We start from the raw sequence: 56761 nt of genomic DNA, 5'->3' as shown, positions 1-56761 counted from the left end.
GGCACCACCTCGCCGCGCGAGCGGGTGAAGCCTTTGGCAAAATCGTAGCGCAGCAGCTGGTTGACGCGTTCGAGCCCGACATAGACCAGCGAACCGTCGAGCGCGATCGATTCCGAATCGTACCAGCCGCGGGTCGCGGTGATCGGCCTGCCGTCGGCGGCGAGCAGCGGAGCGGCCTCGACATCGGCAAGCCCGACCATGATCCGGCCGTCATAGACGATACGGCCGGTGAACCAGGTGCCCTGGTCGCTGACCGCGATGAAGCGCTCGCCCTTGACATCGAGCCGCAGCCCCGACAGGCCCCCGAAGCCGGGGAACGGCGACGTCAGGATCAGGCCGCTGCGATATTCCAGTGAACCGAACCGCGTTCGTGCGCGATCGCGGATGTCGAACGACGGCAACGGCCGCGCCTTGACTTCGACCGCGACCGGCTCGTTGACGCGATAGGGGTTGGACTTGGCGGCCGATCGCGGCGGCGGATCGACCGCGCTCTGCGCCTGCGCCAGATCGCCATCAACAAGAGACGGCAGTGCGGCGGCCGACAGCCCCGCCGCCATACCCTGAAGGAAACGGCGGCGGCTAGGATGTCGGACCATGTCTCACGAGTGGAGGCGGCGCCGGGTGCCCGCTGCAGGCGCCGCGCCGTGGGTCTCGCTGAACAGTTCCGCGAGCTTTTCGGTGATGGCGCCGCCGAGTTCTTCGGCGTCCACGATGGTGACGGCGCGGCGATAATAGCGCGTCACGTCATGGCCGATGCCGATCGCGATCAGCTCGACCGGCGAGCGGGTCTCGATCTCATCGATGATGTGGCGCAGGTGCCGCTCGAGATAATTGCCGGGATTGACCGACAGCGTGGAGTCGTCGACGGGCGCGCCGTCCGAGATCATCATCAGGATGCGGCGCTGCTCGGGACGCGCCAGCAAGCGCTTGTGCGCCCAGTCCAGCGCCTCGCCGTCGATGTTCTCCTTCAGGAGACCCTCGCGCATCATCAGGCCGAGATTCTTCCGTGCACGCCGCCACGGCGCGTCGGCCGACTTGTAGATGATGTGGCGCAGGTCGTTGAGACGGCCCGGATTGGCCGGCTTGCCGGCGGCGAGCCACGCCTCGCGCGACTGCCCGCCCTTCCAGGCGCGGGTGGTGAAGCCGAGGATCTCGACCTTGACGCCGCAACGCTCCAGCGTGCGCGCCAGGATGTCGGCGCAGGTGGCGGCGACCGTGATCGGGCGGCCGCGCATCGAGCCGGAGTTGTCGAGCAGCAGCGTCACCACGGTGTCGCGGAAGGTCGCCTCCTTCTCATGCATGAAGGACAGCGGGTGATAGGGATCGGTGACCACGCGCGACAGCCGCGCCGGATCGAGGATGCCCTCTTCCAGATCGAACTCCCAGGCGCGATTCTGCTGCGCCATCAGCCGGCGCTGCAGGCGGTTGGCGAGCCGCGCCACGATGCCCTGCAGATGCGCGAGCTGCTTGTCGAGATAGGAACGCAGCCGCTCCAGCTCGTCATGGTCGCAGAGATCCTCGGCCGCGATCACCTCGTCGAACTTCGGCGCGAAGGCGTGATATTCCGGACCGCGCGGCTCGTTCTGTCCGCGCGAATTCGGCCGCGTCGCCTCGCCCGGCGTCTCGTCGTCGCCGAGCTCGCCGTCGTCGAAAGTGTCTGACGTGGAGGCCTGCGCGCTCTCCATCGCGCTTTCGCTCATTTCGTCCGCGGTCTGCTGCGCCTGATCGGCACTCATCTCCTGCGCGGCGTCGGAATCGGGCGAGCCCTCGGCACCGGACTGATCGCTCTCGCCGTCCTGGTTCTCGTCCTGATCCTCGTCATCGTCGGAATCCATGTCGCGCTCGTCGCCGAGGTCGAGCGCCGACAGCAGATCATGGACGAGGTCGCCGAACTTGGCCTGGTCCTCGGTGAAGCGGCTCAACTTGTCGAGCCGCGTGCCGATCTTGTCCTCCAGCAGCGGGCGCCAGAGATCGACCATCTTCTTGGCGGCCGCCGGCGGCGCCATGCCGGTGAGGCGCTCGCGCACCAGCATCGCCAGCGCGTCAGAGAGCGGTGCGTCGGCGCGGTCGGTGATCTCGTCATACTTGCCGCGGTGGAAATGATCGTCGAGCATCGCGGTGAGGTTCTTCGCCACCCCCGCCATGCGCCGCGAGCCGATCGCCTCGACCCGCGCCTGCTCGACCGCCTCGAACACGCCGCGCGCCTGCGGATTGCCCGGCATCAGCTTGCGATGCACCTTGGGATCGTGACAGGCGATCTTCAGCGCGATCGAATCGGCGTGGCCGCGCACGATCGCTGCATCGCGCTTGGTCATCTTGCGCGCCGGCTCCGGCAGCCGCGCCTTGCCGGGCGCAAGCCCCGGTCGCTCGGCGGCGAAGCTGACCTCGAGCTCGGGCTTCTTGGCGATTGCCTTCAGGCACGCACTGACCGAGCGCTTGAACGGCTCGGTCGGCGCTTCCTTCGAACCCGGACGAAACTTGATGTTGGAGGTTGTCATAGCGATTTCGTAAACCAATGGCGCGTAACGCCGCCGGGATACCCCTCAATCGAACCGAACTCTTTATACCCGTTGGCGCGGTAGAAGCCCGGCGCCTGGAAGCTCATCGTATCCAGATAGGAACGCGTCGCTCCGAAGCGCCGCGCCTCGTCCTCGATCGCCTTGATCAGCTTCGCACCGAAACCCTTCTTGCGAAACTTCTGCTCCAGCCAGAACAACTGAATGAACAACACCGCGGTCCAGACTTCGCCGACGATGCCGCCGACAATCTCGTCGCCTTGTCGCAAGGAGATGGCGAAGCGCTTGTACTTCTGCTTCCCCATCTTCTCGTTGTTGTAGCGGAGCAATCCGCCGAGCACCGCTTTTTTCGTCTGTGTGACTGTGCGCTCGACGGAGATTTTCGGCATGGACTAGCTGAGCGCCACGTTGACCGAGGATTCCGGCAGCTCGACGTTGAAGCAGCGCTGGTAGAACTCGGCGACCAGCGGCCGCTCCAGCTCGTCGCACTTGTTGAGGAAGGTGACGCGGAAGGCGAACCCGATGTCGTTGAAGATGTCGGCATTCTCGGCCCAGGTGATCACCGTGCGCGGGCTCATCACCGTCGACAGGTCGCCATTGGCGAAGGCGTTGCGGGTCAGATCGGCAAGCCGCACCATCTTGTTGACGATGTCCTTGCCTTCCGACGTCCGGTAGTGCTTCGCCTTGGCCAGCACGATCTCCACTTCCTCGTCATGGGCGAGGTAGTTCAGCGTGGTGACGATCGACCAGCGGTCCATCTGGCCCTGGTTGATCTGCTGGGTGCCGTGATAGAGGCCCGAGGTATCGCCGAGGCCGACCGTGTTGGCGGTCGAGAACAGTCGGAACGCCGGATGCGGCTTGATCACCTTGTTCTGGTCCAGCAGCGTCAGGCGGCCGGAGACTTCCAGCACGCGCTGGATCACGAACATCACATCCGGGCGGCCGGCGTCGTATTCGTCGAACACCAGCGCGATGTTGTGCTGCAGCGCCCAGGGCAGGATGCCGTCGCGGAATTCGGTGACCTGCTTGCCTTCCTTGACCACGATCGCATCCTTGCCGACGAGGTCGATACGGCTGATGTGGCTGTCGAGGTTGACGCGCACACAGGGCCAGTTGAGGCGGGCCGCGACCTGCTCGATATGGGTCGACTTGCCGGTGCCGTGATAGCCGGTGACCATCACGCGGCGGTTCTTGGCGAAGCCGGCGAGGATCGCAAGCGTGGTGGCGCGGTCGAAGCGATAGTCGCTGTCGACCTCCGGCACGTGCGGATCGACTTCGGAATAGGCCGGAACTTCCAGGTCGCTATCGATCCCGAAGACCTGCCGAACCGACACCTTCATGTCGGGCAAACCGACGGGTTGTTGCTCTTTGGTCTGGACGGCGGTCGTCATTCATCCTCCGAGGTCCCGGGCATTCCCGAAACCAGATTAATCGTTTGGCTGCGGATTGGGTGCTTCGCACAAGCCTAGCAGAGAGCATCAGCCGGCAGAAGCCCGCGGGGAAATCAAAGTTCCGTTGTTGTATCATAAAGATAGTGGCGGAAAGCCGTTTTTGGAAGGCTGCCCTGCAAATCACGCCGTACTTTTACCGCAGGGCAAGGGACCGCCCGGCCGGGCACTTTTCGGCTGCACCGGGGTTTGTTAGCTCTCAGCACCACGGCCCAGTGCCGCAGCAAGGGATTTTTGTGACTTCTTTCCTTGACCCATTCATCGCATTCGTTTCGGCCCATGCCTGGCTCGCCTATCTGACGCTGTTTCTCGCCGCCCTGCTGGAAGCCGTCCCGGTGGTCGGCTCGCTGGTGCCGGGCTCGACCATCATCCTGGCGCTCAGCGCGCTGGTGCCGGGCGGCGAGCTGAAGCTGTGGCCGGTGCTCGCTTCCGCTGCGGCCGGCGCGCTGATCGGCGACGGCACCGCCTATCTGATCGGCTACCGCAGCCAGCGCGAGATCCTGTCGGCCTGGCCGCTCTCCAACTATCCGCGCGTGGTCGAGCAGAGCGAGGCCTTCTTCAACCGCTGGGGCATCTTCGCGGTGTTCTTCGCCCGCTTCGTGCCGCCGATCCGCGCCTTCGTGCCGATCACGGCGGGCGCGCTCGACATGCCGCCGCTACGCTTCTACGCCGTCAACATCCCCGCGATCCTGCTCTGGGCGCCGGCGCATGTGCTGCCCGGCGTGCTCGCGGTCACCGCGCTGCACGACTATGCCGGGCTGCCGCACCACGAGCATGTCGGCAAGCATCTGTGGATGTTCGCAGTAGCGGGCGGCGCCGTCGTCCTGGCGCTCGCGATCTGGACCATCCGCCGCCGCCACGGCGGCCGCATGATCGAGCCGGCCAAGTCAGCGAAGTAGCCGCTAAAGACTGTTCGTCGTGCCGCCTCGCCCGGGCGCCGGGCCGACATAGCGCGCGCGGGGCCGGATCAGCTTGCCGAGCTGGAGCTGTTCGCTGGCATGGGCGATCCAGCCGACGCTGCGGGCCATCGCGAACAGCGCAAGCTCGCTTCCCGCCGGCATCCGCAGCGCGTGCACCAGCACCGCCAGCGCATAATCGATGTTGACCAGTTCGCCGGTCGCCTCCGCGATCCGCTCCGGCACCTCTCTCGTAAACTTTCGAGGCGCGCCGGCGCGCGTCAGCGCCTCGAGCAACGACATCGCGCGCGGATCGCCCTTCTTGTAGACGCCGTGGCCAAACCCCGCAAAACGCTCGCCGAGCGCGACGCGCTCGCGGATCACGGGGGCGACGTCGTTGTCGACCATGGTCTTGACCAGGCGCGAGGCGAGCACGCCGGCGCCGCCATGCATCGGCCCCTTCAACGCGACGAGGCCGGCGATCACGGCGTCATAGAGATTGAGGCCGGTCGACGCGGCGCAGCGCGCCGTGAAGGTCGAGGCGTTGAGCTCGTGATCGGCGAGCAGCACCAGCGCGCGGCGGATCAGATCCGGCGCGTGCTTGTTGTCGGGCGTCCAGACCCTCGCGACCTGCTCATGCAGCGGCGCGGCCGATGGTGCCGCGTTCAGCATGGTCGCGACCAGCAGGCGCAGGATCCGGCCGCCGACCATCGCGCGGCCATCGTGCGCGCGGGTGAAGGCGCCGGGATCGGCGCTGGAGGCGAGCGCCAGCACCGCGACCGTCCGCTCGATCGGCTGCGCGCGCCGTGCGGCGTCCGCGATCGCGCGCATCTCGTCCGAGACATGCGGGCAATTGTCCGGCGCGAACGGATCGACGTCGGTGACGTCCCACAGCAGCGTCGCGGTGTGCTCCAGCGTGTCGCGCTCGGCGAGGTCGACGCAGTTCACGCCGCGATAGATCGGGCCCTGCTCGGTGATGGTCGCGATCGCCGAATCCATTACCGGCAGGTCGGCGTCGAAATTGCGGAAGCCGCGCGGCTCCGGCGACGGCACGCGGCGCTCCTTCAATCCCCTGATGTCCTCGGCCCGGTAGCGGTGGCTGCGCGAATCCGGCGACGGCTCGGAGCGGATCAGCCCGCGGCTGACATAGGCGTAGAGCGTCGCCGGCGAGATCGCGAGCTCGGCGGCGGCTTCCCGGGCGGAGAGGTAAAGCTCGGCGGATTTTTTCATATTGATTTATATAATCAAGATTGATCAATGCGTCGAGAGGCCCGACCTTATTGCTGCGTGAAGCAAAGGAGATCGGGCCATGAATATGCATCTCACAAAGAGCCAGATCGGTCTGGACGGCGTCCCCGCCGCCGAGACCGTGTTGAGCCATGTCGACGGCGAGCGCGGCGAGTTGATCATCGCCGGCGAGCACGTCGCCAACCTCGCCGGCAAATCCAGCTTCGAGGGCGTCACCGCGCGCTTGTGGAACGGCGCCACCGGCAAGACGCTGAATGAGGCCAATGTCCGCGCCAGTCTGGGCGCCGCCCGCGAGCGCGCCTTCGCCCGCCTGCCGGACCTGCTGCCGGCGACCCGCGGCATGTCGATCGTCGACGGCTTTCGCGCCGCGATCGCAGGCCTGCGCGGCGAGAGCGGGCTGGAGCACGAGGCAACCATCGTCGGCGCCTTCCCGGTGATCGCCGGCGCCTTGGTGCAGCGCGCCCGGGGCGGCGATCCGATCGCACCCGACCCGAATGTCGGCCACGCCACCGACACGCTGCGCATGCTGCTCGGCCGCAAGGTCGCGCCGCGCGAGGCCACCGCGCTCGATGCCTATCTCGTCACCGTCTGCGACCACGGCATGAACGCCTCGACCTTCACCACACGGGTGATCGCCTCGACCCAGGCCGACCTGTTCGCGGCGATCACCGGCGGCTATTGCGCGCTGACCGGCCCGCTGCATGGCGGCGCACCGGAGCCGGTGCTGGAGATGCTGGACGCGATCGGTGCGCGCGAGCGGATCAAGCCGTGGGTCGACGACGCGCTGGCGCGCGGCGAGCGGCTGATGGGGTTCGGTCATCGCGTCTACCGCGTGCGCGACCCGCGCGCCGACGTGCTGAAGGTTGCGATCGAGCGGCTGGCCGCTGACGGCGCCGATTTGCCGTTCGCCGGCGAGGTCGAGGCCTATATCCGCCAGGCCCTGCGCAAGAAGAACCCGGAGCGGCCGCTCGAGACCAATGTCGAGTTCTTCACCGCGATCCTGCTCGATGCGCTGCAAATCCCGCGGCAGGCCTTCACGCCGATCTTCGCCGTCGCCCGCGCTGCCGGCTGGACCGCGCACGCCCTCGAGCATCGGCGCACCGGGCGATTGATCCGCCCGAGTTCGTCCTACGCTGGCGCGATGCCGAAGGGCTGAGCGGTTGACGGCCTTGTAGCCCGGATGAAGCGAAGCGAAATCCGGGACAGTCTATCGCGGATGGAGCGGCCCCGGATTGCGCTGCGCTCCATCCGGGCTACAGGCTGAATGAAAATTCGACAGCGAGGGCTCAGGCCTCGCGCACCACGGTCTTCAGATAATTATACGCCTTGATGATCTCGATCAGGCGGTCCTCGGTCGAGCGGTCGCCGCCATTGGCGTCGGGATGGTGCTGCTTGACCAGCGCCTTGTACTTCGACTTGACGTCTTCCAACGTTGCGCCGGCGCCAAGGCCCATCACCTGCAGCGCCTTACGCTCGGCGTTCATCACCTTGCGCGTCTCGGGCTTGGCCTGCTCCGCGCCGCCCGGGCCGGGCCGCCAGCGGCCGCGGCCGTTGAGCTCGGAGAACATGTGGAACGGATCGTGCGCGGCGTCGAACCCGCCTTCGTCCTTCTTGCCGCTGTTGGCGCCCATCTTCCAGGTCGGGCGATGGCCGGTCAGCGCGTCCTTCTGATAGCGCGCGACGTCTTCCGGATTCATGCCCTGGAAGAAGTTATACGACTGATTGTATTCGCGGACGTGATCGAGGCAGAAGTGCCAATAATCACGCGAATTCTCACGGCCTTTCGGGGCGCGGTGCGCGCCCTTGTTCTGGCATCCCGCCCACTCGCAGGCGATCGCCTGCTCGCCGGCCTGCGCCTGGCGCTTCGCACTCACCTTGGTCGGCTTGATGCGAATGGAGTCGAAGAATTTGGATGAATCGATCGGCATGATGTCTTTGACTACGCAATGCACAAATCTTCAAGTCTTGACATTGCGCAGACCTCGTTCCCCGCTTGCACCATTGACGAAAAGCTGCCGCGAACCTAACTCCGCCGCCATGAGCACCAAAGACGCTATCATAAACAAGTTGCGTGAAGCTTTCTTGCCGGAAAGCCTCGACGTGATCGATGAGTCACATCTGCATGAGGGCCACGCCGGCCACAGGCCAGGCGGGGAGACGCATTTCCGAGTATATATTGTGTCGCCGGCCTTCGAAGGGAAGAGCCGGATCGAACGCCATCGCATGATAAATGCGACGCTGGCGGCGGAACTTGCCGGCTCGGTGCACGCGCTGGCGCTCCATCCGCACGCCCCGGGGGAAAAGCCGCGCTAGTCCGGCACGCCCCGGGACGCCGCCGCGGTTTTGATCTATCAATGATCGATACTCGCGGCGATGGTCTGCTCGACGGCCGGGCAGGCACGTGACGGATCGCATCGCCATCGATCTCGAAGGGGCCATTGATGATCCCTTGCTGGATGCGCTTGCGGTCGATTGCAGCCGTTGCGGGCATCGTCCTGATCTGCGCGATGCGCCCGGCTTCCGCGCTCGACATGCCGAGCCCGTTCGTCCAGGAGGTCTTGATCAAGAGCATCCTGGTCTCGCTCAACGACGCGGTGGCCGCCAACAATTTCACCGTGTTCCACGCCAAGATCTCAAAGCCGTTCCGCGACCAGTTTCCGCCGGACAAGCTGCAGGCGATTTTCAAGGACCTGGTCGACAAGCACGCGGTGTTCGACGCCGTCGTCGCCAGGCCGATCATCGCCGACGAAGACGCCAGGATCGACGACAAGGGCGTGTTGCGCCTGAAGGGCCATTTCGACACCTCGCCCAAGCAGGTGAAGTATCAGCTCGGCTTCGTGCCCTCCGAAGGCGCGTGGAAGCTTTCGGGCATCTCGATCGATATCGAGTAGCGCTCGCGCAACAGCCAAACCCGTCATCCTGAGGCGCGAGCCCTTGCGAGCCTCGAAGGATGCACGGCCACAGCCGGGCCGTCGACGCTTCGAGGCTCGCTCCGCTCGCACCTCAGGGTGACGGGACAAGCTTGCGCTTGTCGGCTCGAGCTAGAACGCCGTTCCCGCCCGCTTCGGCTTCTTCTCATCGGACTCGCCCGCCTCGCGCGGCACCGCGACGATGCGCAGCGCGGTGATGCGGTTGCGTTCGCGGCGGAGGACGCGGAAGCGGAAGCCGTGGAAGGTGAAGCTCTGGCCGCGCTCGGGGATCGAGCGCGCCTCGTGGATCACGAGGCCGGCGACCGTGGTCGCCTCCTCGTCCGGCAGACGCCAGTCCATTGCGCGGTTGAGATCGCGGATCGGCACCGAGCCGTCGACCACGACCGAGCCGTCCGGCTGGGCGCGCACGCCGGCGACGACGACGTCATGCTCGTCGGAGATGTCACCGACGATCTCCTCCAGGATGTCCTCCAGCGTCACCATGCCCTCGACCTCGCCATACTCGTCGACCACGAGAGCGAAGTGGGTCTTGCGGCGGCGGAACGCCTTGAGCTGCTCGGAGACCGGGCGCATTTCCGGCACGAACCACGGCGGCAGCGCGATCGACGATGCATCGATCGAGGACATGTCGCCCTCGTTTGTGCGCATCGCGCGCAGCAGATCCTTGGCGTGCAGCACGCCGATGATGTTCTCCGGCTTCTCGCGCCACAGCGGGATGCGGGTGTATTCGCTCGCCAGCACCTCGCGCACCAGCTCCTCCGGCGGCAGGTCGGCATTGACCATGGTCATCTCGGTGCGGTGGACCATCACGTCGGAGACCTGCAGCTCGCGCAAATCCAGCAGGCCGCCGAGCATGTCGCGGTCCTGCTTCTCGACCTTGCCTTCGTGATGCAGCAGGTCGACCGCGCCGCGCAGGCGCTCGGTCGGCGACAGTACCGCTTGATGAGCGCCGACCTTGATGCCGAGCAGCTTCATCAGCGCCAGCACGATCGCCTCGATGATAGCAAGCAGCGGCCCGAGCAGCAGGATCGTCAGCCGCATCGGCCGCGCGACCAGCAGCGAGATGCGGTCCGGCGCGTTGATCGCTATGGTTTTGGGCAGCACCTCGGCGAACACCACGACCATCACGGTCATGACCGCGGTGGCGTAGAGCACGCCGACGTCGCCGAACCAGGCGGTGAAGACGCCGGTCGCCAGCGCCGAGGCGCCGATATTGGCGATGTTGTTGCCGAGCAGCAGCGCGCCGATCATGCGCTCGCGCATGCTGATCAGCCGCGAGACGATGCCGGCGTCACTGTTACCCTGCTTCGACAGCCGCAGCATGCTGGCGCGCGAAGCGCCGGTCAGCGCGGTTTCGCTCGCCGCGAAGAACGCGGAGACGAACAGACAGAGCAGCACGATCGAGAAGGTGAACCAGCCCACTGAGTTGATCCGTGGTTTAGGCCTTCAACTTGGCTTGCATGAAGTCGCGCACCAAAGACGGCTCGACATTATTGGCGATCACGGCGCGCCCGACGGCCTCCAGCAGGATGAAGGTGAGCTTGCCGCGCTTGACCTTCTTGTCCTGCGCCATCAGCGCCAGCAACGCGTCGGCGTCGGCAAGACCTTCCTGCCTGAAGCCGGCGATGTCCTGCAGCCGCGTCGGCAGTCCGACCGCGGACAGGTGACGCGCGATGCGCGCCGCATCGTCAGGCGAGATCATGCCGAGCTGCGCAGAAAACTCCGCCGCGAGCACCATGCCGACCGAGACGCCCTCGCCATGGAACAGGCGGTCGGAGAAGCCGGTCGCGGCTTCAAGCGCATGGCCGAAGGTGTGGCCGAGATTGAGCAAAGCACGCTCGCCGGTCTCGCGCTCGTCGCGGGAGACGACCCCGGCCTTGGCGCGGCAAGAGGTGGCGATCGCGTGCTCGCGCGCCGCGCCGCCCGAGAACAGATCGGCGTGATTCTTTTCCAGCCAGGCGAAGAACGCCTCGTCGCCGAGGATGCCGTACTTCGCGACCTCGGCATAACCGGCGCGGAACTGGCGCGGCGACAGCGTGTCGAGCACCGAGGTGTCGGCGATCACCAGCAACGGCTGGTGGAACGCGCCGATCAAATTCTTGCCCTGCGGCGAGTTGATGCCGGTCTTGCCGCCGACCGAGGAATCGACCTGCGCCAACAGCGAGGTCGGCACCTGCACGAAATCGACGCCGCGGCGCAGGATCGCCGCCGCGAAGCCGGCGAGATCGCCGACCACGCCGCCGCCGAGCGCGATCACGAAATCGTTGCGCTCGATCTTCGCGGCGATCAGCGCCTCGCTGACCTCGGTCAGGGTGGCGTAGCTCTTCGAGCCCTCACCCTCCTCAACGATGATCCGTGAGGTCGGGATGCCGGCGGCGGCGAGCGACGCCTCGGCCGGCTCCAGCCAGTACTTGGCAACCGTGCGGTCAGTCACGATCGCGGTACGCACGCCGGGCCGCAGCGCCGCTATTCGTTCTCCGAGCGAGGCAAGCACGTCGCGGCCGATCACGATGTCATAGGCGCGGTCGCCGAGCGCGACGTCGACGATAACGGAGGCGGAGTGTTTCAAAGGCGCAGTCATGAGGTCGTGTTCATTCCATCAGCAGGTGGCTCGACGGCCGGCCGTGCGCCGCACAGATGCGCATGCAGGGCTTCCAGGCATTCGTCGACGATGCGGTCGTGCGGCACGTCGCGCGAGGCGACCGTGAGGTCGGCATTGGCGTAGACCGGTTCGCGCTCGCTGAGCAGGCGATTGACCGTCGCCTCGGGATCCGGTGTGTGCAGCAGCGGCCGGTCCGCGCGGCGGCGGACCCGGCGCATGATGACGTCGGTATCGGCCTTGAGCCAGATCGACACCGCCCGCTCGCCGATCCGGCGCCTGGTCTCCTCGCGCATGAAGGCGCCGCCGCCGGTCGCCAGCACGACCGGACCATTGTCGAGGATGCGGGCGATCACCCGTGCCTCGCCGTCGCGGAAGTACGGCTCGCCATGGGTCTCGAAAATCTCGGGGATCGTCATGCCTGCCGCAGCCTCGATCTCGGTGTCGGCGTCGGTGAAGGCCAGCCGCAGCCGCGCGGCGATCCGCCGGCCGATGGTGGACTTGCCGGCGCCCATCATGCCGACCAGCACGATCGACCGCGGCCCCAGCGCGGCCGCGATCTCGGCCTCAAGGGTCGCCTGGGTCGGTGCCGGTACTGCGTCGGACATCAAAAAGCTCAGGTCACGGGACGAATTGTCGGGATTCGAGCCACCTATACTACCCCCGGCGATACCGTTACCAGCGACTCTTGCAACGGCGCGGGGAACATGTTGGATGATTTCATTGCTTAATTCGCCGCCCGAGCCGCCTCCATGCCCACCCTGTTCCGCTTCCTGACGGTCGTCGCCGTGATTCTCGGCATCGGCTACGGGGTCGTGTTCGCACTGGCGAATTTCGTGAACCCCAAGCCGCGCGAAATGACGGTGACCATCCCGCCGGATAAGTTCCTCAAGAAATAGGCGCTATGCTCCTGGCATGCGCTCGACGATTCCCGCCAAGACCCCTGCCAACACCGCCGCCAAAGTTCCCGGCAAGCCCGCCGGCAAGACCTCGGACGCCGGGCTGACCGCGCTGTTCCTCGACATGCTCGCCGCGGAACAGGGCGCCGGCGTCAACACGCTCGACGCCTACCGGCGTGACCTCACCGACTTCTCCGATTACCTCGCCCGCTCCGGCGCCAACTTTACCGGCGCCGACACCGAGGCGCTGCGCGGCTACCTCTCCGACCTCGATACCCGTGGTTTCAAGTCGACGACCGTGGCGCGGCGACTGTCGGCGATGCGCCATCTCTATCGCTTCCTGCTCAACGAACGGATCCGCGACGACGACCCGGCCGCGATCCTGTCCGGGCCGAAGCGCGGCCGTGGCCTACCCAAGGTGCTGTCGATCTCGGACGTCGATCGTATGCTGACGCGCGCGAGGGAGCTGACCGAGACCGATGCCTCGCCGTCGCAGCGGCTGCGCGCGCTGCGGCTCTATTGCCTGCTCGAGGTGCTCTACGCCACCGGCCTGCGCGTCTCCGAACTGGTCTCGCTTCCGGTCTCGGCCGCGCGGCGCGATGCGCGGATGATCGTGGTGCGCGGCAAGGGCAACAAGGAGCGGCTGGTGCCGCTGAACGACGCTTCGCGCCAGGCGATGGCGGATTACCTCGCGGCGATGGACGTGATACAGCCGGACAAGAAGAAGGCCGCGCCATCGAAATGGCTGTTTCCCTCGTTCGGCGAGAGCGGCCACCTGACGCGGCAGCATTTCGCTCGCGACCTCAAGGAGCTTGCGAGCGCCTCCGGCCTCGCGCCGCGCCTCGTCTCCCCGCACGTCCTGCGCCACGCCTTCGCCAGCCATTTACTGCACAATGGCGCGGACCTGCGCATCGTGCAGACACTGCTCGGCCACACCGACATCTCGACCACCCAGATCTACACCCATGTGGTCGAGGAGCGGCTGAAGAGCCTGGTCCGCGACCTGCATCCGCTGGCGGAGAAGGCGTAGGTATCGCCCGCTTGTAGCCCGGATGCAGCGAAGCGAAATCCGGGACGGTCCATCCGCGGATCGACCTGCCCCGGATTGCGCTTCGCTCCATCCGGGCTACGGGCAATTGCAGCAACCGGCCGCATGCGATCTGCCTTGACTTCCGCATCATCTCCGCAGAAAGAGCGTCACCTGCCTGCGACGAAGCCGGCGTTCGGCCCGAACGCGCGTTAACCAATTGAAGTATCAAAACTTCTCTATTCGACGCCAAAACCGCTTCGCCCCTCGCTCCGTTCCTCCCTATATTCAGTTGATGCCCGAACCGATGCGCAGCTATCTCGACTTCGAAAAACCCGTCGCCGAGCTTGAATCCAAGATCGACGAGCTGCGGACGCTTGCCGCTTCGGGCAGCGACATCGGCGACGAGGTCGCGCGGATCGAGGACAAGGCGGCGCAGGCGCTCGCCGAGCTCTATGCCAACCTGACGCCATGGCAGAAGACGCTGGTGGCGCGGCATCCGCAACGGCCGCATTTCACCGACTTCATCAGCGGCCTGATCACCGAATTCACGCCGATGGCCGGCGACCGCAAATTCGCCGACGACGAGGCGCTGGTCGGCGGCTTCGGCCGTTTTCGTGGTGAAAGCATCTGCGTGGTCGGCCAGGAGAAGGGCGCCACCACCGAAAGCCGCATCAAGCACAATTTCGGCATGGCCCGCCCCGAAGGCTACCGCAAGGCAGTGCGGCTGATGGAGCTGGCCGACCGCTTCGGCATCCCGGTGCTGTCGATCGTCGATTCCGCCGGCGCCTATCCCGGCATCGGCGCCGAGGAGCGCGGCCAGGCCGAGGCGATCGCGCGCTCGACCGATGCCTGCTTGTCGCTTGGTGTGCCCAACGTTGCGATCGTTACCGGCGAGGGCATGTCCGGCGGCGCCATCGCGATCACCACTGCCAACCGCGTGCTGATGATGGAGCACGCGATCTACAGCGTGATCTCGCCCGAGGCGGCATCCTCGATCCTGTGGCGCGACGGCACCAAGGCGCAGGAAGCCGCCAACAGCATGAAGATCACCGCCCAGGACATGCTGCGCTTCGGCGTCATCGACCAGATCCTCAAGGAGCCGGCCGGCGGCGCCCACCGCGACGCCGCGGCGATGATCGCGACCACGGGCGATGCCATCGCCCAGGCTTTCAACGACCTACGAAATCTTGATCCGGACGCGATTCGCAAACAGCGCCGGCAGAAATTCCTCGATATCGGCCGCAAGCTCGGCTGATGCGGCGAAACGGCCCGATTTTTCGTCCGAATCGGGCATTTTGGCCTCAATTGGGCCCTGAGGCCGGTCTTTAACATTCCTTGAACCATGCCTGCTACCGTAAGGGCCGGTCGGCCCTGTTCGTGTTGCGGGCCGGGGCTGTCGAAGGCTAATATTTTACACAATGGCTTCAGGGCATATTCGCCGTGTTGGGGTCGCGAATAGTCGCCCGGTGGGTGTGGAGCTCGGACTTGATTCATCGCACGCTCGTACGCGCGCTTCTGACCTCGGCGGCCCTCGCCGCGAGCGTCTTCCTTGCCGGTTGTGACAGCGACCAGATTTCGCTCGCCAACAACGCCAAGGCCAACCAGCCGGTCCCGCCGAAGCTCGTCGCCGCGATGGCCGAGAAGGACATGGACCTGCAATCGCCGATGCTGGTCCGCCTGTTCAAGCAGGAGGCTGTGCTCGAGGTCTGGAAGCAGGATCGCTCCGGCCGCATGGCGCTGCTCAAGACCTATCCGATCTGCCGCTGGTCGGGCGATCTCGGCCCCAAGGTCCGCGAAGGCGACCGCCAGGCACCCGAAGGGTTCTACTCGATCAACCCGAGCCAGATGAACCCGCAGTCGGCCTATTACCTGTCGTTCAACACCGGCTATCCCAACGCCTTCGACAAGTCGCTCGGCCGCACCGGCTCGCAGCTGATGGTGCATGGCGACTGCTCCTCACGCGGCTGCTACGCGATGACCGACGAGCAGATCGCCGAGATCTATTCGCTCGGCCGCGAGTCGTTCTTCGGTGGCCAGAAGGCATTCCAGCTGCAGGCCTATCCGTTCCGGATGACGCCGGTGAACATGGCCAAGCACCGCAACAACCCGAACATGCCTTTCTGGAAGATGATCAAGGAAGGCTATGATCATTTCGAGGTGACGAAGCAGGAGCCGAAGGTCGACTTCTGCGAGAAGAAATACGTCTTCGACGCCGTCAAGGCGCCCGGCGCGACCCGCGATCCGGTGTTCGATGCCTCTGCCAAGTGCCCGGCCTATGTGATCCCCGAGGAGATCGCGAGCGCGGTGCGCGAGAAGGAGCAGCAGGACGCCGCCGAGACCGCCAAGCTGGTCTCCAAGGGCACGCCGATGGCTCGGATGAACACCGGCATCGACGGCGGCATGAACGCGATCTTCGCCTCGAAGATTCCGGAAGGCGCTACCGGCCTGTCGGAGGGCGGCGAAAGCCAGAATTTGCAGTCGCTGGCGCTGGCCCGCGCACCGGGCACCATCCCCGGCACGGTCAATCCGCCGAAGCCGAACCTCGTCGCGGTGCCGCAGGAGGAGACGCCGGTTGCGACGACCTCGTCGACCCGCGTCGCCACCGCCGCACCGGCCGAGAAATCCGAAGGCAGGTCCGAAGGCTTCTTCTCCAGCTTCGCCCGCAAGGTCGGCATCGGCGGCAGCGCCGCCGCGGACGCCACCCCGGCCGCCGCGCCCAAGCCTGCTGCGGCTGCGGCACCGGCCAAGCCGAAGGTCGCCGAGACCAAGCCGCAATCGGTGGTCCGCGTCGCCCCGAAGGTCGAGCCCAAGCAGGCCGCCAAGCCGCCGCTGAAGCCGTCAGTCACGACAGACACCGCCGCGGCCGCGCCGGCCCAGTCCACCGGCACCCAGCTCGCCGGCTCCGCCCCGGTGTTGCAGTCGAACTCGTTCGACAACCGCTTCTCGGCGATGAAGTAGGACGCGGCGCGCATCGCCAGCCAAACAACGCGGTGTCATCACCCGACTTGACCGGGTGACCCAGTATTCCAGAGACAGTCGTTATTGAGCCGAGAAGCCGCGGCGTACTGGATCGCCCGGTCAAGCCGGGCGATGACAGTTGTGGGTGGGGACGCAGCATCGCACTCGCGCGGCTCATCGCACGACGCACACCGTGGCGGCAGCTACATTCCGTGGCTTTCGAACACCTTCTTGCAGCGCGAGCTCAAGCTGGCGCGGTTCGTCTGCAGGCAGCCTTGAACGGCGCCGTCATTGCCGAGCTCCTTGCGGCAGAAGCGCTGCGCATCGCGCGAACATGCGGACTGTTCCGCCTTGGTGCCGGAATGCTGCGCAAGCGCGGTGCCGCCGCTCATCAGGGCGGCGGCGAAAGCAAGAATCGAAAGATAACGCATTGGTGATTTCCTCCCGCTGCCTAACGGCAACGGGGCTGCTTCGTTCCTCGTCGTTCCCTTGGGAACCGGAGCTGCTACGGCGCGAGGTACCGCAGCAATTCCGGATCGCTACGCACCTCGCCTGCGGCGCCCTGCAGGGCAACGCGGCCGCGGTCGAGCACGTAGGCGTAGTCGGCGACGCGCAGGGCGAGGTCGAGGTGCTGCTCGACGATCACGACCGAGATCTGCTTGGCGAGCTCGATCAGCCGCTCGGTGATCTCCTCGATGACGCCGATCCAGACGCCCTCGGTCGGCTCGTCCAGCAGCAGCAGCTTCGGATTGCCGAGCATGGCGCGGGCGATCGCCAGCATCTTGCGCTCGCCGCCTGACAGCGTGCCGGCGGGCTGGTCGAGGCGCTGGCCGAGCTTCGGGAAGATCGCCAGCACGCGGTCGACCGCGCTCGCATCGCGGTTGGACAGCGAGCCGACCGCGAGATTGTCGCGCACCGAGAGGCGTGCGAACACCGAATGCTCCTGCGGCACATAGCCGATGCCGGAGCGCACGCGCTGCTCGGTGCGGCTGCGGGTGATGTCGCGGCCGTCGAAGAACAACTCGCCCTGCGTGCTGGCGAGCTCGCCGACGATGGTCTTCATCAGCGTGGTCTTGCCGGCGCCGTTGCGGCCGAGCACCGCGACGCCGCCGCGCCAGGGAATGCCGATGTTGACGCCGAACAGCACCTGGCTGCGGCCATAGCCGGCATCGAGATTCCTGATATCGAGAAAGGACTGGTCAGGCACGGCGAAGATAGATCTCCTGAACGCTCTTGTTGGCCTGGATTTCCGCGATCGTCCCTGATGCCAGCACCTTGCCCTGGTCGAGTACGGTGAGGCGGTCGCAGATGTCGCGGATGAAATCGAGATCGTGCTCGACGATGACGAGCGAGCAATGCTGCTTGATCGGCTGCAGCAATTCGCCGGTGACGCGCCGCTCTTCGAGGCTCATGCCGCCGGTCGGCTCGTCCAGCAGCAGCAGCCGCGGCTTGCCGGCCAGCGCCATCGCGATCTCCAGCCATTGCTGCTGGCCGTGCGACAGCGTCGCGGCGGCGTCATGGGCGCGTTCGGCGAGGCGGAACTGGGTCAGCATCGTCATGACCTGATCGTGCAGCTTGCGCCGCGTGCGCGACAGCACGAGATCGAACAGCGAGCACTGCGCCTGCAACGCCAGCAGGATGTTGTCGTACAGCGTCAGCGTCGGCAGCACCGAGGTGATCTGGAACTTCAGGCTCATGCCGGCGCGGGCGCGCTCGGTCGGCGTGAACGCGGTGATGTCGGTATTGACGAACGAGACCTTGCCCGTGGTCGGCACCTCGGCGCCGGCGACGCATTTCATCAGCGTGCTCTTGCCCGAGCCGTTCGGCCCGATCAGGCCGTGAAACTCGTTCTCGCCGACGGTGAGCGCGGCGCCGTCGAGCGCGGTCAGCTTGCCGAACACCTTGCTGATCCCTTGCGCCTCAAGGAGCGGCATTGGGCGTCTCCTTTGGAGCCTTGCCGAAACTGCCGACCCGCTCGCGCTCGCCGAGCACGAAGGAGATCAGCCCGAGCGGCCGGAACATGATGACGAGCAGCAACAGCACGCCGAGGATGATCGGCCAGACGTCGCGGTAATTGTCTGACAGCCAGAAGCTGACACCCTCGATGATGACGGTGCCGATCACAGCGCCGATCAGCGTGCCGGAGCCGCCGAACAGCACATAGAGCACGACCTGGGTCGAGAACACGACGCCGAGCATGTTGGGCCAGACGAAACCCTCGTGGAAGGCGTAGAGGCTGCCGGCGAGGCCGGCGATGGTGCCGCCGATCGCGAAGATGATCGCCTTGAGATGCTGCGCCTTGTAGCCGAAGAAGGCGATGCGCTGCTCGTTCTCGCGCAGCCCAGCCAGCGCGAGGCCGAACTGCGAGCGCACCAGGAAGCGGCACAGCAAATAGACGACGACGAGGATGCCGAGTGCGAGATAGTAGTAGACCGGACCTTCCGAGATATCGATCGAGCCGAGCGACAGCGACGGGATCGACGGGATGCCGTTCTGGCCGCCGAGATAGTACCAGCCGCGCGCGAGGCGGTCGGCGGCGTAGGAGCCGGTGAGCGTGCCGAGCGAGACGAAGATCACGCTCGACGGATAACGGCCGAGCAAGAGGAAGCCGCCGAGCAAGAGGGCCGCGGTGAGCCCGATCAACGCGCCTGCCGGCAGGATCAAGAGGATCGAGGTGACGCCAAGGTCGCGCGCCAGCAGCGCCACACCATAGCCGGCGGCGCCGAAGAACAGCGCCTGGCCGAAGCTCATGATGCCGGCATAGCCCCATACCAGGTCGAACGAGATCGCGAACAGCGCGAGGATGACGACGCGGGTGGCGAACACCGTGAGGTAGTCCTGCAGCACCAGCGGCAGGAGCAGCGCGGTGATCAGCACCAGCCCTTCCACGATCGGCAGGACTTTCCATCCCGCCGCCGCCGAACGCGCCGGCGCACTCGCCGCCGGCGCCCCTTCATGTGTCACGACGTCCGGCCTCTCGCTGACGCGCGCGACGGCCTCACTTGCTCCACCCATCGTACTCTCAGCATTCCTTGGGATCGACGAGGCCGTTGCTGCGCGCCACGACCTCGTAGGTCCCGGCCTTGGCGACGGCCGTGTACATGTTCATCTTGCAATGCCGCTTGCCCGGTACCATCTCGGCCGGCCCGCCCGGCCCTTCCGCGATCTTGGCATGATCGAGCGCGGCCGCAACCGCATCGCGGTCGACCTTGCCGGCCTCCTTGACCGCGGCTTCCCAGAGCTTGAGGCCGCGATAGGTTCCGGTCGCTGCGCTGCCGGCGGCGAACAGGAAGTTGCCCGGGAAATCCTTCTCATAGGCGGCCTGGATCTTGGCGCTGACCGGATCGTCCTTGGTCAGCACCTTGAAATAGTCGAGACAGCTCGCCAGCCCCTCGATCTCATTGGCCTGATTGATGTTGAGCGTGTTCTCGTCATAGTAGACGCAGGCGAGCCGGCCGCCACCCTTCAGGAACCCGGCTTCATAGAGCTGCTTGAAGAACGGGCCGACGCCCGGCGGGATCACGGTGTTGAAGACGACGTCGACCTTGTTGGAGATGATGCGGTTGACGGTCGCCGAGAAGTCGACCTGGTCGAGCGGATAGTATTCCTCGAACACCACCTCGCCGCCGTTCTGTTCGATCACCTTGCGGGCGTAGACGTTGAGCGTGTGCGGCCAGACATAGTTGGCGCTCGGCAGCGCGAACTTCTTGCCGCCGTTCTTGATCAGCCAGGGAATGAACTCGTCGCATTGCTGCGCCGGGGTAGGCCCGGTGCAGAACAGGTACGGCGTGCACTCCTTGCCCTCGTAGAGCTGCGGATAGATGTAGAGCGTCTTGCCGCGCGCCACGATCGGATCCTTGATCGCGTTGCGCATCGAAGAGGTGATGCCGCCCAAGACCATGTCGACCTTGTCGCGCTGGATCAGCTTGCGGACGTTGCCGACCGCGACCGATTCGTTCGACGCGGTGTCCTCGATGTAGAGCTCGAGCGGCCGGCCGAGCAGGCCGCCGGCGGCGTTGATCTCCTTGATCACCATCTTGGCGACGTTGGCATCGGCATTGCCGGCGTAGGCGATCGGGCCGGTGAGGTCGGTCGCGATGCCGACCTTGATCGGCCCCTCGGCGGCGTTGGCCCAATCCGGGCGGATCACCCAGCTGCCGACGCCGGTCGCGATCGCGCCGGTGGCAAAGGCGAAATTGCTCATGAAGCGGCGGCGGGTCAGATTGATGCGATCAATGGACATGTGACTAAACCCCTCTTCCAGCGATGAGGCCCTGCGGCCGGAATTTGATGAAGGCAATGGCGAGCACGAAGACGAGCACGTCGGCGACGACGGGCGACATGACCCACGGCAGCGCCGCGCTCAGCGTACCGATCAGACCGGCGCCGGCGACCGGTCCGATGAAGGAGCCGACGCCGCCGACCATGACGGCGACGAAGCCCTGGATCAGGAAGCGGATGCCGAGATCGGCGAACAGGCTGAACACCGGCACGATCAACGCGCCGGCGAGGCCGGCCAGCGCCGCACCAAATGCAAAGGTAGCGCCGTAGATCAGCGGCGTGGAAATTCCCGACGCACGCGCAAGCGCCGGGTTCTCCAGCGTGGCACGGACGCGCAAACCAAAGCTGGTGCGCGCCAGCAGCAGGTAGCAGGCGGCCATCACCAGCAGCGTGATCACGATGATGGTGAAGCGCCAGGCCGAGATGTGGATCGAGCCGAGGTCGATCGAGCCGCCGATCGGCTCCGGCACCGTGAGATAGAAGCCGCCGATCAGGCCGCGCACGCTCTCGCGGATGATCAGGCCGAGCGCATAGGTGCCGAGCATCGCCACGATCGGCGCGGCGTAGAAGCGCCTTATGATCAGCGCCTCCAGCACGAAGCCAAGCGCGCCGACCACGAACGGCGCGGCGATCATGCCGGCCCAGATCGGCACGCCGTGGGCGGAAGCCAGGTAGGTGACATAAGCGCCGAGCAGGACGAATTCGCCCTGCGCGAAGTTGAAGATCCCCATCATGCTGGCGATGATGCCTAGCCCGAGCACGACCAGCACGATGATGGCGCCGAAGCTCACGATCTCGAACGCCGCGGCGAAACTAGTGGCCATGGCGTTCGATCCATCCGTCGATTTGCGACAAGGCGCGCCTCACATCTTCTTCCAGTCGCCGACCTGCTCGAAGGCATGGGCGGCGCGGTAGATGGTGGACTCCTCGAACATCCGGCCGACCAGCATCAGCCCGACCGGCAGGCCGTCAACCATGCCGCAGGGCAGCGACATCGCCGGATGATGGGTGATGTCGAACGGCGCGGTGTTGGAGATCATCTCGAGCGCGCGGGCGACATACTCCTCGCGGCTGGCATCGGGCGCCGGCAGCTTGGTCGCCTTCATCGGCGTCGTGGGCATCAGTAGCAGATCGTAGTCCTTGAACGCCTTGTCGTAGGCGGCCGCAAGTCGGCGCGAGATGTTGAGCGCCTTGCCGTAGAAGCGCGGGCCGAAGCTGTTGTTGATGTAGGTACCGAGCATCATGAACAGTTTCGTGGTCTCGGAGAGCGAATCCGCCTGGCGGCGCCAGCCGCGATGGAAATCCATCAGCGAGGTCGAATAGAGATCGCCGCGGCTGAGACCGTAGCCGTCGCCGAACATCATGGTCTGGGTCAGGCCCTCGGTGCCGATCGGTGTCCAGATCGCGCCACCCGCGAGGTGCATCGGGATCGAGACGATGTCGATGCTCGCACCGAGGTCCTTGAAGCGTTTCGCCGCCTCGCGCACGCTCTCGTTGACTGCGGCCTCGGCGGTCGGCTGCTCGAAGCCCTCCTTGACGATACCGATCTTCATGCCCTTGACGCCGGCGCCCAGCGCCTTGGTGTAGTCCTCGACCTTCGGCGCCTTGATGCGCGGATCATAGCCGTCGTCGCCGGCCAAGACTTCGAGCAGAAGTGCGTTGTCTTCGACGGTCGCGGTCATCGGGCCGGTGTGGTCGACGAAGATCTCGATCGGCATGATGCCGGTGTAGGGCACGAGGCCCCAGGTCGGCTTCATGCCGTAGGTGCCGCAGAACGAGGACGGCATGCGGATCGAGCCGCCCTGGTCGCCGCCGATCGCCATGTCGACCTCGCCGAGCGCGACGACGACGCCCGAGCCCGATGACGAGCCGCCGGCCGAATAGCCCATCTTGTGCGGATTGTGCACCGGACCGTAAGAGCCGGTGTGGCTGCCGCCGGACAGGCAGAAATGCTCGCAATGCACCTTGCCGACGATCTCGGCACCGGCATCGAGCATGCGCGTGACGATGGTCGCATCGAAGTCAGGCACAAAGCCTTCCAGCGTCGACGAGCCGTTGGTCATCGGCACGCCGGCCAGCATGATGTTGTCCTTCAGCGCGACCGTCTTGCCCTTGAGCTTGCCGGAGCCGGCGCCCTTCACCGTCGACTTGCGGTACCAGGCGTTGTGCTTGTTGTCCTCCGGCGCCGGCCGGTAGCCCGGCGTGCGCGGATATTTCACCTCGGGAAGCTCATCCGGCATCGCTGCGACGAGGTTGTAGGCCTCGATCGAGCCCTGCATCAGGCCGCGGAACGAGGTGACGTCCTCGTCGGTCAGCGACAGTCCGCATTGTTCGGCGACGGCACGGAGTTGCGATGGGGTGGGAAGGGCGACGGTCACGGGAGCTCTCCTCGACTTTGTTGATCCCTGGGCGCGGCGCCGCGGCCCGTCGTTGTGTTGCGGGCCGTCGGCGTGATGCGGTATTGAAAACGGAAATATTTTCCTTTTCAAGTATTATTTCAGAAGCCGGCATACGCCTGCGCGGCGCCGGATTTCAGATCGGCTTGATCAGCCGGAAGTCGAGACCGTCGGCTTCGGCGAGATACATCGACATCCGGGCGCGGCCGCCGCGCACGGTGACCGGTCCGCGCGCGCCGGTGTAGACCACGTTGCGCGCGGCCGCGATCAAGGGCTCCATCGCCAGCGTGCCGGCCTTGTTGGCGGCGGCCTCGAGCAGCCGCAGCCCCTCATAGCTCGACTGGCCGAGCGAACCGACCGGCGGCGCGTTGGGGCCGAACATCGCGCGATAGCGGATCTGGAAATCGTCGTTGGCCTGCGAGCCGATGCCGGGGAAGTAGCCGGAGGCGCAGAACAGGTTCTCGGAATTGTCGGCGCCGATGCCGAGCAGCACGGTCTCGTCCATCGCGCCGCCGAGCCGCAGCGTGGTCGCGGCGAGCCCGCATTCGCCGAACGCCCGGTTGAAGGTGATGCTGTCGGTGCCGATCAGCGAGATCAGCACGACGTCGGGCTTGGCGGCGCGGATGCGCGCCAGATGCGGCTCGTGATTGTCCTCGCCGAGCGGGACGAATTCCTCGCCGACCACCTGCCCGCCGGTCTCGGCGATGTAGCGCTTGACCGCGCGATGCGACTGCCACGGCCAGACATAGTCGCTGCCGATCAGGTACCAGCGCGACGCCTTCCTGACGTCGGCCAGCCAGTGGATCGACGGCCGGCTCTGCCAGCGCGGCGTCTCGCCGATCGCGACCACGCCGGGCGTCTGCTCGCCGCCCTCATAGACCGACGTATAGATGTAGGGGATGCGGTTGCGGGTGATCACCTTGCGCAGCGCCAGCCGCACCGCGCTGGTGTGCAGGCCGATGACGAGGTCGAGATCGTCGGAGGCGATCGCCTGCTCGGCGCGCTGCACCACTTCATCGGGCGGCCCGCCGGCGTCGTAGATCGACAGCTCGATCTCGCGGCCCAGGATGCCGCCGCGCCGGTTGATCTCGGCGACCGCGAGTTGCGCGCTGTTGGTGGCGCACGGCCCCCAGACGCCGGGCGATCCTGAGCAGCAGATGAAGCCGCCGACCCTCAGCTTGTTGTTGGTACGGCGCCTGACAAAAGCATGGTCGTCCGGCGACAGGGTGCGATCCACCGTCGGCGACGACAGATTCCGCAACAGCAAAGACGGCGGAAAGGCGAGCCCGCCGCGAGTTGGGAAGGTGACCGTCGAGCGCACGCCAACTCCTGTCAGGCCCGGGACAAAAGCGCATTCAGCGGGCGGACCGCGGCGACCGCCCTTTTGTTGGGCAATGATCCTATTTTGAGAATATTGAATATTCAAGGATTGGCGTGCATATAGATGCAGCAGAGATTGCCAGTCATTCGCTCATTTGGACCAATACGAAGCGCGCACCGTGGCCAAACCACCGAAAGAAAATTCCCCGATCACCGAGCATCTTGCCTACCTGCTCGCGCAAGCCAACCGCGAGATCAACCGGCAGTTGGAACTGCGGCTCAGCAAGGAAGGCGTGCCGGTCGAGCAGTGGCGCATCCTCAAGGTGCTGTCCGACGGCAACGGCCATTCGATGGGCGAGCTCGCCGATGCCGTGCTGCTCAACCACCCGACCTTGACCAAGATGATCGACCGTATGGTGTCGGATACGCTGGTTTATCGGGTGCAGGACCCCAAGGACCGCCGCAAGGTGCTGATGTTCATCTCCGATCGCGGCAAGGCGCTGTGCCGGCGGCTGAACTCGCTTGCGGTGAGCCAGGAGGAACACATCGTCGAGAGCTATGGCGGCAAGTCGACCAACGAGCTCAAGCGCCTTTTGGAAAGCCTGATCGGCAGCGCCAACTGAGCGCCGCCCGCCCGCCTCACCGGGCGACCGCATCGCAGCATCGAAAAAGATCTGCCCGGCGATGTCGGGTCCACGCCATCAGCTGCGTCCTTTGGGCGCGCCCGCGAGCGCCCGTTCGCGTGCAATCGCGATCCGGCCCACACGCAACGAGGACTTAAGTCATGACGTCGATCACCCCGTTCCTCTGGCTCGACAACAACGTCCGCGACGCCGTCGCCTTCTACAAATCGGTGTTTCCCGACGCCAAGGTCGAGACCGTCTCCGACTTCATGGCGACCTTCGAGCTCGAGGGCCAACGGTTCCACGCGCTCAATGGCGGCCCGCAGTACAAGTTCAACGAGGCGGTGTCGTTCTTCCTCAGCGTCGAGACCCAGGCCGAGGTGGATTACTTCTGGGACAAGCTCACCGCCGACGGCGGCCAGGAATCGCGCTGCGGCTGGCTGAAGGACAAGTTCGGCCTGTCCTGGCAGGTGATCCCGTCAGCACTCGGCCGCTATCTGAGCGACCCCGACCGCACCAGGGCGAACCGCGTCATGCAGGCGATGCTGCAGATGCAGAAGATCGTGATCGCCGATCTCGACAAGGCGTATGCGGGGTGAGCGCGCGAAGGCCGTAGGCACTCATCTCGCTGCCGGCATTGCCGTCTACCGGGCATCCGCAACAGTGAACGTGTCGGGCGCCAGCCCGGCCTGATAGCGCTGGTATATCGCCAGGTAGGCTGTCTCGATCCGCGTGGTGAAAAGCCTCGTATCAAACAGGGGCGCGGTAAGACGATTCCGTGCAAGCTTCCGTCTGATCGCGTTCAGGGTCTCAGGCTGCGTTGCGAGCTCGATCGCGAGATGTTCGTACGCGTCCGAACCATGCGTGATGAGTTCCGGCAGACCGATCGCGTTCAACAGGCTTGCGGCCACCCTGCCCGCAAACGTCTCGCCGAGCTGCGTCAATACCGGCAAGCCGGCCCACAGGGCGTCGCTGGCCGTGGTGTGAGCGTTGTAAGGCAGGGTATCGAGAAACAGGTCTGCCAGACGGTGTCTGGCCAGGTGTTCGGGAAGCGGCATCCGTTTGGCGAACACGACGCGCCCGGCTCCGACCCCGCGCCGCTCCGCTTCCTTCCTCAGATTTGCAGCTGCGGCCGCAGTGCCTTCGAGGAGCCAAAGGACACTTCCTTCAACCTTGATCAGGATCCGCATCCAGCGATCGAAGACGTCAGGCGTGATCTTGTAGATGTTGTTGAAGCAGCAGAAAACGAAGCCACTCTCGGGAAGGCCGCACTCGCCCCTGGTGAACGTCCTGTCCGATATGCTTCGCCCGGAATCGTTCGACTGGTAGCTGTCGGGAAGGTAGGCGATCTTCTCCGAGAAATCGCCCTGGCCGGAGGGTGGAATGACCGTCCGATCGGCGATGATGTAGTCGACGTAACTGGCGCCCATCGTACCGGGATATCCGAGGTAGTTCACCTGGATCGGCGCCGCTCGGTGCGCGAGGATGTCGGTGCGGGCGTTCCTGGTGAACCCCTTCAGGTCCACCAGGATGTCGATCTCGGCCGATCTTATCTTCGCGGCGACCTCGGCGTCGCTCATTCTTCCGGCATCGAGAAAGCTCTCGAACGCACCGGCAAGGCGTTGGCGCATTGCGGAGCTGTCCCGCGGGCCGATGGATATCGCCATCGTATCGAAGACGGATCGTTGATGGTTTTCGAGCATGCCGGCCATCAGATAGGCGGTCGCGTGCTCGTGGAAGTCTGCCGACAGATAGGCGAGGCGAATTCTATCGTGCTTGTAGATTTCTCCGTTCCAGACCGGTGTCCTGACCGGCGGGTGGCGCGCTTCGGCCCACTGTCGCGCACATTTGTGCTGGTCGCTGCCGGACGACGCGAGTGAGAGAAACGTAAATGGATCGGTGCTCGCCTCATTCCTGCCGACCGATTCGATCACGTGATTGCAGTCGGCGTCATGATCGTCCCAGCTGCAGAGATTCTGCTTCGCCCGCAGACGAACGCCCTTGAGACCCGCGCGATCAGGCTTCAGCGCCAGCACCCTGTCGTAGGCGCCGAGCGCCTCCTCATGCCGTTCCGCGGCCGTGAACAGATCGCCGCGCCCAAGCCACGCTTCAACCAGGTCGGACCTGATCCCCAGTGCCCTGTCGTAGGCGACGAGCGCCTCGTCATGGCGCTCCAGTTCCGCGAATAGATTGCCGCAGCCGAGCCATGCCTCGGCCAGGTCCGGCCTGAGCGACAGGGCCTTGCCGTAGGCTGTCCCGGCTTCGTCAGGCAGCTTCAGCCTGGACAATGCGTTTCCGCGACCAAGCCAGACCTCGGCGACATCGGGCTCGAGCAACGACGCCTTGTCATAGGCTGCGAGGGCTTCGCCCTGACGCTTCAATTCGACAAGCGCGTTACCCCTGCCCAGCAATGCTTCCGCGAGATCAGGCTTGAGCGCCAAAGCCTCGTCACAGGCCGCGAGGGCTTCGTCAGGACGCTCCAGCTTGATCAGGACATTGCCCCGACCAAGCCACGCCTCAGGCAGACCGGGCTTGATGGCGAGCGCCTTATCGTAGGCCGCAAGCGCGTCCCCATGGCGCTCCAGCTTGAACAGCGCATTGCCTCGCCCAAGCCACGCCTCGGCGAGGTCGGGCCTGAGTGCCAGTGCCTTGTCGACCGCGGCAAGACCTTCGCCGGCGCGCCCGCTCCCGACCAACGAACGGCCGCGACCTAGCCACGCCCCCACCATATCGGGCTTGAGCGCGATTGCCCGATCGCAGGCCGCAACAGCTTCGGCATGGCGCTCCAGCTCGCCGAGGACGTTGCCGAGGCTGACCCATGCCTCCACCAGACCTGGCTTGAGCGCCAATGCCTTGTTGTAGGCCGCGGGCGCCTCGGCGTGACGATCCTGTTTGACGAGCAGATTGCCGTGACCAAGCCATGCCTCGGCCAGCCCAGGCTTGAGTGCAACCGCCTTGTCGTAAGCCGCATTCGCCGGGTCGTAACGCCCAAGCTCTGCGAGCAGATTGCCTCGGCCAACCCACGCCTCCGCCATGTCGGGCTTGAGCGCCAGCACCCTGTCGTAAGCCGCCAGCGCGTCGTCGGCGCGCCCGAGCTTGAACAGGACGTTTCCGCGTCCGAGCCATGCCTCGATCAGATCCGCCTTGAGGGCCAGCGTCCTGTCGTAAGCGGCGAGAGCTTCCTGATGATGCCCAAGGCTATCGAACAGATGACCGAGCCATGGCGCGGCCAGGCGAGGGTCCACGGCCAGAGCCCTCTCGTAAGCCGCAAGCGCTTCCGCGCATCGCTCCAGCTTCACCAATGAATGGCAGCGGCCGAGCCAGGCCTCAGCCAGATCGGGCCTGACAGCCAACGCCTTGTCGTAAGCGGCAAGCGCCTCGCCCTGGCGCCCCAAATTGGCGAACAGATGGCCGAGCCATGGCCCGGCCAGAGCAGGCTTGAGGGCCAGCGCCTTGTCGAAGGCGGCGAGCGCTTTGTCCAAGCGCCCCATCCCCGCGAACGCATTGCCGCGACCGAGCCACGCCTCCGCCAGGTCGGGCTTGAGCTTTATTGCCTTGTCGAACAGCGCCTCGGCCTCGAGCGGCCTCCCGCCATTCATCGCCCGTGTCGCATCCTGGAATGCTTTTTCGGCAGCCCCCATCGCGCACCGCCTGTCCCGCCGTCCTTCGATCGTGACGTTGGGGCAGAGACTAGCATGCAACTTTAACGATACAAGGCGGGACGACACACCATCGTTTCACTTGCCCGTTATTGAACGGTCCCCGATCGACGCTCGTGGGACGATGCTGCAGATGCAGAGGATCGTGATCGCCGATCTCGACAAGGCCTATGCGGGATGAGGCGGGGGACAGCGTGGGGTGGGCAAATCGAAGCGTGCCCACCATCACGAGCAGGGCAAGCATGGTGGGCACGCTTGCGCTTTGCCCACCCTACGAAGCTGCGATCGGACGTGATGCGCGCCTTACGCGTACCGGCCGTGGCAGTGCTTGTACTTCTTGCCCGAACCGCAGGGGCAGTCCTCGTTGCGGCCGACCTTGCCCCAGCCGGTGGGGTTGTTCGGATCGCGGTCCACGGCTGTGGCCTTCGGCGCCAGCGTGGCCTGGGCGTAGTTCGCCTCGGCGAAATTCGCCCGCGCGAACGCCATCTCGTCCTCGCCGGTGTCCGGATCGAGCTTGTGCGCCTCCATCGCCGGCAGCGGCTGCGGCGGCTCTTCCGGCGGCACGATCTCGACGCGCATCAACTGCGCGGTGACTGCCTCGCGCAGATGCGCGCTCATCTCCTGGAAGAGATTGAAGGCTTCGGTCTTGTACTCCTGCAACGGATCGCGCTGGCCGTAGCCGCGCAGGCCGATCACCTGGCGCAAATGGTCGAGCATGATCAGATGCTCGCGCCAGAGATGATCCAGCGTCTGCAGCAGGATGGTCTTCTCGACGTAACGCATCACGTCGGGGCCCCATTGCGCGACCTTGGCCGCCATGTGCTCGTCGACATGCTTCTCGATGCGGTTGAGCAGCTCCTCGTCGGCGATGCCCTCTTCCTTGGCCCATTCGTCGACCGGCAGATCGACGTCGAGCACGCGCTTGAGCTCGTCCTTCAGGCCGGCGGTGTCCCACTGCTCGGCATAGGCGTGCTCGGGGATGTACTTCGCGATCACGTCCTCGACGAAGGCGTGACGCATGTCGGTGACGGTCTCGGCGACGCTGTCGTCCTTCATCAGGTCGACGCGCTGGTCGAAGATCACCTTGCGCTGGTCGTTCTGGACGTTGTCGAACTTGAGCAGGTTCTTGCGGATGTCGAAGTTGCGCGCCTCGACCTTCTGCTGCGCCTTCTCCAGCGCCTTGTTGATCCAGGGATGGATGATGGCTTCGCCTTCCTGCAGGCCGAGCCGCTGCAGCATGCTGTCGAGCCGGTCGGAGCCGAAGATGCGCATCAGGTCGTCTTCCAGCGACAGGAAGAACTTCGAGCGGCCGGGGTCGCCCTGACGGCCGGAGCGGCCGCGCAGCTGGTTGTCGATGCGGCGTGACTCGTGGCGCTCGGAGCCGATGATGTAGAGGCCGCCCGGCTTCTTCACGGTCTTGGCCGCCTTCGAGCCCTTCGCGGGCTCGACCTCGACGTCCTCTTCCGCCTTCAGCACGATCTCGCGGAAGCGCTCGATGTCGGCCTTGATCTGCTCGACCTTCTTCGCCTTCTCGGCCTCGTCGGTGATGTCTGCAGTCTCCTGCTGGAGCCGCATCTCGAGCGAACCGCCGAGCTTGATGTCGGTGCCGCGGCCGGCCATGTTGGTCGCGATCGTGATCGCGCCGGGCACACCGGCTTCGGCGACGATGTAGGCTTCCTGCTCGTGGAAGCGCGCGTTCAGCACCGCGAACAGCTTCGACGGCTTGCCGGCGCGGGCGGCGGCATACAGCTTCTCCATGCCGGATCCCGAGCTGAAATCGATCTGCTTGTAGCCGTGCTTGCGCAGGAATTCGGCCAGCACTTCCGACTTCTCGATCGAGGCGGTGCCGACCAGCACCGGCTGCAGCCTTTTGTTGGCGCGCTCGATCTCGGCGAGGATCGCGGCGTACTTCTCGCCTTGGGTGCGGTAGACCTCATCGTCCTCGTCGAGGCGCGCCACCGAAAGGTTGGTCGGAATCTCCACGACTTCGAGCTTGTAGATGTCGAACAGTTCGTCGGCTTCGGTCGCCGCCGTGCCGGTCATGCCGGCCAGCTTCTCGTACATCCGGAAATAGTTCTGGAAGGTGATCGAGGCGAGCGTCTGGTTCTCGGGCTGGACCTGGACGTGCTCCTTGGCTTCCAGCGCCTGGTGCAGGCCTTCGGAGTAGCGGCGGCCCGGCATCATGCGGCCGGTGAACTCGTCGATGATCACGACCTCGTCGTCACGGACGATGTAGTCCTTGTCGCGGGTGAACAGCGTGTGGGCGCGCAGCGCCTGGTTGACGTGATGCACGACGGAGACGTTCTCGACGTCGTACAGCGAGTCGCCCTTGAGCTGGCCGGCGTCGCGCAGCAGCGTCTCCAGCTTCTCCATGCCGCCTTCGGTCAGCGTCACTGTGCGCTGCTTCTCGTCGACCTCGTAGTCGTCCTTCTTGACGAGCTGCGGCATGAAGGTGTCGATGGTGTTGTAGAAATCCGAACGGTCGTCGAGCGGGCCGGAGATGATCAGCGGCGTGCGCGCTTCGTCGATCAGGATCGAGTCGACTTCGTCGACGATCGCGTAATAGTGCCCGCGCTGGACCATGTCCTCCAGGCGATACTTCATGTTGTCGCGCAGATAGTCGAAGCCGTATTCGTTGTTGGTACCGTAGGTGATGTCGCAGCTATAGGCTTCCTTGCGCTCGGCATCGTCGAGGCCGTGCACGATCACCCCGGTGGTCAAGCCGAGGAACGAATAGATCTGGCCCATCCAGCCGGAGTCGCGGCGGGCGAGGTAGTCGTTGACGGTGACGACATGGACGCCCTTGCCGGCGAGCGCGTTGAGATAGACCGCAAGGGTCGCGACCAGCGTCTTGCCTTCGCCGGTCTTCATCTCGGCGATGTCGCCCTCATGCAGCACCATGCCGCCGATCAGCTGGACGTCGAAATGGCGCTGGCCGAGCGTCCGCTTGGCCGCCTCACGCACGGTGGCAAACGCCGGAACCAGGATGTCGTCCAGCGTCTTGCCGTTCGCCAGCTGCTCCTTGAACTCTGCGGTGCGGCCCTTCAGCTGCTCGTCGGTCAGGTTGACCAGCTCGGGCTCCAGCGCGTTGATGGCGTTGACGCGGGACTGATAGCCCTTGACCCGGCGGTCGTTGGAGGAGCCGAAAAACTTGCGGGCGAGCGCGCCGATCATGCGGAATTCCTGTTCTTCGGTCTCGAGTACGGTCTTGGTTCAGTGTTCGGTTACAGCCAGAAATCGTCCACCGGATCGCCTATCAACTCACCGTGACGCGCTGCGTTTCAAGCCCCTGCCCCGGGGGCTCTTCCGCCAATTGAGTGGGAGACAGGCCATCCTGGGTTCAACGGCCAAAAACGCAGCAAAATAAGCGCTATCGCCGTTGACACGATGGGGCAGAGATATGGCCCGGTCAGGGGGTTGTCAACTTGGCCAAGATGTCAAGGAATTCATCATTTTGACAACACTTTCGCGTTGTCATGGCCGCGCGATTGGGCGAGTGTCCGCCCCGCTCAAAGCCTTCCCACCTCTTGGACCCTAAGGATTTTCCATGACCACCTCGCCTCCGGATACCAAAACCGGCCTGCGCCTCGGCCTCGCCACCCTGGCCGCGACGGGCTGTCTTGTCGCAGTCCTGGCCGCCGGCCTGCCGGTCCGCGCCGCGGAATCCGACCCGGTGCTCGCGAAGGTGAACGGTTCCGAGATCAGGGCCAGCGACGTCGCCCTCGCCGAGGAAGAGCTGGGCCCGAGCCTCGCGCAAATGGACCCGGCGACCAAGAAGGACAACGTGCTGTCGTTCCTGATCGACATGAAGATCGTGTCCAAGGCCGCCGAGGACAAGAAGGTCGAGAACAGCGACGAGTTCAAGAAGCGTCTCGCGTTCACCCGCAACCGCCTGCTGATGGACAGCCTGCTCGCCAGCGAGGGCAAGGCTGCGACCACCGACGACGCGATGAAGAAGGTCTATGACGAGGCCGCCAAGCAGATCACCGGCGAGCAGGAAGTGCGCGCCCGCCACATCCTGGTCGAGACCGAGGACGAGGCCAAGGCGGTCAAGGCCGAACTCGACAAGGGCGCAGATTTCGCCGAACTCGCCAAGAAGAAGTCCAAGGATCCGGGCGCTGCCGACGGCGGCGATCTCGGCTTCTTCACCAAGGAGCAGATGGTGCCGGAATTCTCCGCGGTCGCCTTCTCGCTCGAGCCGGGCAAGATCTCCGATCCGGTCAAGTCGCAGTTCGGCTGGCACATCATCAAGGTCGAGGAAAAGCGCAACCGCAAGGCGCCGGACTTCGCGCAGGTGAAGGCCCAGATCGAGACCTATGTGACGCGCAAGGCGCAGGCCGACTACGTCTCCAAGCTGCGCGAGGCCGCCAAGGTCGAGCGCATGGACAAGACCGACGATGCGGCCAAGGCCGCCACCCCGCCGGCCGACGCCGCCAAGGACGCGCCGAAGCCGGCCGACAACAAGATGGCGCCCCCGGCGAAGAAGTAAGCGCCGCGCATATCAATGCAGTTGCGATGGCCGGGCATGTCCCGGCCATTTGCTTTTTGCGGCGGCGTTTCGGGCTGAATGTGTAGCCCGGATGAAGCGAAGCGAAATCCGGGGTGAGGCCCCTCCGCGGTTGCAGAGCTCCGGATTGTGCTTCGCGGCACCCATGCTCCACAGCGTCGTCCCGGCGAAGGCCGGGACCCATAACCACCGTCATCAATTGTTCAAGAAACTGCTGCCGCTGCAGGATAACCGCTGCTGCGGAGTATGGGTCCCGGCCTTCGCCGGGACGACGGCGTTATGTATGGCACCACCCTCTCCCGTTTCGGCGAGCGAGATGATATGCAGCGCTTCCCTCCCCGTAGCCGGAAGCTCCCCGATGTCCACCGCCGTTTCCCCCCTCGCCCCGACTGACGTCCCCGAGATGCCCGCGATCGGGGGTGTGCGGCTTGCGACCGCGGCCGCCGGCATCCGCTACAAGAACCGCACCGACGTGCTGCTGGCGCTGCTCGACAAGGGCACCACCGTGGCCGGCGTCTTCACCAAGTCGAAATGCCCGTCGGCGCCGGTCGAATGGTGCCGCGCCAAGCTGAAGGGCGGACAAGCCCGCGCGCTGGTGGTCAATTCCGGCAACGCCAACGCCTTCACCGGCAAGACCGGCAAGGCGTCCACGGCGCTGACCGCGCAGATCGCCGCGAAGGCGGCCGGCTGCGCGACCGGTGAGATCTTCCTCGCCTCGACCGGCGTGATCGGCGAGCCGCTCGATGCCACCAAGTTCGACGGCGTGCTGGCGCAGCTCGCCGAGACGGCCGCGCCCGACCACTGGATGGACGCGGCGAAGGCGATCATGACCACCGACACCTTCCCGAAGGTTGCGACCGCGACCGTGAAGCTCGGCAAGGCCAAGGTGACGATCAACGGCATGGCGAAAGGCGCCGGCATGATCATGCCCGACATGGCGACCATGCTGTCCTTCATCTTCACCGACGCGCCGCTGTCGGCCGCGGTGCTGCAGTCGCTGCTCAAGACCGGCGTCGAGGACACCTTCAATGCGCTGACCATCGACGGCGACACCTCGACCTCGGACACGCTGCTGGCATTCGCCACCGGCGCTGCGGCCGCCAACGGCGCGCCAAAGATCTCGCGCGCCAGCGACCCGCGCCTGAAGGCGTTCGCGAAGGCGTTCCAGCAGATCCTCGCCGATCTCTCCGAGCAGGTGGCGCGCGACGGCGAAGGCGCGCGCAAGCTGGTCGAGGTCGTGGTCGAGGGCGCGACGACGAAACCGTCGGCGCGCAAGATCGCGATGTCGATCGCCAATTCGCCGCTGGTCAAGACCGCGATCGCCGGCGAGGACGCCAATTGGGGGCGCGTCGTGATGGCGGTCGGTAAGGCCGGCGAACCCGCCAACCGCGACAAGCTGTCGATCTCCTTCAACGGCATCCGCGTCGCCAAGAGCGGCGCGCGCGATCCGTCCTACGACGAGAAGGAAGTATCGGAGGCGATGAAGGCCCCGAAGATCCAGATCAAGGTCGCCCTCGGCCTCGGCAAGGGCCGCGACCGCGTGCTGACCTGCGACCTCACCAAGGAATACGTCGCGATCAACGGCGACTACCGCTCGTAGCTGATCCGTCATTGCGGGCCTCGCTCGCAATGACGTAATCAGCGCTGCGCACAATCCATCACCGTCCCCCTTCGGCCGACATTCTCTGACGCAACGACAATGGTGCGGTGTCGATCTGCTCAGCAGTGCCCAGTTCACATTTCGTAGGCCGGCACATCACGCAGCCGGTCACACAACCAGAAATATTTAGCAATCGATCACCCCTCCCGTATCGCGAGTTCAGGTGATACGGTTCGCGCGCGACGCGATCCCTGCCTCTTCTCGCCAGCCGGCGTTCGATCCGGTTGCGGCCGACCGATTCCATCAAGACCCGTCGATTTCGATTGGAGCATTGACGATGACGATATCGCCTTTCGATGCGAGCGGCAGCCTTGAAGTCCAGAGCTACGATCCGCAGTCGCAGACCGGTTTCGCGAGCGAAGGCATGTTTCTGCCGGTCTTCGAGGTCGTCCTGCCGGCTGCACCCATGATCGTTGCGCTCGACACCACATCGCACGATGCCGCGAGCACGGACGACGGCCCGATCGCGCCACCCCCGCCACCGGTCGTGATCCTTCCGCCGCGGGACGACTTTACCGGAGACGGCCACGACGACATCCTCTGGCGCAACGATGCCACCAGCGCGGCGTCGCTGTGGAACAGCGGCCAGATCGGCAACGCGCACATCACCTTTTATCCAGGCGTCGTGCCGAACAGCTGGCAGATCGCCGGCTCGGGCGATTTCGACGGCAACCACAGCAGCGACATCCTCTGGCGCAATGATGACGGCTCGCTGATGATCAGCTACCCGTCGATCAGCTTCACGCAGAGCTTCGGCGTGATCCCGGCGGAATGGCACATCGCCGGCACCGGCGATTTCAACGGCGACGGCAAGAGCGATATCCTGTGGCACGACGACAACGGCGCGGTGTCGATCTGGGATAGCGGCCAGCTCAGCAGCGCGCACATCGTCGCCGCCGCCGGCGTGGTGCCGGCCGGCTGGCAGATCGCAGGCGTCGGCGATTTTGACGGCAACGGCACCAGCGATATCCTCTGGCGCAACGCCAACGGCGCGGTGTCGATCTGGGATGACGGGCAGATCAACCACGCCCATATCGTCGCCGCCGCCGGCCTCGTCGGCAATGACTGGCATATCGTCGGCACCGGCGACTTCAACGGCGATCACCACGACGACATTCTCTGGCGCAACGACAATGGCGCGGTGTCGATCTGGAATAACGGCCAGATCGGCGGCGCTCATGTCGTCGCCGGTGCCGGTGTCGTCGGCAACGACTGGCACATCGCCGACACCGGCGACTATGACGGCAACGGCCGCACCGACATCCTCTGGCACAACGACAACGGCGCGGTGTCGATCTGGGATAACGGCCAGATCGGCGGCGCCCACATCGTCGCTGCCGCCGGCGTGGTGCCGGCGGAATGGCACATCGCGGTGTAGCCTAGCCGAGATGCGCGCATCGGCGACGATTGCCGGTGTTCGGTTCGTCGGCGACACCGTGGGATACGAAGAACAGATATTTGAGCGGCGCCGCCGCGCGGAGATAAATCGTTTGGCTGCGAGCGTGTTGCTGGTTAATGAAGGCTTGCCGATTACAATCGCAAGGACGCCCACGCCGCATGGCCGATATCAAATTGATCCTGGTCGCCGCCTGCGCGCTGGTCGATGCCGACAAGCGGGTGCTGCTGGCGCAGCGCCCCGAAGGCAAGACGCTGGCCGGCCTGTGGGAATTCCCCGGCGGCAAGATCGAGCCCGGCGAGCGGCCGGAACAGACGCTGATCCGCGAGTTGCATGAGGAGATCGGCATCACCGTGAGCGAGCCCTGTCTCGCGCCGCTGACCTTCGCCAGCCACGCCTACGAGACCTTCCATCTGTTGATGCCGCTCTACATCTGCCGCCGCTGGGAAGGCATCGCGGTGGCCCGCGAGGGCCAGACGCTGGCCTGGGTGCGCGCCAACAAGCTGCGCGACTACCCGATGCCGCCGGCGGATATTCCGCTGCTGCCACATCTGATTGATCTGTTGCTGTGACCTGCCGTGCCTCTCCAGCTTGCGCGGGAGGGCTCGGTGCCAAATGTCGAAGAACAACCCCATGCAAAGTAGCCGGCGGCCGACCGGCGTTCAGCGAGCCCGCTTGACACGTCGGGCAACTCACGAGTATATTTCCAATATTCCGAAATCATGCGCACCCTCCCCTCAGGCCTTCTCCAAGGACAGGGCTATCGCATGTGAACGGCGCGGTTTGTCCGCCGGCTCCGTCGCCTCTCCCGCTTGCGGGGGAGGCCGGATCGCATCGCAGATGTGATCCGAATGGGGGCTATTTCCGCGATCTCTCTCGTAGAGAGACCCCCACCCCAACCCTCCCCCGCGAGCGGGAGAGGGAGTCCGGCAGCGCCTCCCTAACGCTTGCTTCCCTTCACCGCCGCCTCCAAGCTCGCTTTCGCCGAACCCGGCTTCAGCGGCTTCGGCTGGCTTTCATGCGGCGCCCAGCCGGACAGCCAGACGATGTCGAAGGTGGCGCGGATGCGGCCGTCGGGATCGGCGAAGCGCTCGCCGTAGATCTCGGCCATGCGCAGCATGGTGGCGCGGCGCGTCGGGGTGTGGCGGCGCTCGCGCAGCACATTGGTGGCGCCCATGCGCCTCAAATCCTGCATCAGCGCGAAGGCGCTGGCATAGCGCACGACCACACGATCGACGTCGGTGACCGGCAGCGCAAAACCCGCCCGCTGCAACAGCGCGCCGATGTCGCGCAGATCGGCGAACGGCGCGACGCGCGGCGAGGCCCCGCCCTCGCATTCGGCTTCCGCCGCGGCAAAGCTCTGCCGCAGCTCGGTCAGCGTATCGCCGCCGAGCATCGCCGCGAGCAGCAGCCCGTCCGGCTTCAGCGCGCGGCGAATCTGTGCAAGGACACCAGGCAGATCGTTGACGAACTGGAAGGCGAGCGCGGAGACGGCGAGGTCGAGCGACTCTGGCAGCAGCGCAAGCGATTCCGAATCCGTGAAAGCAACCGTTTCAACCGACCCGACCCGCCCGTGCAACGCCTCCACAAGTCCGGCGCCCGGCGTCCAGACGTCAGCCGCCGCAGTGAAGCTGCGCGACACCGCCTGCAGACGATCGACCATGTCCTCGGCGGTACGATCGAGCAGGAACGTCGCCGCGCCCTCACGCTGCGCACGCGCAAGCCGCACGCCAAGCAGCGCGCGATCGAACAGGATGGGAGCAGCAGGCGGGTTCGAGGCCATGGCGGCTGGTTACGACGGACTGCCGCCGCAGGCAATGCGGCTTGAGCCGGTGCAGTTCAGACGCTAGCCTGATCGCCATGGACGCCGAGGCATCACCGCGCCCCACCCTTGCAAGCCATCTGCACCGCGCACTCGGCGCGGTCGGCGGCGCGTGGATGCACACCGCGCGGCTGGCGCTCGACATCGCGCTGCCGACGCTGTGCGTCGCCTGCCGCGAGCCGGTGCACGGCGAGGGCGTCTGCGCGGAATGCTGGGCCAAGCTGTCGTTCATCGCGCCGCCTTACTGCCCGCGGCTCGGCATTCCCTTCGTCTACGACCCCGGGCCGGAGTTGCTGTCGATGGAGGCGATCGCCAATCCGCCGGCGTATCAGCGGGCCCGCGCCGCGGTGCGCTATGACGACGTCGCACGCACGCTGGTGCATGCATTGAAATACCAGGATCGCACCGACCTGGCGCCGACCATGGGCCGCTGGATGGCACGGGCGGGGAAGGAATTGCTTGATGAAGCCGATGTCCTGGTTCCGGTTCCGCTGCACTGGCGGCGCGGCTGGAGCCGGCGTTACAACCAGTCCGGCGCGCTCGCCAAGGTGATCTCGCGCCAAAGCGGCGTCAAAATGGCCTCCGAGGCGCTGCGGCGCATCCGCGCCACCGAGCAGCAGATCGGACTGTCGCGCAAGGACCGCGCCAGCAATGTCCAGGGCGCATTCGGGGTCGCCGATGAACGCAAGGCTGACATCCAGGGCCGCCGGGTCATCCTGGTCGACGACGTCCTGACCTCGGGCGCCACCGTGGATGCCTGCGCGCGGGCGCTGCTGCGTGCCAAGGCGGCGCAGGTCGACGTGCTGGTGTTTGCCCGGGTTGTCGATACCCACCGCGCTCCCATATAATCCGGAACTTCTGTCAACCGAGCGCACCATGACCGCTGCCATTGAAATCTACACCCGCCCGGGCTGCGGTTATTGCAGCGCGGCCAAATCGCTGCTGACGCGCAAGAATGCCGAGTTCACCGAGCTCAGCGTCGCCAGCAACCCGGCCTATCGCGACGAGATGTACAACCGGGCCGGAGCCGGCTCGACCTTCCCGCAGATCTTCATCGGCAAGACCCATGTTGGCGGCTGCGACGAGCTCTACGCGCTCGACCGCGAAGGCAAGCTCGACGGTCTGCTCGCGAACGGAGGCGGCGCCTGATGGCCGACACCACCACCTTCATCGCCGCGATGGTGCAGATGCGCACCTCGCTGCTGCCCGAGCCGAGCCTGGAACAGGGCATGGCGCTGATCCGCGAGGCCGCGGCGCAGGGCGCCAACTACGTGCAGACGCCCGAAGTCAGCAACATGATGCAGCTGAACCGCAAGGCGCTGTTCGAGCATCTGGCGAGCGAAGAGGACGACAAGTCGCTGCAGGCCTATCGCGCGCTCGCCGCGGAATTGAAGATCCACCTGCATATCGGCTCGCTGGCGCTGCGCTACTCGCCCGAGAAGGCGGTGAACCGTTCGTTCCTGATCGGGCCCGAGGGCAATCTGCTCGCGAGCTACGACAAGATCCACATGTTCGACATCGATCTGCCCGGCGGCGAGAGCTATCGCGAATCGGCCAACTACCAGCCGGGCGAGACCGCCGTGATCTCCGACCTGCCGTGGGGCCGGATCGGCCTGACGATCTGCTACGACGTGCGCTTCCCGGCGCTTTACCGCGCGCTGGCCGAGGCCGGCGCCTCGTTCCTCACCGTGCCCTCCGCCTTCACCCGCAAGACCGGCGAGGCGCACTGGCACACGCTGCTGCGCGCCCGCGCCATCGAGACCGGCTGCTTCGTGTTCGCCGCCGCGCAGGCCGGCCTGCACGAGAACAAGCGCGAGACCTTCGGGCATTCGCTGATCGTCGATCCCTGGGGCGAGATCATCGCCGAGGGCGGCGTCGAGCCCGGCGTGTTCCTGGCCGAGATCGACACCGCCAAGGTCGAGACCGCGCGGAAAACCATCCCTTCGCTGCAGCATGGCCGCCGCTTCGGCATCGCCGATCCCAAGGCCGGCCCCGAGCATCTCCACCTCGTCCGGGGCTCGGCATGATCCGCTATACCCTGCGCTGCGAGCAAGGCCACCAGTTCGAAAGCTGGTTCCAGAGCTCGTCGGCGTACGAATCGCAGGAGCGGCGTCACCTGATCGATTGCCCGTCCTGCGGCTCGAACAAGGTGGAGCGCGCGATCATGGCGCCGCGCATCGTCGGCAAGAAGGGCCGCGAGCCGGCGGCTCAGCCTGCGCCGGCCCCGGCCGCCGCCCCTTCGGAAGCTGCGCCGAACGAATCGACCTCGCTGATGATGGCGCAGGAGCGCGAGCTGCGCGCCAAGCTGAAGGAACTGCGCGACCACATCGTCAAGAACGCCGACAATGTCGGCGACCGTTTCCCCAACGAAGCGCGCAAGATGCATTACGGCGACATCGAGCATCGGCCGATCTACGGCGAAGCCTCGCCCGACGAGGCCCGCGCGCTGATCGACGAGGGCGTCGAGGTCTCGCCACTGCCGACGCTGCCGGAAGACCGGAACTAGGGCATTCACCTCGTCATTCCGGGGCGCGCGTAGCGCGAGCCCGGAATCCATTCAACCGCATGACCCGCCGCCCGATGGATTCCGGGCTCTCGCTTCGCGAGCCCCGGAATGACGGAAAGAGAGTGATATGCCTCCGGACACCTTCTCCTCCTGGCAGGCCTGGGCCTTCCTCTCCGCCATCTTCGCGGCGCTGACCGCGATCTTCGCCAAGGTCGGCGTCGAGGGCATCAATTCCGATCTCGCGACGCTGATCCGCACCGTGATCGTGCTGATCACGCTGTCGGCGATCCTGTTCGCGACCGGTCAGTTCGCCCAGTCCGGGCCGATCTCGGCGCGGAGCTGGCTGTTCCTGCTGCTGTCCGGGCTCGGCACCGGCGCGTCGTGGATCTGCTATTTCCGCGCGTTGAAGCTCGGGCCGGCGACGCTGGTCGCGCCGATCGACAAGCTGAGCGTGGTGCTGGTGGCGTTGTTCGGCGTGGTCTTCCTCGGCGAACGGCCCTCGGCCTATGGCTGGATCGGCATCGCGCTGATCTCCGCAGGCGCCGTGCTGATCGCGGCGAAGGGATAACTTCAGGCGGCGATCAGCAGCGCGACGCCGATCACGATCAGGACGATGCCGACCAACTCACGCAGCGAGAACGGCTGCTTGAGCGAGAAATACGCCACGCCCTGCGCGAACAGCACCTCGATCAGCGCCAGCGTACGGACATTGGCCGCCGCAGTGAGCGCGAACGCCAAGAACCAGAACTGCGACGAGAACGCGCCCATGAAGCCGGCGAACATCGAGGGACGCCACAGGCCGAGGATTTTCCGCAGCACGTCGGGCGCGCGGACCAGCAGATAGACCGACAGGATCAGCGTCTGCACGAGGAGACTCCACACCAGCGTGTAGGACGCCGCCGTGACGAATGAGACGCCGGGCACCGCGATGATCGCGCCGCGAAAGCTCACCGCCGAGATCGCGAAAACCGCGGCGGCGCCGAGGCCGAGCACGGTCGGGCGCAGGTCGGCATAGCTCTTCCGGCCGCCGGGCCGCAGCGCAGTGATGACGACGCCGACGGTTGCGATCACGATCGCGGCCACTTTCGCAGCGGTCAGATGGTCGCCGAGGAAGATGAAGCCGAAGATCGCGGTCTGGATCGCCTCGGTCTTCATGTAGGCCGTGGTGACCACGAAGGAGCGGTCGTTCATCGCCAGCAGCATCAGGCCGGTGCCGGCGATCTGTGTCAACGCGCCGGTCAGCAGCCACGGCCAGAACACGCTCGACGGCCACGGCAGCCGATCGCCGGTCGCGATCAGGGCGAGCGCGAAGAACACCACCGAGAACGGCAGCCCGAACAGGAAGCGAATGTTGGTCGCACCCCAGGTCCCGAGCGGCCCGGTCAAATGCCGCTGCATCGCATTGCGCGCGACCTGCCCGAACGCGGCGGCGATGGTGAAGGGAATCCAGAGCGAGGCGGTGCTGAACATGAGGGATAAGGAAAGCGTGCCGGGCAGGAGTATGGCGGCACCGTGCAGCTTGTTGCCGACGCGGTCAAACCAAGTCAGCGCATGACTGGCTTGCGACGGCACCGCAAATTCCCGTAGCCCGGATGAAGCGAAGCGCAATCCGGGACAGCCCTAACCGTGGATCGACCTGTCCCGGATTACGCTGCGCTCCATCCGGGCTACGCAGGTCCGTAAATTCGACGAGCGAAACGCGCGGAAAGGTGAGGGCTACACCTCCTCCGCCACCACCATGTAGTTCACGTCCATGTCGGACGAGACGCTCCATTTGTCGGCGAGCGGGTTGTAGACCACGCCGGCCTGTTCGGTGATGGTGAGGTTGAGGTCGCCGAGGTAGCGCTCGAGTTCGGCGGGGGTGACGAACTTGTTCCACTCGTGGGTGCCGCGCGGCAGCCAGCGCAGCACGTATTCGGCGCCGACGATGGCGAGCGCAAAACTCTTCCAGTTGCGGTTCAAGGTCGAGACCACCATCAGGCCGCCGGGCTTGAGCATCGCCGCGCAGCGCTTGAGGAAGGCGCCGACATCGACGACATGCTCGACCACCTCCATCGCCAGCACGATGTCGAAGCGCTCGCGCGGGTCCATCTCCTCGATGGTGGTGCAGCGGTAGTCGATCGACAGATGTCCCTTCTCCGCGTGCAGCTTCGCCGCCGCGATGTTGGTGGCCGACGGATCGACCCCGATCACCTGGGCACCGAGCCTGGTCATCGGCTCGCACAACAGCCCGGCGCCGCAGCCGATGTCGAGCAGGCGCAACCCCGACAGGCAGCCGAGGCTCTTTGCGTTGCGCTCGAATTTGCGGCAGGCGGCGTCGCGGATATAGCTCAGGCGCAGCGGATTGATCTTGTGCAGCGGCGCCATCTTGCCGTGCGGATCCCACCATTCGTCGGACAGTTTGGAGAACTTCGCGATCTCGGCCGGATCGACCGAGCTGGCGGTGGATGAGGAAAGACTTGTCTGCATGGCCATGATTTGCGCGCGCCCCTATCGCGCGGTGATCGAACTGCGGAATGCCAACGGCGAGGCGATGGTCGCGATCTTCTGCTTGCCCTCGCCGACGCCAGAGATCGTCACATCGCCGTAGTTGAGAATACGTCCCATGATGCTCTGATAGACGTCGACGCTCTCGACCTTGTCGAGGCTCATCTCGAATGTCTTGCGGGTGATGAAGCCGGTCTTGTGGACAACGCGCAGGTTGGTGACGTCGGTCTCGGTGGTGAGCCGGTGGAACCAGCCCTTGATGGTCCAGAACACTGCCGCGACCGCCACCACGGCGGCCGCCGCGAGGCAAACCAGACCTATGGCATCGACCGTCACCAGGCGCCACAGGATCAGCAGCACCGCGACCAGGATCCATGCCCCGATCGCCGGCAGGTAGAACATCCAGTGCGCGTTGGTGGAATAGAGCACCTTCTCGCCGGGCTGCAGGATTTCGTCGATGTAACGTCCCATCCAATCCGCCTCGAGTTACCTCTGCGCCACAGACGGGCCGCAACCGGCAAAAACGCCCCCAAAACACCCCCAGGAACCACCTTGCCCCCGGGCGCGGCGCTATGTATACGCGCCTTTCGGTGCCCGCGCTTGCGGTTTTCGGCGTGGGTTAACCTACTTATCCTCTTAAAGGAACAGACGCGTCGTCATGGGCCGCCTCGTGATGAAATTCGGCGGTACGTCCGTCGCCAATATCGATCGTATCCGCAATGTCGCGCAGCATGTGAAGCGCGAGGTCGACGCGGGCCACGAGGTTGCCGTCGTCGTCTCCGCGATGTCCGGCAAGACCAACGAGCTGGTCGCCTGGTGCACCGATGCTTCGCCGATGCACGACGCGCGCGAATATGACGCCGTCGTCGCCTCAGGCGAACAGGTCACTTCGGGCCTGCTCGCGATCGTGCTGCAGGGCCTCGGCATCCAGGCGCGCTCCTGGCAGGGCTGGCAGATCCCGATCAAGACCTCCGACGCGCATGCCTCGGCGCGCATCCTCGAGATCGACGGCGGCGAGATCCTGACCCGCTTCAAGGAGCGCAAGGAAGTCGCCGTCATCGCCGGCTTCCAGGGCATCAACCCGCAGACCGGCCGCATCACCACGCTCGGCCGCGGCGGCTCCGACACCTCGGCCGTGGCGATCGCCGCCGCGCTGCGCGCCGACCGCTGCGACATCTACACCGACGTCGACGGCGTCTACACCACCGATCCCCGCGTGGTGCCGAAGGCGCGCCGGCTCGACAAGATCGCGTTCGAGGACATGCTGGAGCTGGCCTCGCAGGGCGCCAAGGTGCTGCAGGTCCGCTCGGTGGAACTCGGCATGGTGCACAACATGCCGATCTTCGTGCGCTCCAGCTTCGACAAGCCTGAGGATATCGACCCGCACGCCAACCAGCCGCCGGGCACGCTGATCTGCAGCGAGGAGGAAATCATGGAAATGCACGTCGTCACCGGCATCGCCTTCTCCAAGGACGAGGCCCAGATTTCCGTGCGCCAGATCGAGGACAAGCCAGGGGTTGCGGCTTCGATCTTCGGACCGCTCGCGGACGCCAACATCAATGTCGACATGATCGTGCAGAACGTGTCGGAGGACGGCAAGACCACCGACCTCACCTTCACCGTTCCGGCCACCGACTATAACCGCGCCAAGGATACGATCACTGCGGCCAAGGCCAAGATCGGTTACGCCCGGCTCGACACCGAGACCGACGTCGCCAAGGTGTCGGTGATCGGCAGCGGCATGCGCAGCCATGCCGGCGTCGCCGCCAAGGCCTTCAAGGCGCTGGCCGAGCGCAACATCAACATCCGCGCCATCACCACCTCCGAGATCAAGTTCTCGGTGCTGATCGACGCCGCCTACACCGAGCTCGCGGTGCGCACGTTGCACACGCTGTACGGGCTGGATCAGGCGTAGACGCGCCAAAGCCTCTCCGCCGTCATTCCGGGGCTCGCGAAGCGAGAACCGGGAATCCATTGGACCGCAGGTTCTGCGGTGAAATGGATTCCGGGTTCAGCCCTGCGGGCTGCCCCGGAATGACGAGGGGAGAGAGCGCGCAGGCCACGATCGGGACGTCGCCCTCCTGCACCCGGTACCCCGGAGTTAGAATTTCTCTTAGCGGGCGCAGCATTGGGCTGACGCAGACGTTATTTGCTACTGGCAGGCGTTTTGCTTGGCAAAGCGAGCCTCGATTGGCTATACGGCCAGTCAGGCGGGCTGCCGCAAACTGTGTCACAGTTTTGGCGATGCCGATTCGGCGGGGACGTGCGCTCGCGGCAACGCCGAATGACTAGAATTGTTGGTTTTGACCAGTTTTGCGCCAGCGGCCGGCGACCCGGCGTGCTGGTCTTCATGGGGAGGGATTGAGGCCTATGCGGAGCGCGTCGGGAGGCCCCCGCGTCCTGTTGAGACGGCTCCGGGAAACCATGGCGGAGCAGGTCTCCGCGCAGGAGCGGCTCGACAAGATCGTGGTGCTGATCGCGGCCAACATGGTGGCCGAGGTCTGCTCGACCTATGTGCTGCGCGTTGACAACACGCTCGAGCTGTACGCCACCGAAGGTCTGAACCGCGACGCCGTGCACCGCACCGTGCTGAGCGCGCATGAGGGCCTGGTCGGCCTCGTCGCCAGCGAGGCAACGCCGCTGAACCTCTCCGACGCGCAAAGCCATCCGGCCTTCTCCTACCGCCCGGAGACCGGCGAAGAAATCTACCACTCGTTCCTCGGCGTGCCGATCCTGCGCGCCGGCAACACGCTCGGCGTGCTGGTGGTGCAGAACCGCGCCAAGCGCACCTATGTCGAGGAAGAGGTCGAGGCGCTGCAGACCACCGCCATGGTGCTGGCGGAGATGATCGCCTCCGGCGAGTTGGCGGCACTGGCGCAGCCCGGCGCCGAGCCGGCGGCACGGCACTCGATGCACAAGACCGGCGCGGTGCTGTCCGACGGCATCGCGCTCGGCCATGTCGTGCTGCACGAGCCGCGCGTCGTCATCACCAATTACATCGCCGAGGACCTGCCCAAGGAGCTGAAGCGGCTCGACGCGGCGCTGGCCAACCTGCGCGCCGACCTCGACCGCCTGCTGGAGCGCGGCGACGTCGCCGAGGGCGGCGAGCACCGCGAGGTGCTGGAAGCCTACCGCATGTTCGCCAACGACCAGGGCTGGTCGCACAAGCTGCACGAGGCGGTCGCCACCGGCCTCACCGCCGAGGCCGCCGTCGAGCGCGTGCAGTCCGACACCCGCGCGCGCATGCTGCGCTCGACCGATCCGTATCTGCGCGACCGCCTGCACGACCTCGAGGATCTCGGCCACCGCCTGATGCGGCAGCTGGTCGGCCAGGACCATGCGCCGTCACGCGAGCAGCTGCCCGACAACGCCATCCTGATCGCCCGCGCGATGGGCCCGGCGGCGCTGCTCGACTACGACCGCAAGCGGCTGCGCGGCCTCGTGCTGGAGGAAGGCACCGCGAATTCGCACGTCTCGATCGTGGCGCGCGCGCTCGGCATCCCAGCGGTCGGCGAGGTGCCGAACGCGCCGGGCATCGCCGATCCGGGCGATGCCATCATCGTCGACGGCATCTCGGGCGAGATCTACGTGCGCCCGTCCGCCGAGATCGAATCCGCCTATGCCGAACGCGTGCGCTTCCGCGCCCGGCGGCAGGCGCAATATTCCGCGCTGCGCGACAAGCCCTGCGTCACCAAAGACGGCCAGCCGATCGAGCTGCTGATCAATGCCGGCCTGACCATCGACCTGCCGCATATCGACGACACCGGCAGCGCCGGCATCGGCCTGTTCCGCACCGAGCTGCAGTTCATGGTGAGCCCGAGCCTGCCGCGCTCGACCGACCAGCTCGCGCTCTACCGCACCGTGCTCGATGCCGCCGGCAGCAAGCCTGTCACCTTCCGCACGCTCGACATCGGCGGCGACAAGGCGCTGCCCTATATGGAGACCGTGATCGAGGAGAATCCGGCGCTCGGCTGGCGCGCGATCCGGCTCGGCCTCGACCGTCCGGGCCTGCTGCGCGGCCAGATCCGCGCGCTGCTGCGCGCCGGCGGCGGCCGCGCGCTGAAGATCATGTTCCCGATGATCTCCGACGTCGCCGAATACGACCAGGCCAAGGCGATCGTCGAGCGCGAACTCACCTACCTGCGCCAGCATGGCCACGCGCTGCCCGAGCGCATCGATGTCGGCACCATGGTCGAAGTGCCCGCCCTGCTCTACCAGCTCGACGAGCTCTTGAAGCGGGTCGACTTCGTCTCGGTCGGCTCCAACGACCTGTTCCAGTTCCTGTTCGCGGTCGACCGCGGCAATGCCAAGGTGTCGGAGCGCTTCGACATCCTGTCGACGCCGATCCTGCGCGCGCTGCGCGACATCGTGCGCAAGGCCAAGGCCGCGAAGAAGGCCGCCTCGCTGTGCGGCGAGATGGCCTCGAAGCCGATCGGCGCGCTGGCGCTGATCTCGCTCGGCTACCGGTCTCTTTCATTGTCCGCGACCGCGCACGGCCCGGTCAAGGCGATGATCCTCGACCTCGACGCCAAAAAGGCCGAGGCGATGATCAATCCGCTGCTGGACAAGCCGTCCGGCAGCGTGTCGATCCGCGAGGCGCTGACGAAATTCGCCGAGACCGAGGGGCTGGCCTTGTAGCGACGCTGCCGTCGCTTGCTCCGCCCTTCGTGCCCGACGCAATTTCGAGACCTCGCCATGCTACCCGAAGCCAAACTCGACATCCTGCTCGCCCATCACGCCTCGCTTGAGGCCGAGCTGCTCGGACAGGTGAACTCCGACCGCTATGTGCAGATCACGCGCGAGCTCGCCGAGCTCAATCCGCTGATCGATGCGGTGAAGGCCTATCGGTCGACCCGGACCGAGCTCGCCGGCGCCGAGGCGCTGCTCGCCGACGCAGCCGAAGATCCCGAGATGCGTGCCATGGCGGAGGCCGAGCTGGAAACGCTGCAGGCCCGCATCGGCGAGCTCGAGCAGAAAATCCGCGTCGCGCTGCTGCCCAAGGACGCGATGGACGACCGCAACGTGGTGCTGGAAATCCGCGCCGGCACCGGCGGCGACGAGGCCTCGCTGTTCGCCGGCGATCTGTTCCGGATGTATGAGCGGTTCGCATCCTTGCAGGGCTGGAAGGTCGAGGTGATCTCGGCCAGCGAAGGCACCGTCGGCGGCTTCAAGGAAATCATCGCCGAGGTGCAGGGCCGCGGCGCCTTCGCAAAACTGAAATTCGAATCCGGCGTGCATCGCGTGCAGCGCGTGCCCGACACCGAAACGCAGGGCCGCATCCACACCTCGGCCGCGACGGTCGCCGTGCTGCCGGAGGTCGAGGATGTCGACGTCGACATCAAGGACACGGACCTTCGGATCGAGACCATGCGCGCGGGCGGCGCCGGCGGCCAGCACGTCAACAAGACGGAATCGGCGATCCGCATCACCCATATCCCGACCGGCATCGTGGTGATGATGCAGGACAGCCGCTCGCAGCACAAAAACCGCGCCTCCGCGATGAACATCCTGCGCTCGCGCATCTATGACGCCGAGCGCCAGCGCGTCGAGGCCGCGCGCTCCGCCGACCGCAAGGAGAAGGTCGGCTCCGGCGACCGCAGCGAGCGCATCCGCACCTACAATTTCCCGCAGGGACGCGTCACCGACCACCGCATCAATTTGACGCTCTACAAGCTGCCGCAGGTGATTGCGGGCGAAGCGCTCGGCGAATTGATCGATGCGCTGACCACCGAGCACCAGGCCGCACAGCTCGCCGCACAGGGCGCCGCGGCGTAAGTAATCCTAGGCGTCGCCCGGCTGCGGCGATGATTTCAGCAGACGGCGCAGCGCGGGGCTGGCGGCGCGGCGCAGTTCCTCGATGTTCTTCTTCGAGAGCGCCTGCAGCTTCTGCTCGCCCTTCGCCGTCAGCTTGAGCTGAACGCGCCGCGCATCCTCGGGATCGGCGACCCGGCCGATCAGCCCGAGCTTCACCATGCGATTGACCAGCTCGACCGCCGAGTGATGCCGGATCAGGAGAAACCGCGCGATATCGCCGACGGTGGCGGGGCCCGGCTGGACGAAGCCCTTGATGCCGAGCAGCGCCTGGTGCTGCTGCGGGGTCAATCCGGCCTGCTTCGCCGCCTCCTCGCTGAAGGCGAGAAACGTCCGCAGCTGGTAGCGGAAGCGGGCCAGCGCCTCATAGTCGACATAACCCGCCGCACCACGCCTGGTGGTTCCGGCCGGCATACGTCGCGGTCTTGGTTGAGGCATTCAGCGGTCCCTGCGATCGCGATCCGCTACACGGCGGACGCGGACGACATCTACCAAGCCCCCGGAACGTGAACCACCTCAGGATACCGCCGCGCGCGCGTTTTCAACGGGCCGAGTGTCGCAGCCGAAAATCACGGCGGGGGCAGCTGGTCGTAGCCCGAGCTCAGAATCTTCAGCAGGACGATCTGGAAGGCGACCGGTATCCGCGGGCTGCGGCGGCGGATGGATTTTTCCAGCGCCTCGGTGATCTCGTCCCTGGTGAGACGCCCGGCGGAGGCGCGGTCGATCAGGCTGCCCCACACTTCCGACAGCGACTTGCCGGTATGATGCGGCGCGGGGATCGTGATGCCGCGCGCATCAGCCCAATCGAGGATCTCGCGCGCGGTCTGCCGACCGCAATTGCGCGCGGTAGCAAGATGCCGGGCGGTCAGCCGGCGCAGCAATTCATCGGGCGGCTCCCAGCCGGCCTTCGGCGGTACCTCGTCGAGCAGCTCGGCCGCGAGCTCCTTCAGCACGTTGAGCGCGCGAACGCTCAGATGGCACGGCTGCGCGGCGGCGCCCTGCGTCGCAGCGCTCTGGTCGGGTCCTTTCCCCCGAGCTGAATCGTCCTCGGTCATCGCCCCTCACTACACAACCGGCACCCGTGCGGTAAACCCGTCGATGTATCGTGTCTCGATATTAATCATATCGTAGGCCGATATGATTCGACGAAAGTGACATTGACTTAAAGTGCCGGTGGGGAATTGTAGCGGCGACAGGCTGTCGCAGCGCAGCCCGCGCACTCGCGACCGATCGCACCGATTCGGCGGCGGATGATCCGTGCGCGCCAACAATCTTTATTGGGAGGATACTGAGCGATGAGCACCAAGGACCTTCGGCCGGGCAGATCACTGAACGTTTCGCGCCGCACACTGTTGCAGGCCGGCGCGGGCCTGATCGGCGGCTCGGTGCTGCCGGCCTCGATGTCGTCGTCGGCATGGGCCGAGGATCATGCCGCGATCGGCACCTATCCCGCCGGCTCGTCCGGCTCCTCCGTCTTCATCGGCATCTCGGTGCCGCGCACCGGCACCTACGCGGTGCAGGGCGAGGACGAACTGAAGGGCTATCAGCTCGCGATCGAGCACATCAACAGCGGCCACGACCTGATCAAGAAGATCTCGCCGAAGACCTCCAAGGGCGTGCTCGGCAAGGAATTGAAGTTCGGCGTCGCGGATTCCGCGGCCAAGCCGAACGAGGCCGTGCAGGCGCAGCAGCGCTTCATCAGCGAGAACAAGGCCGTCATGATCACCGGCGGCACCTCGAGCGCGGTCGCGGTCGCGCTCAACAAGCTGGCGCAGCGCGAGAAGGTGATCTTCGTCTGCGGCATCTCCGGCTCCAACGACACCACCGGCAAGGACTGCGTGCGGTACGGCTTCCGCCAGAACTTCTTCGGCCAGACCGCCGCCGCCGCGATCGCGCCTGTCATGATCAAGGAGTTCGGCAAGAACAAGAAGGCCGCCTACCTGACGCCGGACTACACCTACGGCCACACCGTCACCAAGTCGATGCAGGACTTCCTCGCTCAAGCGGGCTGGACCACGGTCACCAACCAGGTCTCGCCGCTCGGCGCGCCCGACTATTCGTCGTACCTGCTCAACGTCGCCAACTCCGGCGCCGACGTGCTGATCAACGTCAACTGGGGCCACGACGCGGTGCTGTCGACGCAGCAGGCCAAGCAGTTCGGCGTGCTCGACAAGATGAAGCTGGTGGTGCCCTACCAGGTGCCGTTCATCGCCCGCGAGACCGGCGGCCTGATGCAGGGCGTCTATGCCGCGACCGACTATTGGTGGACGATCGAGGACAAGTATCCGCTGGCCAAGATGTTCAACGAGGCCTTCGAGAAGAAGTACGGCTACAAGCCGGAATGGGGCGCCGAGAACGCCTATGTCAGCTTCGCGCACTGGGCCCGCATGGTCGAGGCGGCCGGCAGCTTCTATCCGCCCGACGTGATCAAGGCCTATGAGAAGGGCGAGACGGTGCCGTCGCTGGTCGGCGACGTGCACTATCGCGCCGAGGATCACCAGGCCGTCCGCCCCGTCATCATCGTCCGCGGCAAGCTCGAGAAGGAGATGAAGAACAAGGAGGACTATTACGACGTTGTCGAAATCGTCCCCGGCGAAGGGCTGATGCAGAAGCCGGACGCGTTCGGCTGCCATCCCGGCGACTACACCTGATCAAGCGTGGGCAACTCGGCGCCGCGGGCGGGGCGACCCGCTGCGCGGCGCCGCTTTGTGTCGAAATACGTATTTCAGCTTTTTGCAACGATGCGCCGTCATTGAACGGGAGATGTGAACCGTCGCCATGATCAACTGGCCAAATTTCGTCTCGCAACTGTTCAACGGGCTGGCGCTCGGCGCGCTGCTGGCGCTGATCTCTTCCGGACTGACGATCATCTACGGCACGCTTGGGGTGCTCAACCTCGCCCACGGCGCCATGTTCATGATCGGCGGTTACGCCGGCTATCTGACCTACAGCTACACCGGCTCGTTCGTCCTCGCGGTGATCGGCGGATCGCTGTTCGTGATGCTGCTCGGCATCGCGATGGAGCGCATCATCATCCGCCATTTCTATCACCGCCCGCACGAGGACCAGCTGCTGGTGACGTTCGGCCTCGGCATCTGCTTCGTCGAGATCATCCGGCTGGCGTTCGGCAGCCAGTCGCAGATGGTGCCGCCGCCGGCGATGCTGCAGGGCATCACCTCGCTCGGCTTCCTGTTCTATCCGACCTACCGCCTCGCCGTCGTCGGCATCGTCGCGGTCGCGCTCGGCGGGCTGTTCCTGGTGCTGTACCGCACCCGGCTCGGCATGATCGTGCGCGCCGGCATCGAGGATTCGGTGATGGTCGATTCGCTCGGCATCAACGTCTATCGCGTCTTCATGATCGTGTTCGGCATCGGCGCGATGGCGGCGGGCTTCGCCGGCATCGTCAACGCGCCGGTGGTGTCGCTGACCCCCGGCGTCGGCGACGACATCCTGGTCCAGACCTTCGTGGTGGTGGTGATCGGCGGCGTCGGCTCGTTTCCCGGCGCCATCCTCGGCGGCCTGATCGCCGGCGAGATCATCAGCATCACATCGATGTTCAACCCCGGCTACGCCTACGTGATGCTGTTCGTGGCCATGACGCTCGTACTGGTGCTGCGGCCGCACGGCCTGCTCGGCACGCAGGGCCGTGAATGACGGATTTGCAATGCTGACCAAGCGCCGATACCTGATCGAAATCCTCACGGCCGCCGCGCTGATCGCCGCGCCGTTCGTGCTGCCGCTGCTGGGATTTGCGCCCAACACGGTCAACCGCATCCTGGTCTGGGGCCTGTTCGGGCTCGGCTTCGACATCCTGTTCGGCTTCACCGGACTGTTGTCGTTCGGCCAGTCGGCGTTCTACGGCACCGGCGGCTTCGTCGCCGCGTACCTGTTGACCCGTGCCGGCTTCCCGAACGTCATCCTGGCGCTGATCATCGGCATGATCGCGGCGGCGGCGACCGGCTATCTGATCGGCCTGATCGCGCTGCGCCGCACCGGCATCTACTTCGCCATGATCACGGTCGCGATCGCCGAAGTGTTCTTCTTCGTCGAGTTCAATCCGCTGTCGGATTTCACCGGCGGCGAGAACGGGCTGCCGGGCGTGCCGACGCCGAGTATCGATCTCGGCTTCGCCGCGCTGCATTTCACCACCGGCTGGTCGCTCTACCAGTTCATTGCGTTCTGCTACTTCCTCGGCGTCGTCATCGCGCTGCGCATCGTGCGCTCGCCGGTCGGCGCGATCTTCAGCGCCATCCGCGACAATCCGCTGCGCGCGACCGCGGTCGGCCACAACATCCACGGCTACAAGCTGACCGCATTCGTGATTGCCGCCGCTTATGCCGGCTTTGCCGGCGGGCTGCTCGGCGTGCTGCAGGCCTTCATGCCGCCCGATGCCTTCATGTTCGATACGTCCGGCCAGCTCGTGATGCAGACCGCGATCGGCGGCCGCGGCACGCTGTTCGGGCCGCTGGTCGGCGCCGCGGTCTGGCTCTCGCTGCAGGACTTCCTGCAGGCCGCGCTCGGGCTCGGCGCCGCCTGGAAGCTGGTGCTCGGCGTCGTGTTCGTGCTGCTGGTCTGCTTCCTGCGCCGCGGCATCATCGGCGGCCTCGTCGACCTCTACGGGCTCCTGACCGGACAACGTACGGCCAAGGAGCCCGAGGAAAGCGAGCCGCAGCCGGAGATCGGCAGCGAGATCGCCGCCGCCCCGATGCCGGCCCCGCACCGTCCCGACGACAGGCCCTCGGGCCCGATCCTGCAAGCCAAGGGCCTGACCAAGCGCTATGGCGGCCTGCTCGCCAACAGCGACATCGACTTCACGGTCAATCACGGCGAACTGCGCGGCATCATCGGCCCGAACGGCGCCGGCAAGTCGACCTTCTTCAAGATGCTGACCTGCGAGGTTCACCCGACCTCGGGCAGCATCACCTTCGAGGGCCGCGACATCACCGGGATGAACGTCACCGATGTCTGCCAGCTCGGCCTGACCAAGAGCTATCAGGTCAACCAGCTGTTCGCCGGGCTCACCGTGCGCGAGAACCTGGTGATCGCCGCGCTCTCCGGGTTGCGCGGAAAATTCAAGCTCGACCTGTTCCGCAGCATCGAGAGCATTCCGGGCCTTGCCGAGCGCGTCGAGCATACGCTGGCGCTGGTCAACCTCACCCGCCGGACCGATACGCCGGTTGCCGAGCTCGCCTATGGGGAGAAGCGCCGGCTCGAGATCGGGCTGGCGCTGGCGACCTCGCCGAGCCTGTTGCTGCTCGACGAGCCGCTCGCCGGCATGAGCCCGCGCGAGCGGGTCGAGACCGTGAAGCTGCTGAAGTCGATCAGCCAGGGCCGCACCATGATCATCATCGACCACGACATGGATGCGCTGTTCGAGCTCGCCGAGCGCGTCACCGTGCTGCAGGAAGGCCGGGTGCTGGTCGAGGGAACGCCCGAAGAGATCAAGAACAACTCGACCGTCCAGGAAGCCTATCTCGGCGGCGTGCATGGAGTGCTCGCCGCATGAGCCTGCTCGAAGTCAACGGACTGAACAGCTATTACGGGGATTCCCACATCCTGTTCGACGTCTCGCTGCGCGTCGAGCGCAACGAGGTGGTGGCGCTGCTGGGTCGCAACGGCGCCGGCAAGAGCACGACGCTGAAAAGCCTGATGGGCGTGGTGACGCCGCGTCGCGGCTCGGTGCTGTTCGACGGCGCCGAGATATCAGGCAAGAAGAGCCACAAGATCGCACAGGCCGGCATGCAGCTGGTCCATGAGGAGCGCCGCATCTTCGGCAGCCTCAGCGTCGAGGAGAACCTCGTGATCGCCGGCCTGACCGCCTCGAAGCGCTGGCCGCTCGATCGCATCTACGAGATGTTCCCGCGGCTGCGCGAACGCCGCGCCAATCGCGGTACCGATCTCTCCGGCGGCGAACAGCAGATGCTGGCGATCGCCCGCGCGCTGGTGCGCGACCCCAAGATCATCCTGCTCGACGAGCCGTTCGAGGGCCTCGCGCCGGTGATCGTGCGCGACCTGATGAAGGCGTGCCGCGACCTCGCCGAGGCCGGCCAGACCATCGTGCTGGTCGAGCAGAACCTCGCCGCGACCCTCGCCCTCGCCCAGCGCATCTACATCATCAACAACGGCCACATCGTTCACGAGGGCCCGGCGCAGGAGATCAAGGCCCAGCCCGAAGTGCTGCAGCGCTATCTCGGGGTGTAGGGCGCCACCACACAACGCGGTGTCATCACCCGGCTCGACCCGGTGATCCAGTATTCCAGAGGCAGTCATCGTTGAGCCGATAGGCCCCGGCGTACTGGATCACCCGGTCGAGCCGGGTGACGACGGCGGTGGGTGGGGACGCCGGCTTTCGTAGGGACGACAGCGAATGTGTGGCATCGCTCGCCACACCATTCGGTGTCATCACCCGGCTCGACCGGGTGATCCAGTATTCCAGAGACAGTCATCGTTGAGCCGATAGGCCCCGGCGTACTGGATCGCCCGGTCAAGTGTTCAGCCCGGGGACATGACCGACGGGTGTTCGGGGACATAGCCGACACTTCATAGTGCAGGGATTTGGCATTTTGGGAGGCCAATTCCATGCCCTGGCGAGAGGTGTCGGTGATGGATCAGCGGCGGGAGTTCGTTCGGCTTGCGGTGCAGGAGGGAGCGAACCGGCGAGAGCTCTGTCGGCGGTTCAATATTCATCCTGACACGGGCTACAAATGGCTCGCGCGATGGCAGGCCGACAAGAATGTTGACGACCTCTCGCGGCGACCGCATTCGAGCCCGGGACGGACCGGTTGCGAACTCGAGGCGCGCATTCTGGCTGTACGCGATGCTCACCCGGCATGGGGAGCTCGCAAGATCGCTCGCTGTCTGGAGCGCGATGGCTTTCGTTCGCCGGCGGTCTCAACAGTTCATCAGATCTTGCATCGGTCTGGCCGCGTCAAGCCTGCGATCGGCGGCGCGGTGGCCAGCCAGCGCTTCGAGATGCCGGCCCCCAATCTGTTGTGGCAGATGGACTTCAAAGGCTGGGTTCGGCTCGGCAATGATACCCAATGCCATCCTCTGACGGTGGTGGACGATCACTCCCGCTATGATCTGTGCCTGCAGGCCTGCGCCGATCAACGCACAGATACCGTGCGTAATCGCCTGGAGAGCACCTTTCGCCATTACGGCCTCCCGGAGGCCTTCTTCGTCGACAACGGTTCACCCTGGGGTGATCCTTCCGGCGAGCGATGGACGCGGTTCTCGGTGTGGCTGCTCAAGCTTGGCATCGCCGTCATCCACAGCCGCCCATATCACCCGCAAAGCCGTGGCAAGAATGAGCGGTTCCACCGCACGCTCGCAGCCGAGGTCTTCGCGCTGCGGCACTTCCGTGACCTGGCGGAAACACAGCTCGCGTTCGACGCTTGGCGGGAAGTCTACAACTTCGAACGGCCGCATGAGGCGCTTGGACAACAGGTCCCGGCCAGTCGATATCGGCCGAGCCAGCGATCAATGCCCGATCGATTGCCCGAGGTCGAATACGATAGCCACGAGATCGTACGCCGCGTCCCCACCACCAAGGCCTATGTCAGCTTCAAGGGATGTCTTTGGAAAGTGCCGCAGGCCTTCTGCGGTGAGCGTCTTGCCATCCGCCCCTCGGCGAACAGCGCCAAATACGGGGTCTTTTTTGCCGCTTACCAAGTCGCTATCATCGACTTGGTAAGCGGAACAAGTGTCGGCTATGTCCCCGAACACCCGTCGGTCATGTCCCCGGGCTGAACATCAAGCCGGGCGATGAC

Annotated in this window: 52 protein-coding genes (1 of these 52 cut by a window edge); 27 read left to right on the top strand and 25 right to left on the bottom strand. The window is 65.6% G+C overall.

Annotated features, from left to right (window positions below; all coding sequences use genetic code 11):
* The 4 genes in view from JQ633_RS24550 to cobS are tightly spaced (at most 3 nt apart) and all read right to left on the bottom strand, a layout consistent with a single transcriptional unit that may run on beyond the window.
* A protein-coding gene (locus tag JQ633_RS24550; protein ID WP_249159621.1) for an esterase-like activity of phytase family protein crosses the window boundary here: on the bottom strand, positions 1-596 show its 5' portion. The gene continues 496 nt to the left of window position 1, outside the view; only the first 596 of its 1092 coding nucleotides appear in the window; its start codon is at positions 594-596; its stop codon lies beyond the left edge, outside the window.
* 3 nt (positions 597-599) lie between these two features.
* On the bottom strand, positions 600-2498 hold the full coding sequence (gene cobT, locus JQ633_RS24545; RefSeq protein ID WP_211987669.1) for a cobaltochelatase subunit CobT: 1899 nt from the start codon (positions 2496-2498) through the stop codon (positions 600-602).
* Positions 2495-2905: a GNAT family N-acetyltransferase gene (locus tag JQ633_RS24540; protein WP_211987668.1), complete on the bottom strand. Its 411-nt coding sequence runs from the start codon at positions 2903-2905 to the stop codon at positions 2495-2497. Before JQ633_RS24540 ends, cobT begins: the two co-directional genes overlap by 4 nt.
* Before the next feature lie 3 nt (positions 2906-2908).
* Entirely contained in the window at positions 2909-3907 is a 999-nt protein-coding gene (gene cobS / locus JQ633_RS24535) for a cobaltochelatase subunit CobS (RefSeq protein ID WP_211987667.1), read from the bottom strand.
* Positions 3908-4200: 293 nt separating this feature from the next.
* Between cobS and JQ633_RS24530 the strand changes: the two genes are divergently transcribed.
* On the top strand, positions 4201-4863 hold the full coding sequence (locus JQ633_RS24530; protein ID WP_211987666.1) for a DedA family protein: 663 nt from the start codon (positions 4201-4203) through the stop codon (positions 4861-4863).
* A gap of 3 nt (positions 4864-4866) precedes the next feature.
* On the opposite strand, the gene JQ633_RS24525 is transcribed toward JQ633_RS24530, so the two are convergent.
* Positions 4867-6090: a citrate synthase family protein gene (locus JQ633_RS24525; RefSeq protein WP_211987665.1), complete on the bottom strand. Its 1224-nt coding sequence runs from the start codon at positions 6088-6090 to the stop codon at positions 4867-4869.
* Positions 6091-6169: 79 nt separating this feature from the next.
* On the opposite strand from JQ633_RS24525, the gene JQ633_RS24520 reads away from it, so the two are divergent.
* Positions 6170-7264 (top strand): citrate synthase/methylcitrate synthase, encoded by a 1095-nt coding sequence (locus JQ633_RS24520; protein WP_211987664.1) that lies wholly within the window; start codon positions 6170-6172, stop codon positions 7262-7264.
* A gap of 130 nt (positions 7265-7394) precedes the next feature.
* Here the strand turns inward: JQ633_RS24520 and JQ633_RS24515 are convergent, their stop codons facing one another.
* On the bottom strand, positions 7395-8036 hold the full coding sequence (locus JQ633_RS24515; protein ID WP_211987663.1) for a J domain-containing protein: 642 nt from the start codon (positions 8034-8036) through the stop codon (positions 7395-7397).
* Between the two features lie 109 nt (positions 8037-8145).
* Between JQ633_RS24515 and JQ633_RS24510 the strand changes: the two genes are divergently transcribed.
* Together JQ633_RS24510 and JQ633_RS24505 are read left to right on the top strand one after the other, a co-directional pair.
* Positions 8146-8421, top strand: coding sequence for a BolA family protein (locus JQ633_RS24510; protein WP_211987662.1), 276 nt, complete (start codon positions 8146-8148; stop codon positions 8419-8421).
* Between the two features lie 143 nt (positions 8422-8564).
* Entirely contained in the window at positions 8565-8999 is a 435-nt protein-coding gene (locus JQ633_RS24505; protein ID WP_249159620.1) for a hypothetical protein, read from the top strand.
* Between the two features lie 150 nt (positions 9000-9149).
* Here JQ633_RS24505 and JQ633_RS24500 read toward each other — a convergent pair whose 3' ends face one another.
* The 3 genes from JQ633_RS24500 to JQ633_RS24490 are packed head-to-tail and all read right to left on the bottom strand — an operon-like array spanning position 9150 to position 12245.
* A complete protein-coding gene (locus JQ633_RS24500; RefSeq protein ID WP_211987660.1) occupies positions 9150-10460 on the bottom strand; it encodes an HlyC/CorC family transporter in 1311 nt (436 codons plus the stop codon).
* Between the two features lie 16 nt (positions 10461-10476).
* Positions 10477-11619 carry a 3-dehydroquinate synthase gene (gene aroB / locus JQ633_RS24495; RefSeq protein WP_211987659.1) on the bottom strand — a complete coding sequence of 381 codons (1143 nt, stop codon included), beginning with the start codon at positions 11617-11619 and terminating at the stop codon, positions 10477-10479.
* Positions 11616-12245: a shikimate kinase gene (locus tag JQ633_RS24490; protein WP_211987658.1), complete on the bottom strand. Its 630-nt coding sequence runs from the start codon at positions 12243-12245 to the stop codon at positions 11616-11618. Before JQ633_RS24490 ends, aroB begins: the two co-directional genes overlap by 4 nt.
* Before the next feature lie 144 nt (positions 12246-12389).
* Here JQ633_RS24490 and JQ633_RS24485 point away from each other — a divergent pair, with 144 nt between their 5' ends.
* The 4 genes from JQ633_RS24485 to JQ633_RS24470 all read left to right on the top strand — a co-directional run bounded on the left by JQ633_RS24485 (position 12390) and on the right by JQ633_RS24470 (position 16524).
* Positions 12390-12536, top strand: a complete 147-nt coding sequence (locus JQ633_RS24485; RefSeq protein ID WP_211987657.1) for a histidine kinase — start codon at positions 12390-12392, stop codon at positions 12534-12536.
* Between the two features lie 16 nt (positions 12537-12552).
* Positions 12553-13566, top strand: a complete 1014-nt coding sequence (gene xerD, locus JQ633_RS24480) for a site-specific tyrosine recombinase XerD (RefSeq protein ID WP_283812814.1) — start codon at positions 12553-12555, stop codon at positions 13564-13566.
* 292 nt (positions 13567-13858) lie between these two features.
* On the top strand, positions 13859-14821 hold the full coding sequence (locus JQ633_RS24475) for an acetyl-CoA carboxylase carboxyltransferase subunit alpha (RefSeq protein WP_211987656.1): 963 nt from the start codon (positions 13859-13861) through the stop codon (positions 14819-14821).
* Between the two features lie 230 nt (positions 14822-15051).
* Positions 15052-16524, top strand: a complete 1473-nt coding sequence (locus JQ633_RS24470) for a L,D-transpeptidase family protein (protein ID WP_211987655.1) — start codon at positions 15052-15054, stop codon at positions 16522-16524.
* A gap of 203 nt (positions 16525-16727) precedes the next feature.
* Here JQ633_RS24470 and JQ633_RS24465 read toward each other — a convergent pair whose 3' ends face one another.
* The 8 genes from JQ633_RS24465 to JQ633_RS24430 form a co-directional block, all read right to left on the bottom strand.
* Positions 16728-16955, bottom strand: coding sequence for a hypothetical protein (locus JQ633_RS24465; RefSeq protein WP_211987654.1), 228 nt, complete (start codon positions 16953-16955; stop codon positions 16728-16730).
* 74 nt (positions 16956-17029) lie between these two features.
* Positions 17030-17731 (bottom strand): ABC transporter ATP-binding protein, encoded by a 702-nt coding sequence (locus tag JQ633_RS24460; protein WP_211987653.1) that lies wholly within the window; start codon positions 17729-17731, stop codon positions 17030-17032.
* A complete protein-coding gene (locus JQ633_RS24455; RefSeq protein WP_211987652.1) occupies positions 17724-18458 on the bottom strand; it encodes an ABC transporter ATP-binding protein in 735 nt (244 codons plus the stop codon). Before JQ633_RS24455 ends, JQ633_RS24460 begins: the two co-directional genes overlap by 8 nt.
* Entirely contained in the window at positions 18445-19539 is a 1095-nt protein-coding gene (locus JQ633_RS24450; protein WP_249159619.1) for a branched-chain amino acid ABC transporter permease, read from the bottom strand. The genes JQ633_RS24455 and JQ633_RS24450 overlap by 14 nt, the downstream gene beginning before the upstream one ends.
* A 7-nt stretch (positions 19540-19546) precedes the next feature.
* A complete protein-coding gene (locus JQ633_RS24445; protein ID WP_211987651.1) occupies positions 19547-20767 on the bottom strand; it encodes a substrate-binding protein in 1221 nt (406 codons plus the stop codon).
* Positions 20768-20771: 4 nt separating this feature from the next.
* Complete coding sequence (locus tag JQ633_RS24440) at positions 20772-21629, bottom strand: branched-chain amino acid ABC transporter permease (protein WP_211987650.1); 858 nt, start codon at positions 21627-21629, stop codon at positions 20772-20774.
* 39 nt (positions 21630-21668) lie between these two features.
* Positions 21669-23183, bottom strand: a complete 1515-nt coding sequence (locus JQ633_RS24435) for an amidase (protein WP_211987649.1) — start codon at positions 23181-23183, stop codon at positions 21669-21671.
* A gap of 154 nt (positions 23184-23337) precedes the next feature.
* The gene (locus JQ633_RS24430) at positions 23338-24522 is read right to left on the bottom strand and encodes a substrate-binding domain-containing protein (RefSeq protein ID WP_211987648.1); all 1185 of its coding nucleotides are present in this window, start codon (positions 24520-24522) and stop codon (positions 23338-23340) included.
* 178 nt (positions 24523-24700) lie between these two features.
* On the opposite strand from JQ633_RS24430, the gene JQ633_RS24425 reads away from it, so the two are divergent.
* Both JQ633_RS24425 and JQ633_RS24420 read left to right on the top strand, forming a co-directional pair.
* Positions 24701-25144 carry a MarR family winged helix-turn-helix transcriptional regulator gene (locus JQ633_RS24425; RefSeq protein ID WP_211987647.1) on the top strand — a complete coding sequence of 148 codons (444 nt, stop codon included), beginning with the start codon at positions 24701-24703 and terminating at the stop codon, positions 25142-25144.
* A 161-nt stretch (positions 25145-25305) separates the two neighbouring features.
* Positions 25306-25743 carry a VOC family protein gene (locus JQ633_RS24420; RefSeq protein ID WP_211987646.1) on the top strand — a complete coding sequence of 146 codons (438 nt, stop codon included), beginning with the start codon at positions 25306-25308 and terminating at the stop codon, positions 25741-25743.
* Between the two features lie 45 nt (positions 25744-25788).
* Here the strand turns inward: JQ633_RS24420 and JQ633_RS24415 are convergent, their stop codons facing one another.
* Positions 25789-28785, bottom strand: coding sequence for a tetratricopeptide repeat protein (locus tag JQ633_RS24415; RefSeq protein WP_211987645.1), 2997 nt, complete (start codon positions 28783-28785; stop codon positions 25789-25791).
* A gap of 321 nt (positions 28786-29106) precedes the next feature.
* A complete protein-coding gene (gene secA, locus JQ633_RS24410; RefSeq protein ID WP_211987644.1) occupies positions 29107-31977 on the bottom strand; it encodes a preprotein translocase subunit SecA in 2871 nt (956 codons plus the stop codon).
* A gap of 373 nt (positions 31978-32350) precedes the next feature.
* Between secA and JQ633_RS24405 the strand changes: the two genes are divergently transcribed.
* From JQ633_RS24405 to JQ633_RS24390, 4 genes are all read left to right on the top strand, one after another.
* Positions 32351-33292 carry a peptidylprolyl isomerase gene (locus JQ633_RS24405; RefSeq protein ID WP_211987643.1) on the top strand — a complete coding sequence of 314 codons (942 nt, stop codon included), beginning with the start codon at positions 32351-32353 and terminating at the stop codon, positions 33290-33292.
* A gap of 376 nt (positions 33293-33668) precedes the next feature.
* Entirely contained in the window at positions 33669-34910 is a 1242-nt protein-coding gene (gene argJ, locus JQ633_RS24400; RefSeq protein ID WP_211987642.1) for a bifunctional glutamate N-acetyltransferase/amino-acid acetyltransferase ArgJ, read from the top strand.
* 337 nt (positions 34911-35247) lie between these two features.
* Positions 35248-36348 (top strand): FG-GAP repeat domain-containing protein, encoded by a 1101-nt coding sequence (locus JQ633_RS24395; protein WP_211987641.1) that lies wholly within the window; start codon positions 35248-35250, stop codon positions 36346-36348.
* 179 nt (positions 36349-36527) lie between these two features.
* On the top strand, positions 36528-36938 hold the full coding sequence (locus JQ633_RS24390) for a (deoxy)nucleoside triphosphate pyrophosphohydrolase (RefSeq protein WP_211987640.1): 411 nt from the start codon (positions 36528-36530) through the stop codon (positions 36936-36938).
* Between the two features lie 368 nt (positions 36939-37306).
* Here JQ633_RS24390 and JQ633_RS24385 read toward each other — a convergent pair whose 3' ends face one another.
* Entirely contained in the window at positions 37307-38149 is an 843-nt protein-coding gene (locus JQ633_RS24385; RefSeq protein WP_211987639.1) for a methyltransferase domain-containing protein, read from the bottom strand.
* Between the two features lie 77 nt (positions 38150-38226).
* Here JQ633_RS24385 and JQ633_RS24380 point away from each other — a divergent pair, with 77 nt between their 5' ends.
* From JQ633_RS24380 to JQ633_RS24360, 5 genes are all read left to right on the top strand, one after another.
* Positions 38227-39036 carry a ComF family protein gene (locus JQ633_RS24380; RefSeq protein WP_211987638.1) on the top strand — a complete coding sequence of 270 codons (810 nt, stop codon included), beginning with the start codon at positions 38227-38229 and terminating at the stop codon, positions 39034-39036.
* Positions 39037-39064: 28 nt separating this feature from the next.
* Positions 39065-39337: a glutaredoxin 3 gene (gene grxC, locus JQ633_RS24375; RefSeq protein ID WP_211987637.1), complete on the top strand. Its 273-nt coding sequence runs from the start codon at positions 39065-39067 to the stop codon at positions 39335-39337.
* Positions 39337-40215 carry a carbon-nitrogen hydrolase family protein gene (locus tag JQ633_RS24370; protein WP_211987636.1) on the top strand — a complete coding sequence of 293 codons (879 nt, stop codon included), beginning with the start codon at positions 39337-39339 and terminating at the stop codon, positions 40213-40215. The genes grxC and JQ633_RS24370 overlap by 1 nt, the downstream gene beginning before the upstream one ends.
* Positions 40212-40694, top strand: coding sequence for a DUF1178 family protein (locus JQ633_RS24365; protein ID WP_211987635.1), 483 nt, complete (start codon positions 40212-40214; stop codon positions 40692-40694). The genes JQ633_RS24370 and JQ633_RS24365 overlap by 4 nt, the downstream gene beginning before the upstream one ends.
* 127 nt (positions 40695-40821) lie before the next feature.
* Entirely contained in the window at positions 40822-41262 is a 441-nt protein-coding gene (locus tag JQ633_RS24360; RefSeq protein WP_211987634.1) for an EamA family transporter, read from the top strand.
* Positions 41263-41264: 2 nt separating this feature from the next.
* On the opposite strand, the gene JQ633_RS24355 is transcribed toward JQ633_RS24360, so the two are convergent.
* From JQ633_RS24355 to JQ633_RS24345, 3 genes are all read right to left on the bottom strand, one after another.
* The gene (locus tag JQ633_RS24355) at positions 41265-42164 is read right to left on the bottom strand and encodes a DMT family transporter (RefSeq protein ID WP_211987934.1); all 900 of its coding nucleotides are present in this window, start codon (positions 42162-42164) and stop codon (positions 41265-41267) included.
* A gap of 246 nt (positions 42165-42410) precedes the next feature.
* Positions 42411-43169, bottom strand: a complete 759-nt coding sequence (gene ubiG / locus JQ633_RS24350; protein WP_211987633.1) for a bifunctional 2-polyprenyl-6-hydroxyphenol methylase/3-demethylubiquinol 3-O-methyltransferase UbiG — start codon at positions 43167-43169, stop codon at positions 42411-42413.
* Positions 43170-43184: 15 nt separating this feature from the next.
* The gene (locus JQ633_RS24345; RefSeq protein WP_211987632.1) at positions 43185-43652 is read right to left on the bottom strand and encodes a PH domain-containing protein; all 468 of its coding nucleotides are present in this window, start codon (positions 43650-43652) and stop codon (positions 43185-43187) included.
* 187 nt (positions 43653-43839) lie between these two features.
* Here JQ633_RS24345 and JQ633_RS24340 point away from each other — a divergent pair, with 187 nt between their 5' ends.
* From JQ633_RS24340 to prfA, 3 genes are all read left to right on the top strand, one after another.
* Positions 43840-45096, top strand: a complete 1257-nt coding sequence (locus JQ633_RS24340; RefSeq protein WP_211987631.1) for an aspartate kinase — start codon at positions 43840-43842, stop codon at positions 45094-45096.
* Between the two features lie 455 nt (positions 45097-45551).
* The gene (ptsP, locus tag JQ633_RS24335) at positions 45552-47819 is read left to right on the top strand and encodes a phosphoenolpyruvate--protein phosphotransferase (RefSeq protein ID WP_211987630.1); all 2268 of its coding nucleotides are present in this window, start codon (positions 45552-45554) and stop codon (positions 47817-47819) included.
* Between the two features lie 57 nt (positions 47820-47876).
* A complete protein-coding gene (prfA, locus tag JQ633_RS24330) occupies positions 47877-48956 on the top strand; it encodes a peptide chain release factor 1 (RefSeq protein ID WP_211987629.1) in 1080 nt (359 codons plus the stop codon).
* A 6-nt stretch (positions 48957-48962) separates the two neighbouring features.
* On the opposite strand, the gene JQ633_RS24325 is transcribed toward prfA, so the two are convergent.
* On the bottom strand, positions 48963-49406 hold the full coding sequence (locus JQ633_RS24325; protein WP_249159617.1) for a MarR family winged helix-turn-helix transcriptional regulator: 444 nt from the start codon (positions 49404-49406) through the stop codon (positions 48963-48965).
* A 155-nt stretch (positions 49407-49561) separates the two neighbouring features.
* Positions 49562-50047 (bottom strand): hypothetical protein, encoded by a 486-nt coding sequence (locus JQ633_RS24320; protein ID WP_249159616.1) that lies wholly within the window; start codon positions 50045-50047, stop codon positions 49562-49564.
* A 240-nt stretch (positions 50048-50287) separates the two neighbouring features.
* Here JQ633_RS24320 and JQ633_RS24315 point away from each other — a divergent pair, with 240 nt between their 5' ends.
* The 5 genes from JQ633_RS24315 (at position 50288) to JQ633_RS24295 (ending at position 56741) form a co-directional block, all read left to right on the top strand.
* Complete coding sequence (locus JQ633_RS24315) at positions 50288-51643, top strand: substrate-binding protein (RefSeq protein ID WP_211987627.1); 1356 nt, start codon at positions 50288-50290, stop codon at positions 51641-51643.
* A 127-nt stretch (positions 51644-51770) separates the two neighbouring features.
* Positions 51771-52646: a branched-chain amino acid ABC transporter permease gene (locus JQ633_RS24310; protein WP_211987626.1), complete on the top strand. Its 876-nt coding sequence runs from the start codon at positions 51771-51773 to the stop codon at positions 52644-52646.
* 10 nt (positions 52647-52656) lie between these two features.
* Positions 52657-54498 carry a branched-chain amino acid ABC transporter ATP-binding protein/permease gene (locus JQ633_RS24305; RefSeq protein WP_211987625.1) on the top strand — a complete coding sequence of 614 codons (1842 nt, stop codon included), beginning with the start codon at positions 52657-52659 and terminating at the stop codon, positions 54496-54498.
* The gene (locus JQ633_RS24300) at positions 54495-55193 is read left to right on the top strand and encodes an ABC transporter ATP-binding protein (RefSeq protein ID WP_211987624.1); all 699 of its coding nucleotides are present in this window, start codon (positions 54495-54497) and stop codon (positions 55191-55193) included. Before JQ633_RS24305 ends, JQ633_RS24300 begins: the two co-directional genes overlap by 4 nt.
* Positions 55194-55571: 378 nt before the next feature.
* Positions 55572-56741 (top strand): IS481 family transposase, encoded by a 1170-nt coding sequence (locus JQ633_RS24295; RefSeq protein ID WP_211987623.1) that lies wholly within the window; start codon positions 55572-55574, stop codon positions 56739-56741.
* Positions 56742-56761: the final 20 nt, after the last annotated feature.

Origin of the sequence: Bradyrhizobium tropiciagri (assembly GCF_018130505.1) — a bacterium.
GTDB classification, from domain to species: domain Bacteria; phylum Pseudomonadota; class Alphaproteobacteria; order Rhizobiales; family Xanthobacteraceae; genus Bradyrhizobium; species Bradyrhizobium tropiciagri_B.
The sequence above is the reverse complement of the archived record's forward strand: the minus strand, read 5'-3'. Positions and strand labels throughout refer to the sequence as shown.

Excerpts from the sequence above, each read along its gene's own strand:
- JQ633_RS24415 (WP_211987645.1), bottom strand. The coding sequence starts at position 28,785 with ATGGGGGCTGCCGAAAAAGCATTCCAGGATGCGACACGGGCGATGAAT.
- JQ633_RS24365 (WP_211987635.1), top strand. The coding sequence starts at position 40,212 with ATGATCCGCTATACCCTGCGCTGCGAGCAAGGCCACCAGTTCGAAAGC.
- JQ633_RS24320 (WP_249159616.1), bottom strand. The coding sequence starts at position 50,047 with ATGACCGAGGACGATTCAGCTCGGGGGAAAGGACCCGACCAGAGCGCT.
- JQ633_RS24340 (WP_211987631.1), top strand. The coding sequence starts at position 43,840 with ATGGGCCGCCTCGTGATGAAATTCGGCGGTACGTCCGTCGCCAATATC.
- JQ633_RS24525 (WP_211987665.1), bottom strand. The coding sequence starts at position 6,090 with ATGAAAAAATCCGCCGAGCTTTACCTCTCCGCCCGGGAAGCCGCCGCC.
- JQ633_RS24395 (WP_211987641.1), top strand. The coding sequence starts at position 35,248 with ATGACGATATCGCCTTTCGATGCGAGCGGCAGCCTTGAAGTCCAGAGC.
- JQ633_RS24485 (WP_211987657.1), top strand. The coding sequence starts at position 12,390 with ATGCCCACCCTGTTCCGCTTCCTGACGGTCGTCGCCGTGATTCTCGGC.
- JQ633_RS24475 (WP_211987656.1), top strand. The coding sequence starts at position 13,859 with ATGCCCGAACCGATGCGCAGCTATCTCGACTTCGAAAAACCCGTCGCC.
- JQ633_RS24360 (WP_211987634.1), top strand. The coding sequence starts at position 40,822 with ATGCCTCCGGACACCTTCTCCTCCTGGCAGGCCTGGGCCTTCCTCTCC.
- JQ633_RS24420 (WP_211987646.1), top strand. The coding sequence starts at position 25,306 with ATGACGTCGATCACCCCGTTCCTCTGGCTCGACAACAACGTCCGCGAC.
- secA (WP_211987644.1), bottom strand. The coding sequence starts at position 31,977 with ATGATCGGCGCGCTCGCCCGCAAGTTTTTCGGCTCCTCCAACGACCGC.
- JQ633_RS24520 (WP_211987664.1), top strand. The coding sequence starts at position 6,170 with ATGAATATGCATCTCACAAAGAGCCAGATCGGTCTGGACGGCGTCCCC.
- JQ633_RS24380 (WP_211987638.1), top strand. The coding sequence starts at position 38,227 with ATGGACGCCGAGGCATCACCGCGCCCCACCCTTGCAAGCCATCTGCAC.
- JQ633_RS24385 (WP_211987639.1), bottom strand. The coding sequence starts at position 38,149 with ATGGCCTCGAACCCGCCTGCTGCTCCCATCCTGTTCGATCGCGCGCTG.
- prfA (WP_211987629.1), top strand. The coding sequence starts at position 47,877 with ATGCTACCCGAAGCCAAACTCGACATCCTGCTCGCCCATCACGCCTCG.
- ptsP (WP_211987630.1), top strand. The coding sequence starts at position 45,552 with ATGCGGAGCGCGTCGGGAGGCCCCCGCGTCCTGTTGAGACGGCTCCGG.
- aroB (WP_211987659.1), bottom strand. The coding sequence starts at position 11,619 with ATGACTGCGCCTTTGAAACACTCCGCCTCCGTTATCGTCGACGTCGCG.
- JQ633_RS24465 (WP_211987654.1), bottom strand. The coding sequence starts at position 16,955 with ATGCGTTATCTTTCGATTCTTGCTTTCGCCGCCGCCCTGATGAGCGGC.
- JQ633_RS24455 (WP_211987652.1), bottom strand. The coding sequence starts at position 18,458 with ATGCCGCTCCTTGAGGCGCAAGGGATCAGCAAGGTGTTCGGCAAGCTG.
- JQ633_RS24390 (WP_211987640.1), top strand. The coding sequence starts at position 36,528 with ATGGCCGATATCAAATTGATCCTGGTCGCCGCCTGCGCGCTGGTCGAT.
- JQ633_RS24450 (WP_249159619.1), bottom strand. The coding sequence starts at position 19,539 with ATGGGTGGAGCAAGTGAGGCCGTCGCGCGCGTCAGCGAGAGGCCGGAC.
- argJ (WP_211987642.1), top strand. The coding sequence starts at position 33,669 with ATGTCCACCGCCGTTTCCCCCCTCGCCCCGACTGACGTCCCCGAGATG.
- JQ633_RS24345 (WP_211987632.1), bottom strand. The coding sequence starts at position 43,652 with ATGGGACGTTACATCGACGAAATCCTGCAGCCCGGCGAGAAGGTGCTC.
- JQ633_RS24370 (WP_211987636.1), top strand. The coding sequence starts at position 39,337 with ATGGCCGACACCACCACCTTCATCGCCGCGATGGTGCAGATGCGCACC.
- ubiG (WP_211987633.1), bottom strand. The coding sequence starts at position 43,169 with ATGGCCATGCAGACAAGTCTTTCCTCATCCACCGCCAGCTCGGTCGAT.
- JQ633_RS24310 (WP_211987626.1), top strand. The coding sequence starts at position 51,771 with ATGATCAACTGGCCAAATTTCGTCTCGCAACTGTTCAACGGGCTGGCG.
- cobT (WP_211987669.1), bottom strand. The coding sequence starts at position 2,498 with ATGACAACCTCCAACATCAAGTTTCGTCCGGGTTCGAAGGAAGCGCCG.
- JQ633_RS24510 (WP_211987662.1), top strand. The coding sequence starts at position 8,146 with ATGAGCACCAAAGACGCTATCATAAACAAGTTGCGTGAAGCTTTCTTG.
- JQ633_RS24405 (WP_211987643.1), top strand. The coding sequence starts at position 32,351 with ATGACCACCTCGCCTCCGGATACCAAAACCGGCCTGCGCCTCGGCCTC.
- grxC (WP_211987637.1), top strand. The coding sequence starts at position 39,065 with ATGACCGCTGCCATTGAAATCTACACCCGCCCGGGCTGCGGTTATTGC.
- JQ633_RS24355 (WP_211987934.1), bottom strand. The coding sequence starts at position 42,164 with ATGTTCAGCACCGCCTCGCTCTGGATTCCCTTCACCATCGCCGCCGCG.
- JQ633_RS24515 (WP_211987663.1), bottom strand. The coding sequence starts at position 8,036 with ATGCCGATCGATTCATCCAAATTCTTCGACTCCATTCGCATCAAGCCG.
- xerD (WP_283812814.1), top strand. The coding sequence starts at position 12,553 with ATGCGCTCGACGATTCCCGCCAAGACCCCTGCCAACACCGCCGCCAAA.
- JQ633_RS24445 (WP_211987651.1), bottom strand. The coding sequence starts at position 20,767 with ATGTCCATTGATCGCATCAATCTGACCCGCCGCCGCTTCATGAGCAAT.
- JQ633_RS24295 (WP_211987623.1), top strand. The coding sequence starts at position 55,572 with ATGCCCTGGCGAGAGGTGTCGGTGATGGATCAGCGGCGGGAGTTCGTT.
- JQ633_RS24305 (WP_211987625.1), top strand. The coding sequence starts at position 52,657 with ATGCTGACCAAGCGCCGATACCTGATCGAAATCCTCACGGCCGCCGCG.
- JQ633_RS24540 (WP_211987668.1), bottom strand. The coding sequence starts at position 2,905 with ATGCCGAAAATCTCCGTCGAGCGCACAGTCACACAGACGAAAAAAGCG.
- JQ633_RS24440 (WP_211987650.1), bottom strand. The coding sequence starts at position 21,629 with ATGGCCACTAGTTTCGCCGCGGCGTTCGAGATCGTGAGCTTCGGCGCC.
- cobS (WP_211987667.1), bottom strand. The coding sequence starts at position 3,907 with ATGACGACCGCCGTCCAGACCAAAGAGCAACAACCCGTCGGTTTGCCC.
- JQ633_RS24300 (WP_211987624.1), top strand. The coding sequence starts at position 54,495 with ATGAGCCTGCTCGAAGTCAACGGACTGAACAGCTATTACGGGGATTCC.
- JQ633_RS24325 (WP_249159617.1), bottom strand. The coding sequence starts at position 49,406 with ATGCCGGCCGGAACCACCAGGCGTGGTGCGGCGGGTTATGTCGACTAT.
- JQ633_RS24490 (WP_211987658.1), bottom strand. The coding sequence starts at position 12,245 with ATGTCCGACGCAGTACCGGCACCGACCCAGGCGACCCTTGAGGCCGAG.
- JQ633_RS24315 (WP_211987627.1), top strand. The coding sequence starts at position 50,288 with ATGAGCACCAAGGACCTTCGGCCGGGCAGATCACTGAACGTTTCGCGC.
- JQ633_RS24505 (WP_249159620.1), top strand. The coding sequence starts at position 8,565 with ATGCGCTTGCGGTCGATTGCAGCCGTTGCGGGCATCGTCCTGATCTGC.